At 70.2% G+C, this 57,671-nt stretch carries 47 protein-coding genes, 1 pseudogene and 1 riboswitch (2 of these 49 cut by a window edge); of the genes and pseudogenes, 20 read left to right on the forward strand and 28 right to left on the reverse strand.

Annotated elements, in window-relative coordinates; translation table 11 throughout:
* The 5 genes from ACH4G3_RS38600 to ACH4G3_RS38620 all read right to left on the reverse strand — a co-directional run.
* Window positions 1-1,337, reverse strand: partial view of a beta-galactosidase gene (locus ACH4G3_RS38600; RefSeq protein ID WP_397628858.1) — the 5' portion only. Its footprint begins 628 nt before the window's first position; only the first 1,337 of its 1,965 coding nucleotides appear in the window; it begins with the start codon at window positions 1,335-1,337; its stop codon lies beyond the left edge, outside the window.
* Complete coding sequence (locus ACH4G3_RS38605) at window positions 1,337-3,532, reverse strand: WD40/YVTN/BNR-like repeat-containing protein (RefSeq protein WP_397628859.1); 2,196 nt, start codon at window positions 3,530-3,532, stop codon at window positions 1,337-1,339. Before ACH4G3_RS38605 ends, ACH4G3_RS38600 begins: the two co-directional genes overlap by 1 nt.
* A gap of 112 nt (window positions 3,533-3,644) precedes the next feature.
* On the reverse strand, window positions 3,645-4,595 hold the full coding sequence (locus tag ACH4G3_RS38610; protein ID WP_397628860.1) for a carbohydrate ABC transporter permease: 951 nt from the start codon (window positions 4,593-4,595) through the stop codon (window positions 3,645-3,647).
* A complete protein-coding gene (locus ACH4G3_RS38615; protein ID WP_397628861.1) occupies window positions 4,592-5,629 on the reverse strand; it encodes an ABC transporter permease in 1,038 nt (345 codons plus the stop codon). The genes ACH4G3_RS38610 and ACH4G3_RS38615 overlap by 4 nt, the downstream gene beginning before the upstream one ends.
* Before the next feature lie 26 nt (window positions 5,630-5,655).
* A complete protein-coding gene (locus tag ACH4G3_RS38620) occupies window positions 5,656-7,341 on the reverse strand; it encodes an extracellular solute-binding protein (RefSeq protein WP_397628862.1) in 1,686 nt (561 codons plus the stop codon).
* Between the two features lie 325 nt (window positions 7,342-7,666).
* Between ACH4G3_RS38620 and ACH4G3_RS38625 the strand changes: the two genes are divergently transcribed.
* Window positions 7,667-10,504 (forward strand): glycoside hydrolase family 3 C-terminal domain-containing protein, encoded by a 2,838-nt coding sequence (locus ACH4G3_RS38625; protein WP_397628863.1) that lies wholly within the window; start codon window positions 7,667-7,669, stop codon window positions 10,502-10,504.
* Between the two features lie 97 nt (window positions 10,505-10,601).
* Here ACH4G3_RS38625 and ACH4G3_RS38630 read toward each other — a convergent pair whose 3' ends face one another.
* The 3 genes from ACH4G3_RS38630 to ACH4G3_RS38640 all read right to left on the reverse strand — a co-directional run bounded on the left by ACH4G3_RS38630 (window position 10,602) and on the right by ACH4G3_RS38640 (window position 16,152).
* Window positions 10,602-12,047 (reverse strand): aldehyde dehydrogenase family protein, encoded by a 1,446-nt coding sequence (locus ACH4G3_RS38630; RefSeq protein WP_397629060.1) that lies wholly within the window; start codon window positions 12,045-12,047, stop codon window positions 10,602-10,604.
* Between the two features lie 135 nt (window positions 12,048-12,182).
* Window positions 12,183-13,856, reverse strand: a complete 1,674-nt coding sequence (locus tag ACH4G3_RS38635) for a PucR family transcriptional regulator (protein WP_397628864.1) — start codon at window positions 13,854-13,856, stop codon at window positions 12,183-12,185.
* A 151-nt stretch (window positions 13,857-14,007) separates the two neighbouring features.
* The gene (locus ACH4G3_RS38640) at window positions 14,008-16,152 is read right to left on the reverse strand and encodes an ATP-binding protein (RefSeq protein ID WP_397628865.1); all 2,145 of its coding nucleotides are present in this window, start codon (window positions 16,150-16,152) and stop codon (window positions 14,008-14,010) included.
* Window positions 16,153-16,367: 215 nt separating this feature from the next.
* On the opposite strand from ACH4G3_RS38640, the gene ACH4G3_RS38645 reads away from it, so the two are divergent.
* The 3 genes and pseudogenes from ACH4G3_RS38645 to ACH4G3_RS38655 form a co-directional block, all read left to right on the forward strand.
* Entirely contained in the window at window positions 16,368-17,423 is a 1,056-nt protein-coding gene (locus ACH4G3_RS38645; protein WP_397628866.1) for a hypothetical protein, read from the forward strand.
* A gap of 105 nt (window positions 17,424-17,528) precedes the next feature.
* Window positions 17,529-18,863 carry a 4-aminobutyrate--2-oxoglutarate transaminase gene (gabT, locus tag ACH4G3_RS38650; RefSeq protein WP_397628867.1) on the forward strand — a complete coding sequence of 445 codons (1,335 nt, stop codon included), beginning with the start codon at window positions 17,529-17,531 and terminating at the stop codon, window positions 18,861-18,863.
* A 163-nt stretch (window positions 18,864-19,026) separates the two neighbouring features.
* Window positions 19,027-19,251 (forward strand): annotated as a pseudogene (locus tag ACH4G3_RS38655) (phosphatase PAP2 family protein); the annotation flags it as partial.
* A gap of 19 nt (window positions 19,252-19,270) precedes the next feature.
* Here ACH4G3_RS38655 and ACH4G3_RS38660 read toward each other — a convergent pair.
* The gene (locus ACH4G3_RS38660) at window positions 19,271-21,004 is read right to left on the reverse strand and encodes an acyltransferase (RefSeq protein WP_397628868.1); all 1,734 of its coding nucleotides are present in this window, start codon (window positions 21,002-21,004) and stop codon (window positions 19,271-19,273) included.
* A gap of 63 nt (window positions 21,005-21,067) precedes the next feature.
* On the opposite strand from ACH4G3_RS38660, the gene ACH4G3_RS38665 reads away from it, so the two are divergent.
* Window positions 21,068-21,736, forward strand: a complete 669-nt coding sequence (locus tag ACH4G3_RS38665) for a phosphatase PAP2 family protein (RefSeq protein ID WP_397628869.1) — start codon at window positions 21,068-21,070, stop codon at window positions 21,734-21,736.
* Between the two features lie 3 nt (window positions 21,737-21,739).
* Here the strand turns inward: ACH4G3_RS38665 and ACH4G3_RS38670 are convergent, their stop codons facing one another.
* The 7 genes from ACH4G3_RS38670 to ACH4G3_RS38700 all read right to left on the reverse strand — a co-directional run bounded on the left by ACH4G3_RS38670 (window position 21,740) and on the right by ACH4G3_RS38700 (window position 29,520).
* Window positions 21,740-22,195 (reverse strand): hypothetical protein, encoded by a 456-nt coding sequence (locus tag ACH4G3_RS38670; protein ID WP_354745337.1) that lies wholly within the window; start codon window positions 22,193-22,195, stop codon window positions 21,740-21,742.
* A 158-nt stretch (window positions 22,196-22,353) separates the two neighbouring features.
* The gene (locus ACH4G3_RS38675; RefSeq protein ID WP_397628870.1) at window positions 22,354-23,781 is read right to left on the reverse strand and encodes an NAD(P)/FAD-dependent oxidoreductase; all 1,428 of its coding nucleotides are present in this window, start codon (window positions 23,779-23,781) and stop codon (window positions 22,354-22,356) included.
* Between the two features lie 18 nt (window positions 23,782-23,799).
* On the reverse strand, window positions 23,800-24,600 hold the full coding sequence (locus tag ACH4G3_RS38680; RefSeq protein ID WP_397628871.1) for an ABC transporter permease: 801 nt from the start codon (window positions 24,598-24,600) through the stop codon (window positions 23,800-23,802).
* The gene (locus tag ACH4G3_RS38685) at window positions 24,601-25,530 is read right to left on the reverse strand and encodes an ABC transporter permease (protein ID WP_397628872.1); all 930 of its coding nucleotides are present in this window, start codon (window positions 25,528-25,530) and stop codon (window positions 24,601-24,603) included. It lies immediately after the preceding gene.
* A complete protein-coding gene (locus ACH4G3_RS38690; RefSeq protein WP_397628873.1) occupies window positions 25,530-26,675 on the reverse strand; it encodes an ABC transporter ATP-binding protein in 1,146 nt (381 codons plus the stop codon). The genes ACH4G3_RS38685 and ACH4G3_RS38690 overlap by 1 nt, the downstream gene beginning before the upstream one ends.
* Before the next feature lie 5 nt (window positions 26,676-26,680).
* Window positions 26,681-27,928 (reverse strand): polyamine ABC transporter substrate-binding protein, encoded by a 1,248-nt coding sequence (locus ACH4G3_RS38695; RefSeq protein ID WP_397628874.1) that lies wholly within the window; start codon window positions 27,926-27,928, stop codon window positions 26,681-26,683.
* 56 nt (window positions 27,929-27,984) lie between these two features.
* Entirely contained in the window at window positions 27,985-29,520 is a 1,536-nt protein-coding gene (locus tag ACH4G3_RS38700; protein ID WP_397628875.1) for a gamma-aminobutyraldehyde dehydrogenase, read from the reverse strand.
* 220 nt (window positions 29,521-29,740) lie between these two features.
* Between ACH4G3_RS38700 and ACH4G3_RS38705 the strand changes: the two genes are divergently transcribed.
* Window positions 29,741-30,310 (forward strand): NADAR family protein, encoded by a 570-nt coding sequence (locus ACH4G3_RS38705; protein ID WP_397628876.1) that lies wholly within the window; start codon window positions 29,741-29,743, stop codon window positions 30,308-30,310.
* A gap of 46 nt (window positions 30,311-30,356) precedes the next feature.
* Here the strand turns inward: ACH4G3_RS38705 and ACH4G3_RS38710 are convergent, their stop codons facing one another.
* Both ACH4G3_RS38710 and ACH4G3_RS38715 read right to left on the reverse strand, forming a co-directional pair.
* Complete coding sequence (locus ACH4G3_RS38710; protein ID WP_397628877.1) at window positions 30,357-30,821, reverse strand: DUF4190 domain-containing protein; 465 nt, start codon at window positions 30,819-30,821, stop codon at window positions 30,357-30,359.
* 69 nt (window positions 30,822-30,890) lie between these two features.
* Window positions 30,891-31,505 carry a DUF4190 domain-containing protein gene (locus ACH4G3_RS38715; protein ID WP_397628878.1) on the reverse strand — a complete coding sequence of 205 codons (615 nt, stop codon included), beginning with the start codon at window positions 31,503-31,505 and terminating at the stop codon, window positions 30,891-30,893.
* A gap of 239 nt (window positions 31,506-31,744) precedes the next feature.
* Between ACH4G3_RS38715 and ACH4G3_RS38720 the strand changes: the two genes are divergently transcribed.
* Together ACH4G3_RS38720 and ACH4G3_RS38725 are read left to right on the forward strand one after the other, a co-directional pair.
* Window positions 31,745-32,806 carry an adenosine deaminase gene (locus ACH4G3_RS38720; protein ID WP_397628879.1) on the forward strand — a complete coding sequence of 354 codons (1,062 nt, stop codon included), beginning with the start codon at window positions 31,745-31,747 and terminating at the stop codon, window positions 32,804-32,806.
* A gap of 74 nt (window positions 32,807-32,880) precedes the next feature.
* Window positions 32,881-33,585 (forward strand): glycerophosphodiester phosphodiesterase, encoded by a 705-nt coding sequence (locus ACH4G3_RS38725; protein ID WP_397629061.1) that lies wholly within the window; start codon window positions 32,881-32,883, stop codon window positions 33,583-33,585.
* On the opposite strand, the gene ACH4G3_RS38730 is transcribed toward ACH4G3_RS38725, so the two are convergent.
* The 3 genes from ACH4G3_RS38730 to ACH4G3_RS38740 all read right to left on the reverse strand — a co-directional run bounded on the left by ACH4G3_RS38730 (window position 33,530) and on the right by ACH4G3_RS38740 (window position 37,377).
* A complete protein-coding gene (locus ACH4G3_RS38730; RefSeq protein ID WP_397628880.1) occupies window positions 33,530-35,173 on the reverse strand; it encodes an RNA polymerase sigma factor in 1,644 nt (547 codons plus the stop codon). The two genes, ACH4G3_RS38725 and ACH4G3_RS38730, sit on opposite strands and share 56 nt — an antisense overlap.
* Before the next feature lie 128 nt (window positions 35,174-35,301).
* Complete coding sequence (locus ACH4G3_RS38735) at window positions 35,302-35,829, reverse strand: hypothetical protein (protein WP_397628881.1); 528 nt, start codon at window positions 35,827-35,829, stop codon at window positions 35,302-35,304.
* Between the two features lie 108 nt (window positions 35,830-35,937).
* Window positions 35,938-37,377 carry a gamma-aminobutyraldehyde dehydrogenase gene (locus ACH4G3_RS38740; protein WP_397628882.1) on the reverse strand — a complete coding sequence of 480 codons (1,440 nt, stop codon included), beginning with the start codon at window positions 37,375-37,377 and terminating at the stop codon, window positions 35,938-35,940.
* A 164-nt stretch (window positions 37,378-37,541) separates the two neighbouring features.
* Between ACH4G3_RS38740 and ACH4G3_RS38745 the strand changes: the two genes are divergently transcribed.
* From ACH4G3_RS38745 to ACH4G3_RS38775, 7 genes are all read left to right on the forward strand, one after another.
* Window positions 37,542-38,057, forward strand: a complete 516-nt coding sequence (locus tag ACH4G3_RS38745) for an Lrp/AsnC family transcriptional regulator (protein ID WP_010044422.1) — start codon at window positions 37,542-37,544, stop codon at window positions 38,055-38,057.
* Window positions 38,058-38,076: 19 nt separating this feature from the next.
* The gene (locus ACH4G3_RS38750) at window positions 38,077-39,438 is read left to right on the forward strand and encodes an aspartate aminotransferase family protein (protein WP_354745367.1); all 1,362 of its coding nucleotides are present in this window, start codon (window positions 38,077-38,079) and stop codon (window positions 39,436-39,438) included.
* Window positions 39,439-39,645: 207 nt separating this feature from the next.
* On the forward strand, window positions 39,646-40,395 hold the full coding sequence (locus tag ACH4G3_RS38755) for an ABC transporter ATP-binding protein (RefSeq protein ID WP_397628883.1): 750 nt from the start codon (window positions 39,646-39,648) through the stop codon (window positions 40,393-40,395).
* Entirely contained in the window at window positions 40,377-42,017 is a 1,641-nt protein-coding gene (locus tag ACH4G3_RS38760) for a hypothetical protein (protein ID WP_397628884.1), read from the forward strand. The genes ACH4G3_RS38755 and ACH4G3_RS38760 overlap by 19 nt, the downstream gene beginning before the upstream one ends.
* 98 nt (window positions 42,018-42,115) lie before the next feature.
* Complete coding sequence (locus ACH4G3_RS38765) at window positions 42,116-42,523, forward strand: VOC family protein (RefSeq protein WP_397628885.1); 408 nt, start codon at window positions 42,116-42,118, stop codon at window positions 42,521-42,523.
* Between the two features lie 24 nt (window positions 42,524-42,547).
* Entirely contained in the window at window positions 42,548-43,669 is a 1,122-nt protein-coding gene (locus ACH4G3_RS38770) for an LOG family protein (protein WP_397628886.1), read from the forward strand.
* Window positions 43,670-43,873: 204 nt separating this feature from the next.
* Entirely contained in the window at window positions 43,874-44,533 is a 660-nt protein-coding gene (locus ACH4G3_RS38775) for an LAETG motif-containing sortase-dependent surface protein (protein WP_397628887.1), read from the forward strand.
* A 98-nt stretch (window positions 44,534-44,631) separates the two neighbouring features.
* On the opposite strand, the gene ACH4G3_RS38780 is transcribed toward ACH4G3_RS38775, so the two are convergent.
* From ACH4G3_RS38780 to ACH4G3_RS38800, 5 genes are all read right to left on the reverse strand, one after another.
* Window positions 44,632-45,651 (reverse strand): ABC transporter ATP-binding protein, encoded by a 1,020-nt coding sequence (locus ACH4G3_RS38780; RefSeq protein WP_397628888.1) that lies wholly within the window; start codon window positions 45,649-45,651, stop codon window positions 44,632-44,634.
* Window positions 45,651-47,330 carry an ABC transporter permease gene (locus ACH4G3_RS38785; protein WP_397628889.1) on the reverse strand — a complete coding sequence of 560 codons (1,680 nt, stop codon included), beginning with the start codon at window positions 47,328-47,330 and terminating at the stop codon, window positions 45,651-45,653. The genes ACH4G3_RS38780 and ACH4G3_RS38785 overlap by 1 nt, the downstream gene beginning before the upstream one ends.
* Entirely contained in the window at window positions 47,306-48,343 is a 1,038-nt protein-coding gene (locus ACH4G3_RS38790) for a thiamine ABC transporter substrate-binding protein (protein ID WP_397629062.1), read from the reverse strand. The genes ACH4G3_RS38785 and ACH4G3_RS38790 overlap by 25 nt, the downstream gene beginning before the upstream one ends.
* 124 nt (window positions 48,344-48,467) lie before the next feature.
* Window positions 48,468-48,574, reverse strand: a riboswitch (TPP riboswitch).
* Window positions 48,575-48,614: 40 nt separating this feature from the next.
* Window positions 48,615-49,721, reverse strand: coding sequence for a dual-specificity RNA methyltransferase RlmN (rlmN, locus tag ACH4G3_RS38795; protein ID WP_397628890.1), 1,107 nt, complete (start codon window positions 49,719-49,721; stop codon window positions 48,615-48,617).
* Window positions 49,722-50,152: 431 nt separating this feature from the next.
* Window positions 50,153-52,579 (reverse strand): hypothetical protein, encoded by a 2,427-nt coding sequence (locus tag ACH4G3_RS38800; protein WP_397628891.1) that lies wholly within the window; start codon window positions 52,577-52,579, stop codon window positions 50,153-50,155.
* 552 nt (window positions 52,580-53,131) lie between these two features.
* Here ACH4G3_RS38800 and ACH4G3_RS38805 point away from each other — a divergent pair.
* Window positions 53,132-54,061, forward strand: a complete 930-nt coding sequence (locus tag ACH4G3_RS38805) for an HDIG domain-containing metalloprotein (RefSeq protein WP_397628892.1) — start codon at window positions 53,132-53,134, stop codon at window positions 54,059-54,061.
* Here the strand turns inward: ACH4G3_RS38805 and ACH4G3_RS38810 are convergent.
* Both ACH4G3_RS38810 and ACH4G3_RS38815 read right to left on the reverse strand, forming a co-directional pair.
* Window positions 54,049-54,519 (reverse strand): NUDIX hydrolase, encoded by a 471-nt coding sequence (locus ACH4G3_RS38810; protein WP_397628893.1) that lies wholly within the window; start codon window positions 54,517-54,519, stop codon window positions 54,049-54,051. The genes ACH4G3_RS38805 and ACH4G3_RS38810 overlap by 13 nt on opposite strands.
* A 28-nt stretch (window positions 54,520-54,547) precedes the next feature.
* Window positions 54,548-55,279 (reverse strand): XRE family transcriptional regulator, encoded by a 732-nt coding sequence (locus tag ACH4G3_RS38815; RefSeq protein WP_397628894.1) that lies wholly within the window; start codon window positions 55,277-55,279, stop codon window positions 54,548-54,550.
* 156 nt (window positions 55,280-55,435) lie between these two features.
* On the opposite strand from ACH4G3_RS38815, the gene ACH4G3_RS38820 reads away from it, so the two are divergent.
* The 4 genes from ACH4G3_RS38820 to ACH4G3_RS38835 all read left to right on the forward strand — a co-directional run.
* Window positions 55,436-55,792 (forward strand): SCO3933 family regulatory protein, encoded by a 357-nt coding sequence (locus ACH4G3_RS38820; protein ID WP_397628895.1) that lies wholly within the window; start codon window positions 55,436-55,438, stop codon window positions 55,790-55,792.
* 2 nt (window positions 55,793-55,794) lie between these two features.
* Window positions 55,795-57,150, forward strand: coding sequence for an FtsK/SpoIIIE domain-containing protein (locus tag ACH4G3_RS38825; protein WP_397628896.1), 1,356 nt, complete (start codon window positions 55,795-55,797; stop codon window positions 57,148-57,150).
* 200 nt (window positions 57,151-57,350) lie between these two features.
* A complete protein-coding gene (locus tag ACH4G3_RS38830; protein WP_167396220.1) occupies window positions 57,351-57,509 on the forward strand; it encodes a hypothetical protein in 159 nt (52 codons plus the stop codon).
* Window positions 57,509-57,671, forward strand: partial view of a DUF2637 domain-containing protein gene (locus ACH4G3_RS38835; protein WP_397628897.1) — the 5' end (the start) only. Its footprint extends 506 nt past the window's final position; the window shows 163 of its 669 coding nt (coding positions 1-163); its start codon is at window positions 57,509-57,511; its stop codon lies beyond the right edge, outside the window. Before ACH4G3_RS38830 ends, ACH4G3_RS38835 begins: the two co-directional genes overlap by 1 nt.

The following is a 57,671-nucleotide window of genomic DNA, read 5'->3' on the forward strand; positions in this document are numbered from 1 at the left end:
TCGTTCTCGGGGTGGGCGAAGTCGGTGGTGAGGTGCGCCTGCCAGAGGGCCCGGTGCCAGGCGCGCAGGACGTCCGGGTACTCCACCCGGCTGGACAGGCGGCCGTCATGAGCGCCGGCCCACCAGGCGTTCCAGTCGTGCAGGACGGCGACGTTCGCGGTGAGGTGCCGGCCGGCCACCTGAGGGGCGATCCGCGCCAGGTCCGCGCCGAGCCGCTTGACCTCCTGGTACGTACGGCCCTCCTCCCCCGCGTGGCTGACCATGCCGGAGTGGAACTTCTCCGCACCCTGCCGGGACTGCCGCCACTGGAAGAAGCAGACGGCGTCGGCGCCCCGCGCCACGGCCTGGAGGGACCACAGCCGGTTGAGGCCGCGCGGCTTGGGGTGATTCACCCCGCGCCAGTTGACCGGTCCGGCGGCCTGCTCCATGAGCATCCACGGCCCGCGTGCCTGGGAGCGGGTCATGTCCTGCACGAGCGCACCGTTCTGGGCGCCGAGCGGATCGCGCGGGTCGGGGTAGAGGTCGACGGAGACGACGTCCTCCTCCTCGGCCCAGCGCCACGCGTCCTGCCCGAACCACAGCGGCATGAAGTTGCTGGTGACCGGGATGTGCGGGGTGTGCCGCCGGACGATGTCCCGCTCGGCGGTGTAGCACTCCAGGAGCATGTCGGAGGTGAAGCGCCGGAAGTCCAGGACCTGGGCGGGGTTGCGCATGTAGTGGGGCAGGCGGGGCGGCAGGATGCCGTCCCAGGTGTCGTAGCCCTGGCTCCAGAAGGCGGTGCCCCAGGCCTCGTTGAGGGCCTCCAGGGTGCCGTACTTCTCCCGCAGCCAGCGGCGGAAGGCGGCCGCGGCCTGGTCGCCGTAGTCGTAGGTGCAGTACTCGTTGTTGATGTGCCACATCGTCAGGGCCGGGTGGTCCCCGTAGCGGGCGGCCAGGTCCTCGGTGATGGCGGCGGCGTAGCGCCGGTACGTGGCGCTGGAGTGCGAGAAGTGCTGGCGGCCGCCCCACCACTCGGTGCGGCCGTCCTCGGTGACGGGCAGGGTGTCGGGGTGCAGGCGGCCCATCCAGGGCGGGGGCGAGGAGGTGGGGGTGGCGAGGACGACACCGATGCCGTTCTCGTGCATCAGATCCATCAGGGTGTCCAGCCGGCCGAACTCCCGGGCGCCGGGCTCCGGTTCCAGCATCGACCACGAGAACACCCCGAGGGTGACGGAGTTGACGCCGGCGTCCTTCATCAGCCGGACGTCCTCGTGCCAGGTCTCCCGCGGCCACTGCTCCGGGTTGTAGTCGCCGCCGAACAGAAGGCGGCCTCGGGTCGCGTCGCTCAGGCCGGGCATCAGGCGGGCTCCCCGTACTGCACGCCGCGCCCGTTGGTGGCGATGTAGACCCGGCCGTAGATACGCGGGTCACCCGCGATGGTCGCGCCGATCCAGCCCCACTGGTGCTGGTCGTCGTTGATCCGCGTCCAGGTCTTCGCCCCGTCGTCGGAGCGGTACACGGCGGTGATGGTCTCGGTGGAGCCGACCAGGTAGACCGCCGGGTAGGAGGCGCCCGCGGCGGCCTTGCCGAAGCCGAGGGTGTACGACGCCCGGCAGCTGCCGACCTTGGCGAAGTTCGCGCCGCCGTCGGTGGAGCGGTACAGCCCGTTCCCCTTCAGGCTCAGCCACAGGTCCCCGGAGCGGCCCGGCGCCGCGGCCAGCTGGAACTCGGTATCGCCCGAGCTCAGCCCGGTGGCCCGCGCGGTGAAGGTCCGGCCGCTGTCGGTGCTGGCGTGGAGTGTGCCGGTGGTGGTGTCGAAGGCGTAGAAGCGGGCCGGGTCCACGGGGTCCGCGACCGGGGCGGCTCCCTTCGGGAAGGAGGCCACCTCGGACCAGGTCGCGCCGTTGTCCGCCGAGCGGAACCCCGGATCGCCCGTGCCGAAGGACCACAGCAGCACGCTGCCGTCGGCGTTCGTGGCGATCGGCCCGGGCGCGGACTTGGCCATGGACGGCTGGGACGTGAAGGGGGCCCAGGTCCTGCCGCCGTCGTTCGACCAGGCGCCGTTGCCGTGGTCGCCCCACCCGGCCCGCACGACGTACGACGGCCTGGCCGATGCCAGCGCGAGACCCGTCGACGTGCCGAACACCGGGTTCGACGCCATGCCCCGCGAGGGGGACGCCGTGAGCCGCTCGTGGTACATCACGCCGATGTCCCCGGAACCGCTGATCAGGTGCGCCTCTCCGACGGGAGGGGAGATCAGCTGCCGGATGGACGCCTCCTCCAGACCGCGGATCTGCGGGGCCCAGTTCTTGAGGTCGCGGGTGCCGTAGAGCGTCGCGCCGGTGCCGTAGACGATGTGCTCGGAGTCGAACGGGTCGAGGCCGACGGCCTGGATCCACCAGCCGAACTTGGGCTTGTCGGCGCCCCACTTGAGATACGGGGTCTCGGAGACGTCGAGGACGGCCTTGTCCTTCAGGGACGTCCAGGTGCGGCCGCCGTCCGTGGTCCGGTACAGGGTGTCGACCAGGGACCAGCGGTTGTTGGTGGAGACGACGACCGTGCCGGGACGGCGGGCGTCGACGGCACAGCCGCCGTAGCCGAAGGAGTCGGTCCCGCCGTCGCCGGTCGCCCCGCCGGGCTTCACGGGCGTGACCTCGGTCCACTTCCCGGTGGTCGTGCGCAGCTTGTGCACACTGCCGTCGGACTGGCCGTTGGGGCCCGGGGCGTTGGCGTACGTCACGTACAGCTCGCGCGTGTGCCGGTCGTACGCGGCCCGGACCGGGACCTTGGCGGCGGTACCGGCGGGCTGCCCGGGGACGGCCTCCCAGGTGGTGCCGTCGGCGGTTCGGTAGAGGTTCGCGGAGGTGCCGTCGGAGTCGCCCCAGCCGGCGTAGACGCTGCGGCCGGCGGCGACGAGGAGGGTGACGCCCTGGCCGGTGGCGCTGGGGGCGGCCGGGAAGCTCACGGCCTTCCAGGTGGCGCCCCGGTCGGTCGACCTGAGCAGCCCGTCGTGCCGGGTGCCCAGCCACAGGGTGTCGCTGTCCCGCGGGTCGACGAGCAGCCGCTCCCCGCAGCCACGCCCGTCCTCGTTGGCCCCGAGCTTCACGGCGAGGTCGGTGCGCTTCCAGGTCGCGCCGCGGTCCTCCGACCGCAGCACGGCCCCGTTGCCGGCCCAGGACTGGGCGTACGTGCCGAGGGCGAGGTACAGCCGGTCCGGACGGGCCGGGTCGACGGCCATCGCCTCCACGCCGAGCAGGTTCCAGTCGTCCCAGCCGAGGTGGTCGGTCAGCGGGATCCACCGGTCGGTCCGGTCGTCCCAGCGGTAGGCGCCGCCGATGTCGGTCCGGGCGTAGGCGAGGCCCCGGACGGAGGGGTGGAAAAGGACGCCGGTGATGAATCCGGTGCCGCCCTGGACGACGTTGCGCCAGCGGTATCCGCCCTTGGCTGGTGTGGCGGCCGCGGCTCGTCCCTGGATCGACGGAAGGGGGACGACCGCGGCGACGGCGGCCGTCCCGGCCAGCACGGACCGTCTGCTGAGGTGAAACGTGCTCATGACATACCTCGGTTCATGCAAAGAGGGGGACGTGGATGCCCTCAGGGGCGCGGGGAACTGCGCGACGAGCCACGAGGCAGCCGCAGACGACGAACAACCGACAGCCCTACGGTCAGCCCTTTACGGCCCCGGTGAGCATGCCCTTCTTGAAGTGCTTCTGGACGAACGGCGAGATCACGGCCACCGGCAGCAACGCCATCACCATCACGGCCATCTGGATCGCCAGCGCGGAGATCTGCCCGGTCTTGATCGCCTGGCTCACCCCGACCGGCGCTTCCTGCTTCTGCACCAGCTGGATCATGACGTTCTGCAGCGGCATCATGTCCTGGTCGCTCAGGTAGATCGACGCGTTGAACCAGGCACTCCAGTACCCCACCGCGTAGAACAGTGTGATCACCGCGATGACGGCCCGCGAGAGCGGCATGACGATCCGCCAGAGGATCCGCCAGTCTCCCGCCCCGTCGATGCGCGCACTGTCGATGAGCTCCGGCGAGATGCCCATGAAGAACGCACGCAGTACGAGGATGTTGAAGACACTCACCGCACTCGGCAGGATCAGCGCGAGATACGTGTCGGTCAGGCCCAGGGACTGCACCAGCAGATACGTCGGGATGAGCCCGGCCCCGAAGAACATCGTCGCGAGCAGGGTCATCAGCAGCCATCGGTGCCCCAGCGATCCGCTGCGGGACAGGCCGTAGGCGGCCAGCACCGACACCGCCATGGAGAACACCGTGCCGGCCAGCGTGACGCACACGCTGACGATCGCGGCCCGGGTCACCTGCCCGCCGCTCAGCAGTTCCTGGTAGGCGACGAAGGTGATGTCCTTCGGGATCACCACGAGCCCGCCGGCCTCGGTGATGGTCTGCTTCGAGGACAGGCTGGTGACGATGACGATCCACAGCGGGAACAGGACGGCGAGGCAGGCGGCGGCCAGGACGATGCCCTTGCCCGCGACCCCGGCCTTGCTGGGCTCGTCCTCCCAGACGGGCCTCGGCGGAGCCTCCCACCAGCGGGGTTCGCGCGCCGCCTCGTCGAGGGCGGCCTTGTCGATGACGGTGGTCACTTCTTGTACACCCCCTGCTCGCCCATGAAGTGGGCCACCTTGTTCGCGGCGAGGACGAGGGCCACGCTCACCACGCCCTTGATCAGTCCGGCCGCTGCCGCATAGCTGAAGTCCTGGTTGCGGACGCCGTTCCACCACACATAGGTGTCGAGGACCTCCGCCGCCCCCGGTCCCACCGCGTCGCGTTGCAGCAGGATCTGCTCGAAGCCGACGGTGAGCGCGTCACCGACCCGCAGTACCAGCAGCAGGGCGATCACGGGCCGCAGCGCGGGCAGCGTGACGTGCCACATCCGCCGCCAGCGCCCGGCCCCGTCCATGGCCGCCGCCTCGTACAGGTCGGGGCTCACGGAGGCCAGGGCGGCGAGGAAGACGATGACGCCCCAGCCCGCGTCCTTCCAGACGCCCTCCGCGGTCACCAGGAACTTGAAGATCCCCGGGTCGGTCATGAGGTCGAAGCCCTCGTAGCCGTGCCGGCGCAGGGTCTGCGCGATGATGCCCGCCCCGCCGAAGATCTGCTGGAAGACGGTGATCACCAGCACCCAGGAGAAGAAGTGCGGCAGGTACAGGATCGCCTGAGACACCGCCCGGATCCGGGGCCTGATCACGCTGTTGATGAGCAGCGCGAGCACGATCGGGATGGGGAAGAACAGCACCAGCTGGAGGCCGAACAGCACGAGCGTGTTCTGCACGGCGTCCCAGAACGCCGAGTCCGCGAAGATCCGCTGGAACTGCTCGACGCCCACCCAGGGGCTCTCCAGCATCGCGACGAAGCCGTTGTCGCTGACGTACGGGTCGTACTCCTGGAAGGCGACGACGTTGCCCAGGATCGGGATGTAATTGAAGACCAGGACCAGCGCGACGGCCGGCAGCGTCATCAGGATCAGCGTGCGGTCGCGGCGGAACCTCAGCCTGAGGCTCAGTCTGCCGGAGAGCTTCTGCTTCCCCGGCTGCTTCCCGGTGGCGTCCGCCGCCCGGGAAGCCGTCTCGGTGGTCTCCGCCTCGGCCCTGCTGCGAGGCACCGTGCTGTTGGACACGGGCTTCTCCTTGCCTCAGCGCCGGGTCACTGCGCGGAACCGTTGGTGTCGTGCAGCTTCTGGTACCAGTCCCGCAGCTTGTCGCCGCCCTGCTTCTTCCAGTCGGAGACGGCCTGCTGCACATCGCTGATCTTCTTGCGGCCGCGGACGACGTCGTCCTCCAGCTGCTCGAAGTCGTTGGAGAGGTTGGTGTAGCGGGCGGGCTCGGTGATCTGCATGCCCCAGAAGGTGGACTTCTTGGTGAAGGCGCCCATCCGCTGCTGCCACTCCACCTGCTCCTTCGCGATGTCCGGGAGGTCCGGGTGCGCGATGGTCGGGGCGGGGCTGGCGATCATCTCGTAGGCGTTCATGACCTCCTGGTTGCCCTTGTCGTTCTTGGTGGGCACCCCGTCCTCGACGGTGTAGTGCGTGCCCTCCACCCCGTACTTGGTGAGCATGTACTCCTTGGTGCCGTACGGGGCGGCGGTGACGTTGGCGGCGGCCAGGATGTCCTCGATGACGGCCTTGGAGGCCTTCTTGTTGACGAAGGCGAAAATGCCGGCGGGCGAGCCGGCCCACAGCGTGGGGTCGCCGCCGTCGGCGCCGAAGATGTCCATGCCGGAGATGCGGAAGTCGGTCTTCTGGCCCGCCTGCTCGGCCATCTTGCCCCACCAGTCCGAGATGTTCTGGTTGTACATCAGCACCTGGCCGGCGGTGAAGCGGTCGCCCGCGGTGCCCTGGTTCGCCGCCTTGGCGTCGGGGTGGACCACACCGGCCGCGTAGAGCTTGCGCGTCCACTCCAGCGCTTCGAGGTACTCCTCCGTCTCGACCCGGTAGATCATCTTGCCGTCGGTCAGGTTCCAGCCGAGCGGCTTCTCGCTGCCGGAGAGCACACCGAAGAAGTTGAAGGCGCTCCACTTCATGTCGTCGCAGGCCCACACCTTGGCCGTGGGCCGGGTGATCTCCTTGGCGAGAGCGAGGAACTCGTCCGGGGACTTGGGGAGTTCGTAGCCCTCCTTGTCGAAGACGTCCTTGCGGTAGAAGGGCACGATGCCGACGACGGAGGGGGCCGGCTGCGGCAGGCCACGCAGCTTGCCGCCGAAGATGGAGTACTGCCAGGCGCCGCTCGGGATGGCCGCGAGGTTCGGGTACTTCTTGATCGCATCCCCGGACAGGTACGGGCCGAGGTCGGCGAACTTGCTGATGATGGCGCTGGGTATCTTGCCGCCCATGTTCCAGCTGGGGATGACCACCACGTCCGGCAGGTCGCTGGAGGCGAGCACCGCGCCCAGCTTCTCGTCGTAGGTGTTGCCGTCCTGGTTCTGCCACGTGATGTCGACGCCGATCAGATCGTTCATCGCCTTGTAGTAGGCGTTGTCGCCCTTCGGCGGCGAACCCCAGAACGGCGACATGATCTTGATGGAGCTGCCCTTGCCGAGTTTCTTCGGCACCGAGGTCTTGAGGGCGGCGAGGTCGAGCTTGCTGGTGAAGCCCATGGCCGAGCCGTTCCTGGACGGGATGTCCGGCGAGACCATGTTGCTGGCGACGTAGGCCGGCAGCAGCTTCTTGGCGCTCTTACCGGACGTGGTGCCGTCCTTCGACCCGCTGTCCGACCCGCCGCAGGCGGCGAGCAGCGGCATCCCACCGGCCACCGCTGCGGTGGCGACCGCCGTGGAGGCGAGGAAACTTCTCCGGCTCGGTCCGGAGGAGGCGGAGGCGGCGTTCGGCGTCATTGCGTCAACCCTTCATGGCGCACCAGGACACCCGGCGGTGGGCCGTCGGCTGCGGTGTCTCGAGTGGAACTGGCTGAGCCGAAGCGAGCTTTCGACCCAGCAGGGGCTTTCGTAGTCGAAGCGCTTCGATGTTGCTGTGAGGTTAAGTGAACGCCCAGGGGTGCACAAGGGTCGTCCCCAAACTTCCTCGAAGGCATGAGAGGGGACCGTTCCTCATGCACGGCTTGAAGGGACGACACCGGTCTCTTGACACCCGACCCGTCGTCGACCCAGCATCGAAGCGCTTCGAAAGGGACTTGCCGCTCCACCGCAAAGGGATTCCCACGTGACCGCACACCCGCCGCCCAGTCCGCCGTTCCGCGATCCGCGTCTGCCGTTCGCGAAGCGGATCGACGACCTCCTGTCGCGGCTCACGCCGGAGGAGAAGATCGCCTTCCTGCACCAGTTCGCGCCCGCCGTCGAACGGCTCGGCATCGCCGCCTTCCGTACCGGCCAGGAGGCCCTGCACGGCGTGGCCTGGATGGGCCCGGCGACGGTCTTCCCGCAGGCGGTCGGCCTCGGCGCCACCTGGAACCCGGAGCTGGTGCGGCGCGTCGGCGACGCGGTGTCCAAGGAGATCCGTGCGATGCGCGCCAAGGACGACCGGGTCGGCCTCAACGTCTGGGCCCCGACGGTCAACCTGCTGCGCCACCCCCTGTGGGGCCGCAACGAGGAGGGCTACTCGGAGGACCCGAAGCTCACCTCGGCGATCGCCACCGCCTACACGCACGGCCTGCGCGGCGACCACCCGACCTACTGGCGCACCGCGCCGGTGCTGAAGCACTGGCTCGCCCACAACAACGAGACGGACCGCTCCACGACGTCGAGTTCCGTACGCCCGCGCGTGCTGCACGAGTACGACCTGAAGGCCTTCCGCGAGACCGTCGAGGCGGGCGCGGTGGCCGGGGTGATGCCGGCGTACAACCTGGTCAACGGCCGGCCCAACCACGTCTCCCCCTACCTGAGCACGCATCTGCGCAGCTGGACCGACGAGGACCTGCTGGTCTGCTCCGACGCGGGCGCGCCGAGCAACCTGGTCGACTCCGAGCACTACTTCGACACGCACGAGGAAGCGACGGCGGCCTCCCTCGTGGCGGGCGTCGACAGCTTCACGGACCACGGCACGGACTCCTCGCAGATGACCGGGCGTCTGCGTGGCGCCCTGGAGCGGGGGCTGCTGACCGAGGCCGACATCGACACCGCCGTCCGCCGGCAGCTCTCGGTCCGCTTCCGCCTCGGTGAGTTCGACCCGGAGTACGACCCGCACGGCGCCACCGGCGAGTTCGACACCCCGGCGCACCGCGCGCTGGCGCAGGAGGCCGCCGAGCAGGCGATCGTGCTGCTCAAGAACGACGGCGTGCTGCCGCTCGCCCCGGACACCCGGGTCGCGGTGGTCGGTCTGCTCGCCGACGAGTGCAAGCTCGACTGGTACAGCGGCACGCTCATCCACCGCTCGACCCCGCTGGAGGGTCTGTACGAGCGGTTCGGCGCCGAGCGGGTGGAGTTTGCCGAGGGCGTGGACCGGGTCCGGCTGAAGACCTCCGCGGGCGCCTTCGTGCACGTACCGGTGGCCGAGGACGCCGCCGACGAGGTGCGCGGCGCCGAGGGCGCGCTCGACCCGGCGCTGCTCGCGGGCCGCACCGACCTGCCCGCGCTCACCACCGACGCGACCGGCACCGAACTGGCGCTGGTCGACTGGGGCGAGGGCGTGCTGACCCTGCGCGCGCCCGACGGCCGCTATCTCTCGGTCGCCGACGACGGCCGCGTCCGCGCCTCCGCCGACCAGCCGGGCGGCTGGGTCGTCCAGGAGACGTTCCGTCTGGAACCGCACGGGAACGGGCACCTCCTGAAGCACCTGGGAACGGGTCGCCACGTGTGTGTCTCCGCCGACGGCGTGAAGGTTGCCGACGAAGCTCCCGAGGTGTTCGAGCTGGTCGTCGCCGAGCGCGGCGAGGAGGCGGTGGCGCGGGCCGCCGCGCGGGCCGACGTGGTCGTGGTGGTGGCGGGCAACGACCCGCACATCAACGGCCGCGAGACCGAGGACCGTACGACCCTGCGGCTGCCCGGGCACCAGGAGCGGCTGCTGCGGGCCGCCCGCGCGGCGAACCCGGCGACCGTGCTGGCGCTGGTCTCCGCCTACCCGTACGCCGTCGACCCGGCGGACCTGCCGGCCGTGCTGTGGACGGCGCACGGCGGCCAGGCGGCCGGCACCGCCCTGGCCCGGGTGCTGGCCGGCGACGCCTCCCCCGCCGGCCGCCTCCCGCAGACCTGGTACGCCGACGACGCCGACCTGCCCGGCCTCCTCGACTACGACGTGATCGGGAGCCGGCAGACGTACCTGTACTTCGAGGGCACGCCCCTGTTCCCCTTCGGGCACGGCCTGTCGTACACGTCGTTCGCGTACGACGGTCTGACGGCCCGGGTGGCGGACGGGTCGGTGCACGTCTCCTTCACGGTCACCAACACCGGAGACGTCACCGCCGACGAGGTCGCCCAGCTCTACACCCGGGCCGTGCACCCGACCGTGCCGCGCCCCCGCCGCGAGCTGCTGGACCACCGCCGCGTCACCCTCGCCCCCGGCGCGACGGCCGCCCTGAGCTTCGAGGTCCCACTGTCCGCCTTCGCGTTCTGGGACGTGGCCCAGGACCGGTGGCGTCCGGAGCCGGGCGCGCATGAGCTGCTGGCCGGGGCCTCCAGCGAGGACGTCCGGCTGCGGACGACCGTCACGCTCGACGGCGAGCCCGCCCTGCCCCGCCCGGTCGTCGCACGCGGACTGGCCGCGGCCGGCTTCGACGAGCAGAGCGGCATCGAGATCGTCGACCGTACGAAGGTGTCGGGCGACGCGGTGACGCCGGCGGGCGGGGCCACGGGCGAACTGGTCTACCGGCGCTGCGACTTCGGGCGCGGTATCGACGAGGTGAGGGTGGAGGTGGCCGGTGAGGGCACGGTCGAGCTGTCCCTCGACGGCGGTCCGGCGCTCGCGGTGCTGTCGACCGCCACGCCCACGTCAGGCCCGTACGACTACGTCTCGCTCGGCGCGTCCGTCGCCGCCGCGGGCGTGCACGACGTGCACCTGAGACTGCGCGGCCCGCTGCGGCTCGCGCACGTCGGCTTCTCCGGTTGAGGGTCCGGAGCAGGCCGGCGTAAAGAAGGGGCCCGGCACCGGAAGGCATCGGTGCCGGGCCTCTTCGCAGAGCCTATATGAAAATGGTTCCCATGAGCTAGAGGGCGAGGCCGGTGAGGACCATCACGCGCTCGTACGTGTAGTCCTCCATGGCGAACCGCACGCCCTCCCGGCCGACGCCGGACTGCTTGACGCCGCCGTACGGCATCTGGTCGGCGCGGTAGGACGGCACGTCGCCGACGACGACGCCGCCGACCTCCAGGGCCCGGTGGGCCCGGAACGCGGTCTGGAGGTCGTGGGTGAAGACGCCCGCCTGCAGGCCGTACTTGGAGTCGTTGACGGCGGCGAAGGCCTCGGCCTCGCCGTTCACCTTCTGCACGGTGAGGACCGGCCCGAAGACCTCCTCGCAGGAGAGCGTGACGTCGGCGGGTACGCCGGCCAGCACCGTCGGGGCGTACGAGGCGCCGTCGCGCTTGCCACCGGTGAGCAGCGCGGCACCGGCGTCGACCGCCTCCTGGACCCACGCCTCCACGCGCTTGGCGGCGTCCTCGCTGACCAGCGGGCCGACGTCGGTCGCGTCGTCGCCCGGGTCGCCGGTGACCTGGGCCTCGACGGCGGCGACGATGCGCGGCAGCAGCCGGTCGTACACGGAGGCGTCCGCGATGACCCGCTGGACGGAGATGCAGGACTGGCCGCCCTGGTAGTTGGAGAAGGTGGCGATGCGGTTCGCCGCCCGGTCCAGGTCCTCGTCGCTCGCCCAGTCGGCGAGGACGACGGCCGCGCCGTTGCCGCCCAGCTCCAGGGTGCAGTGCTTGCGCGGCACCGAGTCCATGATCGCGTAGCCGACCTTCTCGGAGCCGGTGAAGGAGATCACGGGCAGGCGCTCGTCCTGCACGAGGGCAGGCATCTTGTCGTTGGCGACCGGCAGGATGCTCCAGGAGCCCGCGGGCAGTTCGGTCTCGGCCAGCAGCTCGCCGATCACCAGGCCGGACAGCGGCGTCGCCGGGGCCGGCTTGAGAATGATCGGCGCGCCGGCGGCGATGGCCGGGGCGACCTTGTGGGCACAGAGGTTGAGCGGGAAGTTGAAGGGCGCGATACCGAGCACCACGCCCTTCGGGAAGCGGCGGGTGAGGGCGAGCCGGCCCTGTCCGCCGAGGTCGGTGTCGAGCCGCTGCGCCTCGCCGCCGTTGAACCGCCGGGCCTCCTCGGCCGCGAAGCGGAACACGGACACGGCCCGGCCGACCTCACCGCGCGCCCACTTGAGCGGCTTGCCGTTCTCGGCGGAGATGAGCCGGGCGATCTCCTCGGTGCGCTCGACGAGGCGCTTGCTGACGTGGTCGAGGGCGGCGGCCCGGACGTGGGCCGGGGTGGCGGCGAACTCGTCCCGCACGGCGTACGCGGCGGCCACGGCCTCCTCGACCTGCGCGTCCGTCGGCACGCTCACCTTGCCGACGAGCCGCCCGTCCCACGGGGAGGTGACGTCGAAGGTGTCCTCGCCGGCGGCCTCACGGCCGGCGAGCCAGAAGGCGTGCGTGGCTGCCACAGTTTTCTTGGGCATGTGGGTTCCGGCCCTTCGGCGTCGGGGGTGGTCTGTGCTGCGGTTCCACGGTAGGGGCGAGGTGGCCGAAGGTCGTTTGTCCGGGGCGTAGCAATAAGGGGCGGGGACACTACGGTTTGGCTACTCGGAGCTGGTCGCCTTCAGGGCGAGCCAGAGCTCCATCCGCGCGTCGGCGTCGTCCAGGGAGCGGCCGAGGATCTCCTCGACCCGGCGCATGCGGTAGCGGAGGGTGTGGCGGTGGACGCCGAGGTCGGCCGCCGCCGCGTCCCACTGGCCGTGCCGGGACAGCCAGGCGCGCAGGGAGGCGACGAGGTCGCCGCGGCCCGTGGCGTCGTGCTCGTACAGCGGCCGCAGCATCCCGTCGGCGAAGGCCCGTACCGCGTCGTCCGCGAGCAGCGGCAGTACGGATCCGGCCGCCATCTGCTCGTGCTCCACGAGGACGCGCCCGCGCCGCCGCGCCACCGACAGCGCCTGTTCGGCCTGCTTGTACGCGGCGGACGCCGCGATCGGCCCGGCCGGCGCCGACAGGCCCACGACCAGCTCGTCGTCCTCGCCGCCCGGCACCTTCTCGCGTACGCCGGCCCGGGCCGACTCCAGCGCTCTCGCGTACTCCCCGCAGGCCGCCGCGGCGGCACCGCCGTCCGCGGCCAGCACCACCAGCCGCTCGCCCTCCGGCACGACGAGGACGGCCTCGCCGGCCCGGGCCGCGGCGGACTCCATGACGTCGGCGAGCGCCGCGAGGGGATCGCCGTTCGTGTCGGCCGCGGCGAGCGCGGCAGCGGAGGGCCGGTCGGCGGCCGGGGCGTCCGCGTGGGCCTCGGCACGGGCCAGCGCGGCCGAGGCCGACACCGGCACCCGTTCCGCGACCAGCATCCGGAACGGCGCGTCCAGCAGACCGCCGTAGAGGTCCCCGGCGACCGCACGCGCGTGGTCGGGCTCCCCGGCCAGCAGCATGCGCAGCACGGCCGTGCCGACCCGCTGCTCGGCCGCCTGGAGGGACCGGGAGCGTTCCGTGGTGAGGGTCAGCAGCGCGATGGCCGAGTGGACGGCGTAGCGCTCGGCGGTGCCGAGGGCGGCGGCCGTGCCAACGGCGAGGGCCGCCCGGGGGCGCCGGCCCGTGCCGATGCTGTGCAGCTCGACCCGGTCCTCGTTCTCCGGCCCGCCGACCACCGAGGAGGCGGGCGCGGGCCGCTCCCCCAGCCGCTGTACGTCGCCGGTGAGCCGCGCGGCCCGCCGCCCGGCCCACTCCGGTGCCGTGGCGACGACGGCGCCCGAGGCGTCGTACAGCGCGGCCCAGCCGTCGACCTGCGAGGCCAGCGCGGCCAGCAGCCCCTCCGGTCCGCCCGTCTGCGCCTGCCGGGTCAGCTCCCGCTGGGCGGCGAACCCGGCCGTGACGGCCCGGTACTGGTCCGCGGCGATCGCGGCGGACACGGCCTTGCTTATGGCGAGGAACGGGGTGCGGCGCGGCACCTCCAGCAGCGGCAGGCCCTCCTCCTCGGCCGCGTCGACGAGCGCCTTGGGGATCTCCTCGTAGTTGACGCCGACGGCGAAGCCGAGCCCGACCACGCCGGCCCCGGCCAGCCGCCGTACGTAGCGGCGCATGGCCTCCGGGTCCTCGGCGTCCAGTTTGAGCGCCGTGACCAGCAGCAGTTCCCCGCCCTCCATATAGGGGACGGGGTCGGCGAGCTCGCTGACGTGCGCCCAGCGGACCGGCACGTCGAGGCGGTCTTCGCCCGCCCGCACGGTGAGTCTCAGCGCGGAGTGGTGGACGAGCGAGGCGAGCGTCGGGGGCATGAGGCCTTCAGGTCTGCGTCAGGGCTGTGTGATCTTTGTGCTCTTTTGGCCGTCGCGTATGAACGACCTGTGACGATTCTGCCTCACCGTACGGTCCCCGCGTACCCGCACCGGCCGGAAGAGGTCAGCCCAGCGAGCTCTGTGAGCCCGGTCAGCCCCGGAGATCCACCAGCAGCGGCGGCGCGTGCTCGCCCTTCACATCGGTCAGCGACAGCACCGCGTGCCCGGCCGGCACTGCGTGGGCCAGCTCGGAGGCGGACCAGCGCTCCCGTTCGACCTGGCGCACGGTCACCGCCCGTGCGGTCGGGGCCTTGCCGGTGATCACCCGGCGCAGCATGTGCGCGGCCTTGCCCGCGGGCGTCTCCGCGATGATCTGCCGGTCGGTGACGTCCCGGGCCTCGGTCCACTCCTTGCCCCACACCTCGGCGAAGTCCTGCCCGTCCCACGGGGTGAGCCCCGCCAGCGCCATCCGGCAGCCGGTGGCCCCCAGCAGGGGCCCGCGCAGAGGCCGGGGTACGTCGTCCAGCGTCCGCAGGGTCAGCACGACCCCGGCGTTGCCCGAGCGCAGCCGCTGGATGCCGCGCACGGCCTCGGGCGTCACCACGCCGGTCGCGTCGTCGAGCAGCAGACAGGCGAACAGCGACCGGTCCTCCCGTACGGCGACACTCGCCGTGAACTGCGCGAGCACCAGCCGCGCCAGCATCCGGGAGGCGTCGGCGTGCCCGCGCTCGGGCAGGTCGATCCGCACCCGTACGGGATGGTCGAGGGCCTTGAGGGTGAAGGGCCGAGTGGTCCCCGAGGTGTCGAAGAAGGAGGCGAACGCGGGCCGGTCGAGCAGCGCGACCCGGTCCGCGAGCACCCCGCCGACATCACCCGGCTGCCCCATCTGCCGCTCCCGGGCATCCAGTTCCCGCAGCAGCGACTCCTGCCCGGCGTCCTGCAGCCCCTGCCGCAGCGCGGCCAGCGGCCCCGGCGCCCCGTCCAGCAGCTGCCGCAGCTCCGGCACGGACGGGAAACGCCCGTGCACGGCCCGGAACGGCCCCAGCAACTGCGCGAGGACGGTCGTGGAACGCCTGCTGTCACTGCCCGGATGCGGATCGGCGAGGTCCCCCACCAGCGCCTCGGCGAGCACAGCCGCGGCCTCGTCCGGGTCGCCGGTCCCTCCGTACAGATCCAGGTCGTATTCGGACTCCTGGTTCCCGATCCGCACGACGACGTCATACGCGTCGACCGGCCCGAGCCCGGCCCCCGCCGCCCCGACCACGACGACAGCGGCCCGCCCGGCGAGAGCGTGCAGACACAACGACTCGGCGAGCGGCCGCACGACGGTACCGGTCTTGCCGGAACCGGCGGGGCCGACGGCGAGCAGCGAGGTACCGAGCAGCTCGGGGCCGAGAGCGAGGCCGGTGCCGCGGTAGGCGTACGGATTACGCGGGTCGTCGGCACTGGTGCCCAGCCGCACCTGCCCCGTGAGCAGATCGTGCCGGGCCAGCCGGCTGGGCAGGTCGCGGGCGCCGGAGGGGTGCAGACAGGCGGCTGCGCCGTCCTTGAGCACGGCACCGCTGAAGGTGGCCAGACTGTGCCGCCCACTGCGGACGCCCTGCCAGGCACGGGCGATCCGGGCATGGTCGACGTCCCGCATGAGCCCGGCCCGCGCATCGGCGGCAAGCCGCTCGGCGACGTCGACGGCGCCGGCGGCGCGCAGGGCGGGCCATTCAGCGGGGTCCTCCGGCGGGGCGGGTGGCCGCTGGTGCTCGGGTACGGACCGGCGCCAGGCGGGCGGACCGTAGCGCCGCCAGATCTCACCCCACCGTCCGAGCCGGCCGACTCCGACCATGATCACGAGCGCGATCAGTGTGTAGTAGGCGTAGACGACCACAACGGCGGTGAAGCTGTGAGGTTCGGCCCAGGACTCGGGGATCATCGCGTAAAGGGGCAGGAGCCACCAGCTGCCGAGGTATCCGTTCCACAACAGCGACCAGATCAGCCAGCCGACGAGGAAGGCGATCAACGCTCCACTGACCAACTGCCGGCCCGGGGTCCGCTCCGGCTCCTCCGCGGGCCGCGGCCGATGCCCGAACCGCCACACGCCGGGTGGCGCCTCGGGCCGCGGCGTACGCAGCCACGTCAGAAAGGAGGACCCGTCCGGCATCGGAGGCACCCCGGGCGCCCGGGTCGGTCGGGGCGGCACGGTGGACCCGTTCGGCGGCGCCGCGGGCATCTCCGGCGGCCCCGCCGGACGCGGCACCGGGTTCGCATGCGTACCCCGCGCCTCCTGCGTCCCGTCGCTGTCCATCGCCTTTGCCCCCTGACCAGCCGCTGCGTCCACCATCAGCGAGCCAATCTAACGCCCTCCCCTGGGGAGTTCACCGCTTACACGGCCGACAGAGCGGACCGACGTGCTCCGGATATGGTCATGACTTCCCCTCAGGGCGCGCAGCAGCGGACGGAGACTCCCCGGTGACCGAGCAACTCCCCTCGAGCGTCCAAGACTTCCCGCACACCGCCAGCGTGGCCTGGAACGATACGGCGACGCGCGGGGCCTGGTGGCGGCAGACGGTCAGGAGCCTGCTGTCGGTCGGCCTCTGCGCGGCTTGGTGGGTCTGGTACGCGGGCACCACCGTCGCGGTGCGCGAGCAGGTGGTCTTGCTGACCGTCGCGTTCTTCGCCTACAGCGCCTTCGGCGTACCTCTACAGGTCCTGGCCGAGCTGCCGAACGCCTGGCGGGTGCGGCGGCTCCTGCGAGCCCATCCCTGGCAGATCGCAGAAGACCCGCCACGCGGCATCTCGGACCACCCGAAGGCCCGGGACGTGAGCGCCGCCTGGTTCGAGGTCCCCGACCCAGCCGCACCCGAACGGCAGCTACCGCTGATCATCCGCGCGCCCCTGTGGTGGCTCCGTCGTATGAAGCCGAACGCCTCCGCCGAGCGCCGGGCGCAGATCGCCCGGCTCTGGTACTGCGGCCTCCCCGGCGACGAGGTGGTCATCGCCGCGTCCCGCGCCACGGAGCAGGTCCCACGCCGATTGCGCCACCAGTACCTGCGGCATTCGCTGCTGCCCGAGCACCCCACCCGGACGGACGTGCCCCTCCCGCACCCGTCCCGCAACGCCCTCTCCCATCCGCCCACGGCACGCACAATGCGCCGCCGCCTCGCCCGCCTCGTCATCGCTCTCGTCCTCGTCTGGCCGGCTGTCCTCGCCGTGCAGATCGCCGTGGTCGCCGACGGGGACAGCGACAAGGCGGGCCTGTTCGGTGTGGCCCTGCTGTTCGAGGTGACTCTGCTCCCGCTCCATGTCTTCCTGATCGTCACCAACCGCCGCATGGCCCGGACCCTCGCCGGGCACACCTGGCGCCTGGTCGACTGTGAGATTCGCAGCCGTGGAAAGGCGCAGCTCATTCACGTCGGCGACCGCACTCTGCAGCCCCCGCCGCACACGCAGCTGGACACAGGGGCCACCCAGCTCTGGATCGCGGGCCATCCGCACCGCCACTGCGTCGTCTCCGTCCCCGGCGGCGCCAGTCCCGTCCGCATCGCCATATCCACCACGGACAACACGCCCACCTGACAACGCCCACATGGAGCATGCCCACCCCCCTCCCCCCGCCCTAGCCTGCGAGAAAAGAAGCGAAGTGGCTGTACACATTCGTCCGCACCACCCCAGGAGCCCCGCATGACCGCACTTCCGCAGGAGCGTCGCGTCGTCACCGCCATTCCCGGACCGAAGTCGCAGGAGTTGCAGGCCCGCCGTACCGCCGCGGTCGCGCAGGGTGTGGGGTCCGTGCTGCCCGTGTTCACCGCGCGGGCCGGGGGCGGGATCATCGAGGACGTCGACGGGAACCGGCTGATCGACTTCGGGTCGGGCATCGCCGTGACCTCCGTCGGTGCCTCCGCCGAGGCCGTCGTACGCCGGGCCTCCGCGCAGCTCGCCGACTTCACCCACACCTGTTTCATGGTCACGCCGTACGAGGGGTACGTCGAGGTCGCCGAGGCGCTCGCCGAGCTGACCCCGGGTGACCACGCCAAGAAGAGCGCGCTGTTCAACTCCGGCGCCGAGGCCGTCGAGAACGCCGTGAAGATCGCGCGGTCGTACACGAAGCGGCAGGCCGTCGTGGTGTTCGACCACGGCTACCACGGGCGCACCAACCTGACCATGGCGCTGACGTCCAAGAACATGCCGTACAAGCACGGCTTCGGGCCGTTCGCGCCCGAGGTGTACCGCGTGCCCGTGGCGTACGGCTACCGCTGGCCGACCGGTCCTGAGAACGCCGGCCCCGAGGCCGCCGCGCAGGCCATCGACCAGATCAGCAAGCAGGTCGGCGCGGAGAACGTCGCGGCGGTCATCATCGAGCCGGTGCTCGGCGAAGGCGGTTTCATCGAGCCGGCCAAGGGCTTCCTGCCGGCGATCCGCAAGTTCGCCTCCGACCACGGCATCGTCTTCGTCGCCGACGAGATCCAGTCCGGCTTCTGCCGTACGGGCCAGTGGTTCGCGTGTGAGGACGAGGGCATCGTCCCGGACCTGATCACCACCGCCAAGGGCATCGCCGGCGGCCTGCCGCTCGCCGCCGTGACCGGGCGCGCCGAGATCATGGACGCGGCGCACGCCGGCGGTCTGGGCGGCACCTACGGCGGCAACCCGGTCGCCTGCGCGGGCGCCCTCGGCTCGATCGAGACGATGAAGGAGCTCGACCTCAACGCCAGGGCGAAGAACATCGAGGCGGTCATGAAGGCCCGTCTCACCGCCATGGCCGAGAAGTTCGACGTCATCGGCGACGTCCGCGGCCGCGGCGCGATGATCGCCATCGAGCTCGTCAAGGACCGTGCCACCAAGGAGCCGAACCCGGAGGCGACCTCCGCGCTCGCCAAGGCGTGCCACGCCGAGGGCCTGCTGGTCCTGACCTGTGGCACCTACGGCAACGTACTCCGCTTCCTGCCCCCGCTGGTGATCGGCGAGGACCTGCTGAACGAGGGCCTCGACATCATCGAGCAGGCCTTCTCCCGCATCTGAACCGCCGTCGCGCGCATCTGAGCCACCGTCCGGGCAGGTGAGCCGCCCCGGTTCCGCTACCGGGGCGGTGAGCGGCAGAGCGTGTGAAGAAGGTGTGCGAGGTGGATGACAGGGGGCCCTACGGCCTGTCCTGCGCCCTGCCCCTGTCGTAGGTTCTACCCAGATGAGAGATACACCCCGCCCACAGGGGACTGTGGGTGACATCAGGCCGAGGCCTCCCCAGCTTCGACCTGGTCGTGCCCTCGCGCACACAACCGGAGCCTGAGGCTCTGGATCTCCTCACCGATCGGACAGTCGCCCGCCCCAAACCCCCCGGGGCGCGCGACGTTCCGGTCCGGACGGCCGCCCCGGAACTACCCCCCCTGTTCCGGGGCGGCCGACCTCCATTTCCGGGTCGTGAGCCGGGTTCATGCCATTCCTTCGGCGGGCCGTGCCGGTTCCGGCCGGTGGATCCCGCGCGGGCGGTATCCCAGGACGTCCGCGAGCCCGACGAGATCCGCGAGCAGCCAGACGATGGCGAGCCACATCTCCGTGCCCTGGAGGCCGGGTTCACGGCCCGGGCCGGTGCCGTCGGGAGTGGGGCCGAAGGGGAAGCCCCGGCCCGGGGCCCAGCGGCGCAGCACGGCGGTGAGCTGGTCCGACGCCCAGGAACGGGCCTCCTCGCCGCGGTGGGTGGTCTGCCGGGCGCAGAGCCACAAGGGGTGGATCACGTCCAGGACGTTGCAGGCGTTCTCCCGGCCGCGTGCGAAGTGGCGGGGGTCGCGCGCGTGGTCGAGGACCGTGTCGACCACGCGCTCCGCGTACGGCACGGGCAGGCCGAACTGGGCGAAGGAGCCGCGGGTGAGCCGGTAGTAGCCGTTGACCATCTGGAGGCGTCCGGACCCGGGGGTGGGCGCGCCCCACATGCCCGTCCAGGGATCGGCGTGGGTGTGCAGCCAGCCGAACAGGGCCTCCAGCGCCCCGGGCGCGGCGGCCTCCGTGCCGAGGCGCAGGTTCCAGTGCGCGGCGGTGGCCCAGGAGTCGACCCACGCCCCGGCGTGCCAGGCACGGTCGCGCCAGGGCAGCCCGGCCAGGTGCCCGACCAGTTGCTCCGGCGTGGTGGTGCGCACCGTGTGGACCGGGTGCGCGAGGGAACTGCCGAGCAGATCCAGCGCGTAGCCCACGCACAGCACGTGATACGCCGAGGCCCCGTCCTCGGGCAGCCCGGCGGGGCCGGGGACCGGCGGTGCCGCGGCGAACTCGGGGACCAGTCCGGTGACGGGGTCCTGGAGCGCACGCAGCCGGGCCGCGTGCTCTGCGGCGGGCAGTTGGGGAGGCGCCTGACCGAGCAGCAGCGCGGCGATCTCGACGGCGTCGCAGTGCGCCCGCACGGTCGGCTCGGCACCGGGCCGGTCGACGTACCGGCCGGTGTCGGGCTGCCGGCAGCGGTCGAGCAGATCGGCGGCCTGCGCGCGGGCGGCGGTGGCGAACGCGGACAGTTCAGCGACGAGCGCCGGCCCTTCCGGGGAAGGGCGCGGTGCCGCTCCGCGCGTTGCGCCCGCCCGCGGCTCCCGGCGGTCGCGGATCCGGCGGGCCGGGTTGCCGGCCGCCACCGTCCACGCCGGCAGGTCCTTCGTGACGACCGCGCCGGCACCGATGACGCAGTGGTCGCCGATGGTGACTCCGTCCACGACGACCACGTGGGAGCCGATCCACACGTCGTCGCCGACCGTGATCCCGGTGGTGGTGACGGGCTGCTGATGGACCGGCAGGTCGGGCGAGGTCCCGTGGTTGAAGGCGAGCAGCGAGCTGTGGGCGCCGATGCGCACCCCGTTCCCGAGGGTGACGGTGCCGCGCACCACGGTGAAGGGGTTGATCGTGCAGTCGGCGCCGGTGCGTATGTCGCCGGTGACGTAGGCATGGGCCGCGATGTACGACCGGTCGCCCAGGGACAGCTGCTCCGGGTACACGGCAGCTGTCTCCGCGACGAAACAGCCCTCGCCGAGCCGTACGGACGCCACCCCCGCCCCCGCCGCCGCTCCGTCGAGCAGCCGCTTCTGACGCTGCTCCTGTGCCGCGCGCTGCCCCCGCGACGCCTGCTCGGCGTAGAGCCACGGACAGTGGTCGAAGAGGCCGTCGTCGTCGCTGTCGGGCTGGTTCACGTGATCCTCCACTGGGTCGCGGGGCGGACAGTGGATATCTGTGCCCGTGCCAAGCTGAGTCCCATGCCGATCTCCGGGAACCAGGATCTCGACGAGCCCGTCACCGCGCAGCGCCCACGCTTGTCGGCCCTGCTGCTCGGCATCCCCGCGCTCCTCTTCGCCCTGATCACCTGGCAGGTCGTCGCGGACGGTCCGCTCGTCCGCCTCGACGAGCGCGTCAGCCGCGCCCTCGTCCACCCGGACGGTCTCTCCGAGTCCCTCTCCGACCTGGGCAACCTCCAGGTCGCGCTCCCGGTCCTCGCCGTGGCCCTCGGATACGTCGCTCTACGGACCCGCGGTACGGACCGCTGGTGGCTGCCCGTCATCGCCGCGGCCCTCGTCATGGCGCTGGTTCCGGCCCTGATCGTCCCGCTCAAGGAACTCACGGACCGCCCGGGCACCCCGGCCGTGCCGCCCGCCACCGGCTACTACCCCTCGGGCCACACCGCCACGGCCGCCATCGCCTACGGCGGCGCGACCCTGCTCCTGCTCCCCCGGCTGCGCACCCCCTTCGCCCGCCACGCCCTCGTCATCGCCTGCGTCGCCCTCGTACTCGGCACGAGCTACGGTCTGGTCCGCCGTGGCTACCACTGGCCACTGGACGTGGTGGCCAGCTGGTGTCTGTGCGCGGTGCTGCTGTCGTCGCTGTGGCTGTTCCTCAGGCGGACAAGACCACCGGAGCAGCCCCGTTGAGCCCTAGTCCTCGTGGTCCGTCGCCTGCCCCGCCGCCGCCTCGTGCATCGCCAGTTCCAGCAGGGCTGGGTCCGTCAGGGTGCCCGAGCCGTCCGGGGGGACGAGCCAGCGGACGCCGCCGGGTGAGGAACGGCCCGGGTACGGCACGACGATCCAGGTGCCGGGGCCGGCCGTGCGGATGCCCGTGCCGAGCCAGCGGGCCGCGGTGCCCGGCGGCACGAAGAACCCCATGCGGGCGTCGCCGAAGTCGACGAGCACGGGGCCCGGCTGGTCGAGCACGCGCGTGAGCACGTCGAGCGTGGCGTAGCCGAGCTCGGCGGGCAGGATGAGCACGTCCCACGCGCTGCCGGCCGGCAGCAGCGCGACCCCGAGCGGGTTGCGCTCCCACTCCCAGCGGCAGGCCTCGGGATCGGGTGCGACGGATGCGAGCCACTCGACCGCCGTCTTCGCACCGGTCATCAGGAGGACCTCCTTCTCTCGTGCATCTCTGCATCTCGTGAATCTCGCGGAACGCGCGGGGCGTCCCGAGGGCGTCACGAGGGAGAGGGAGGTTTCCTTGTGGTCATTACGCGGGTTGTGTCCGCTCGTTGGAGTGAACCGTCTCACACCCCGCCGGTTCAGCTGTCGAAGCCCAGCCCGAGCCGGTCCATCGTGCGCAGCCACAGGTTGCGGCGGCCGCCCTGGGCGTCCGCGCGGGCCAGGGACCACTTGGTGAGGGCGATGCCCGTCCAGGCGAAGGGCTCCGGCGGGAAGGGCAGGGGCTTCTTGCGGACCATCTCCAGTTCCGTGCGTTCCGTGCGCTCGCCCGACAGCAGGTCCAGCATCACCTCGGCGCCGAAGCGCGTCGCACCGACGCCCAGACCCGTGTAGCCCGCCGCGTACGCGACCTTCCGCCGGTGCGCGGTGCCGAAGAACGCCGAGAAGCGGGAGCAGGTGTCGATCGCGCCGCCCCAGGCGTGGGTGAAGCGCACGCCCTCCAGTTGCGGGAAGCAGGCGAAGAAGTGCCCGGCGAGCTTGGCGTAGGTCTCCGGGCGATCGTCGTACTCGGCGCGGACCCGGCCCCCGTAGGGGTAGATCGCGTCATAGCCGCCCCAGAGGATCCGGTTGTCGGCGGACAGGCGGAAGTAGTGGAACTGGTTGGCGCTGTCCCCGAGGCCCTGGCGGTTCTTCCAGCCGATCGAGGCCAGCCGCTCGGCGCTGAGCGGCTCGGTCATCAGGGCGTAGTCGTAGACCGGGACGGTGTACGAGCGGACCCGTCGGACCAGGTTCGGGAAGATGTTCGTGCCGAGGGCGACCTGGCGGGCGCGGACCCGGCCGTACGGGGTGCGTACGGCCATGCCGGCGCCGTACGGCTTCAGGGTGAGGGCGGGGGTGTGCTCGTGGACGCGGACGCCCAGCTCCATGCAGGCCCGCTTCAGGCCCCAGGCGAGCTTCGCGGGATGCAGCATGGCCACGCCCCTGCGGTCCCACAGGCCCGCCTGGAAGGTCGGTGAGTTCACCTGTTCCCGGACCGCCTCGGCATCCAGGAACTCGACGTCCCCGGCGAGGCCCCGGCGGGCCGTCTCCTCGTGCCAGTCGCGCAGTTCCGCCGCCTGGTAGGGCTCGGTGGCGACGTCGATCTCGCCGGTGCGTTCGAAGTCGCAGTCGAGGGAGTACCGGGCGACCGCCGCCTCGATCGAGTCGAGGTTGCGGGCGCCCAGCTCCTGCAGCTTGTGGATCTCGCCGGGCCAGCGGGCGAGGCCGTTGGGCAGACCGTGGGTGAGGGAGGCGGCACAGAATCCGCCGTTGCGGCCCGAGGCGGCCCAGCCCACCTCGCGGCCCTCCACCAGCACCACGTCCCGCTGCGGGTCGCGTTCCTTGGCGATCAGCGCCGTCCACAGTCCGCTGTAGCCGCCGCCGACGACCAGCAGATCGCAGGTCTCGGAGGTGGTGAGGGCGGGTTCCGGGCGGGGCCGGCCGGGGTCGTCCAGCCAGTACGGGACCGGCTGGGCGTCGGAAAGCGAACGAATCCATGTGTTCCGCTGGTTCATGGCGCTCGGGGCCATGATGTCAACTCCCTACGGTCAGGCCTTTTGTCTGTTGCGCCGATTACCGACGACCATGGAAGCCAGGACGAGCAGCACGGCGACGACGAACATGGTCGTGCCGATGACATTGATCTGAACGGGCGTTCCGCGCTGCGCCGAACCCCAGACGAACATGGGGAAGGTGACGGTCGAGCCGGCGTTGAAATTGGTGATGATGAAGTCGTCGAAGGAGAGGGCGAAGGCGAGCAGGGCGCCCGCCGCGATTCCCGGTGCCGCGATGGGCAGGGTGACCCGGACGAAGGTCTGGAACGGGCCCGCGTACAGGTCCCGCGCGGCCTCCTCCAGCTTGGGATCCATCGACATCACGCGTGCCTTGACCGCCGTGACGACGAAACTCAGGCAGAACATGATGTGCGCGATGAGGATCGTCCAGAAGCCCAGCTGAGCGCCCATGTTGAGGAACAGGGTGAGCAGCGAGGCGGCCATGACGACCTCGGGCATCGCCATCGGCAGGAAGATCAGCGAGTTCACGGCGCCGCGGGCGCGGAACCGGTAACGGACCAGGGCGAAGGCGATCAGCGTGCCGAGGAGGGTGGCGCCGAGGGTCGCCCAGAACGCGATCTGGAGGCTGACCGACAGGGAGCCGCACAGATCGGAGACGCCGCACGGGTCCTTCCAGGCGTCCAGGGAGAACTGCTGCCATTCGTAGTTGAAGCGCCCCTTCGGTTTGTTGAAGGAGAACACCGTGACGACGACGTTCGGCAGGAGCAGATAGCCGAGCGTCAGCAGTCCCGCGATGACGACGAGATTTCTTTTCAGCCAGTTGACGAAGGGCATTTAGACCAGATCCTCCGTCCCGGACCTGCGGATGTAGAGAGTGACCATGAGGAGAATGGCCGCCATGAGGATGAAGGAGAGTGCCGCGGCCGTCGGATAGTCGAGCACTCTCAGGAACTGCGTCTGGATGACGTTTCCGACCATGCGGGTGTCCGTGGAGCCGAGCAGGTCGGCGTTGACGTAGTCGCCGGCGGCCGGGATGAAAGTCAGCAGCGTGCCGGAGACGACGCCCGGCATCGACAGCGGGAAGGTGACCTTGCGGAAGGTCGTCCAGGGGCGGGCGTACAGATCACCGGCGGCCTCGTGGAGCCGGCCGTCGATGCGCTCCAGCGAGGTGTAGAGCGGCAGGATCATGAACGGCAGGAAGTTGTACGTCAGTCCGCACACCACCGCGAGCGGTGTGGCGAGAACCCGGTCGCCGGCGGTCCAGCCGAGCCAGTTGGTGACGTCCAGGACGTGCAGCGTGTCGAGCGCGCCGACGAGCGGGCCGCCGTCCGCGAGGATCGTCTTCCAGGCCAGGGTGCGGATCAGGAAGCTGGTGAAGAACGGCGCGATCACCAGGATCATGATCAGGTTCCGCCAGCGGCCCGCGCGGAAGGCGATCAGATACGCGAGCGGATAGCCGAGCAGCAGGCACAGGATCGTCGCGGTGCCCGCGTAGAGCACCGACCGGACGAACTGCGGCCAGTACGCGGACAGCGCGTCCCAGTACGTGGCGAAGTGCCAGGTGACCTTGTAGCCCTCCTCCAGTGAGCCCGTCTGCACGGACGTGGAGGCCTGGTAGACCATCGGCAGCGCGAAGAAGACCAGCAGCCAGAGGATGCCGGGGAGCAGCAGCCAGTACGGCGTCCAACGGCCCCTGCGCTTCGGGGGCTGCGGCTCGGGCGCTTCCGGCGCGAGCGGCGGTGGCGCCTCGGTGAGTGTCGACATCAGGCCGCCTCTTCCACTCCGGCGTCGGCGTCCTGGGCCGCGTCCAGACCGAAGGTGTGCGCCGGGTTCCAGTGCAGGACGACCTCGGCGCCGGGCACGAGCCGCGGGTCGCGGTCGATGTTCTGGGCGTAGACCTCGAAGTCCGGGCAGACCGGGCTGTCGACGACGTACTGCGTCGAGACGCCGATGAAGCTGGAGTCGGCGATCCGGCCGGTGATGCGGTTGCGGCCCGCGGGTATCTCGCCGGCGTCGTCCGCGTGGGTGAGGGAGATCTTCTCGGGGCGGACGCCGGCCAGCACCTTGCCGCCGGTGGCCGCGGGGGCGGAACACCGCGCCTCGGGCAGCACGAGCTTGCCGCCGCCCGCCTTCAGCACGATCTCGCCGCCGCTCTTCGAGTCGACCTCGGCCTCGATGAAGTTGGAGGTGCCGAGGAAGTTGGCCACGAAGGTGGTGCGCGGGTTCTCGTAGAGGTCGGCCGGCGAGCCGAGCTGCTCGACGCGGCCCGCGTTCATCACGGCGACCGTGTCGGCCATGGTCATGGCCTCCTCCTGGTCGTGCGTGACGTGGATGAAGGTGATGCCGACCTCGGTCTGGATGCGCTTGAGCTCCAGCTGCATCTGGCGGCGCAGCTTGAGGTCGAGGGCGCCGAGCGGCTCGTCGAGGAGGAGCACCTTGGGGTGGTTGATCAGCGCGCGGGCCACGGCGACGCGCTGCTGCTGGCCGCCGGAGAGCTGGTGAGGCTTCTTGCGGGCCTGCTCGCCGAGCTGGACGAGGTCGAGCATCTCCCCGACCTGCTTCTTCACCGACTTGAGGCCGCGTCGGCGCAGGCCGAAGGCGACGTTCTCGAAGATGTCGAGGTGCGGGAAGAGGGCGTACGACTGGAAGACCGTGTTCACGGGCCGCTTGTACGGCGGGAGCGCGGTCACGTCCTGGCCGCCCAGCGCCACGGTCCCGGCGGAAGGTTCCTCCAGGCCGGCGATCATGCGCAGGGTGGTGGTCTTGCCGCAGCCCGAGGCGCCGAGCAGGGCGAAGAAGGAGCCCTGCGGCACGGTCAGGTCGAGCGGGTGGACGGCGGTGAAGGCGCCGTAGGTCTTGGATATGCCCGTGAGGCGGACGTCGCCGGTGGGGTCTGTCTGGTTCGTCATGGTGGTCACGCCCCCGTCAGCTTCGCGAACTTCTCTTCGAACTCGGTCTCTTCCTTCGAGCTCAGCGAGCGGAAGGCGTGCGACTTGGCGGCCATGGCCTTGTCGGGGATGATCAGCGGGTTGTTCGCCGCGTCCTCGTCGATCTTCGCCAGTTCGGCCTTCACGCCGTCGACGGGGCAGACGTAGTTGATGTACGCGGCGAGTTCGGCGGCCGGTTTCGGCTCGTAGTAGAAGTCGATGAGCCGCTCGGCGTTCGTCTTGTGACGGGCCTTGTTGGGGATCAGCAGGTTGTCGGTCGACGTCATGTAGCCGCTGTCCGGGATGAGGAAGTCGATGTCGGGGCTGTCCGCCTTGAGCTGGACGACGTCACCGGCCCAGGCGACGCAGGCCGCGAAGTCGCCGCTGGTCAGGTCCGAGGTGTAGTCGTTGCCGGTGAAGCGGCGGATCTGGCCCTTGTCGACGGCCCTTTGCAGCCGGGCGATGGCCGCGTCGTAGTCGTCGGCGGTGAAGTCCGCCGGGTCCTTGCCCATGTCGAGCAGCGTCATCCCGACGCTGTCGCGCATCTCCGACAGGAAACCGACCCGTCCCTTGAGCTTGGGGTTGTCCAGCAGGTCGGACAGCGACTTCACCTCGACGCCGTCGAGGGCCTTCTTGTTGTACGCGATGACGGTCGAGATGCCCTGCCAGACGTACGAGTAGGCACGGCCCGGGTCCCAGTCGGGGCTGCGGAACTGGGCCGACAGGTTGGCGTAGGCGTGCGGCAGGTTGGCCGGGTCGAGCTTCTGCACCCAGCCGAGGCGGATGAGGCGGCCGGCCAGCCAGTCGGTGAGGACGATCAGGTCGCGGCCGGTGTCCTGGCCCGCGGCGAGCTGCGGCTTGATCTTGCCGAAGAACTCGTTGTTGTCGTTGATGTCCTCGGTGTACTTGACCTTGACGCCGGTGCGTTTCGTGAACTGCTCCAGCGTCGGATGGTGCTTGCCGCTGTCGTCGACGTCCATGTACTCGGTCCAGTTGGAGAAGTTCACCGTCTTCTCCTTGGCCGAGTGGTCCTCTGCCGGGACACCGCCCTGCGACTTGCCCGCCGCCGGGATGCCGCAGGCGCTCAGCGTCCCGATTCCGCCGGCCGCCAGCGCCCCGCCGGCGGAGGCGCGCAGCAGCGACCGCCGGGTGAGGGCGGCCCTGCCGTTCCTGAAACTGCGCCGCATGGCGGCCACTTGGGCCGGGGACAGGCGGTCGGGCTCGTACTGCTCCATGCGCGTGGTGCCCTTTCGGAGGGTGGACGGCCGTTGGTCAGGCGGCCTGCATACGACTATCGGTCCCCGAAGACGGTGCGGTGCCAGTCCTTGGCGGCCACCGCGGTGTTGTCGAACATGACGTGCTTGATCTGGGTGTACTCCTCGAACGAGTACGCGGACATGTCCTTGCCGTAGCCGGAGGACTTGTAGCCGCCGTGCGGCATCTCGCTGATGATCGGGATGTGGTCGTTGACCCACACACAGCCCGCCTTGATCTCGCGCGTGGCCCGGTTCGCCCGGTACACGTCCCGGCTCCACGCGGAGGCGGCGAGCCCGTACGGGGTGTCGTTGGCGAGCGCGATGCCCTCGTCGTCCGTGTCGAACGGCAGCACGACCAGCACGGGTCCGAAGATCTCCGACTGGACGATCTCGCTGTCCTGGGCGGCGCCGGCGATGAGGGTGGGCCGGTAGTAGGCGCCCTTGGCCAGCTCGCCCTCCGGCGCTTCTCCGCCGGTCACCACGCGCGCGTAGGCACGCGCCCGGTCGACGAAACCGGCGACCCGGTCGCGCTGGACGTGCGAGATCAGCGGTCCGAGGTCGGTGCCGGCGGCGAACGGGTCGCCGAGCCGGACGGTCTCCATGAGCGCCGCCGTCCGCTCCACGAAGGCGTCGTAGAGCGGTCGCTGCACGTACGCGCGCGTGGCGGCCGTGCAGTCCTGCCCGGTGTTGATGAGCGCGCCGGCGACCGCGCCGTGGGCGGCGGCCTCCAGGTCGGCGTCGTCGAAGACCACGAAGGGCGCCTTGCCGCCGAGCTCCAGGTGGAGGCGCTTGACGGTGGCGGTGGCGATCTCGGCGACACGCTTGCCGACGGCGGTGGAGCCGGTGAAGGAGGTCATGGCCACGTCGGGGTGGCCGACGAGGTGCTCACCGGCCTCCCTGCCGGTGCCGGTGACGATGTTGATCACGCCGTCCGGGATCCCGGCGTCCGTGGCCGCCTGGGCGAAGAGCAGCGAGGTCAGCGGGGTGAGCTCGGCGGGCTTGAGGACGATGGTGTTGCCCGCCGCGATCGCCGGCAGGACCTTCCAGGCGGCCATCTGGAGGGGGTAGTTCCAGGGCGCGACGGAGCCGACGACGCCGATGGGCTCGCGCCGGATGTACGAGGTGTGGTCCCCGGAGTACTCACCGGCGGACTGGCCCTGGAGCAGCCGTGCGGCACCGGCGAAGAAGGCGGTGTTGTCGATCGTTCCCGGGACGTCGAACTCCCGGCTCAGCTTCAGCGGCTTGCCGCACTGGAGCGACTCGGCACGGGCGAGGTCCTCGGCACGGTCGGCCAGAACCGCGGCGAAACGGTGCAGGGCGTCGGAACGCTCGCCTGGTGTGGCCGCCGCCCAGGCCGGGAAGGCCGCGCGGGCGGCGGCGACGGCCCGGTCGACGTCGGCCGTGCCCGCCAGTTCGTACCGGAGCACCTCCTCGCCCGACGCCGGGTCGACGACCGCGTGCGTCCGGCCGGAGGTGCCCCTGCTCAGGCGCCCGGCGATGTACTGCGCGCCCTCCGCGTAGCGCTCCTCGGCCGGGAATCGGTCCGGGGTGGCGTTGCCCGGGTTGTGCATGTCGCTCTCCTCCGTGTCCCCGTGAGGGGGCCGGCGTGGCTCAGGCTCGATTTGAGTGCCGATCCTGACAGAGGGATGGCATGCCAACAAGGGATTCCGTTGTTGATTTTTGGTTACGCGACGGAATCTGTCGACCAAGTGTCGAGTCCGCCGTGCATGGACAGGACGGTGTGTCATTGGACAGGACGGTGTGTCAGTGGTGCGTGCCAGACTCGGGTGCATGGAGAAGATCACGGGGGCGGTCCATTCCCGGGACGCCCTGCTCGGGGCGGTCCGCGCGGGGGCCAGGGTCAAGTATCTGCATTTCTGGGGGCACCGGCCGCGGCCGGACGGCCGGATCGGGGCGAGCTGTCTGAGCCAGTGGTGGCGGGCGCCGTTCACGGTGGACGGCGTGGAGTACGCGACGGCCGAGCACTGGATGATGGCGGGCAAAGCCCGGCTCTTCGAGGACGCGGCGGCGGAGCGGGCCGTCCTGTCCGCCGCGCATCCCGCCGAGGCGAAGAAGGCCGGGCGGCTCGTGCGCGGGTTCGACGAGGCGATATGGGAGCGGGAGCGGTTCCGGATCGTCGTGGAGGGCAGTGTCCACAAGTTCGGCGCGCATCCCGAGCTGCGGGAGTTTCTGCTGGGCACGGGTGATCGCGTGCTGGTCGAGGCGAGTCCCGTGGACCGGGTGTGGGGCATCGGGCTGGCAGCGGACGACGAGGCCGCCGCGGATCCGGAGCGGTGGCGTGGGCCGAACCTGCTGGGCTTTGCGCTGATGAAGGCGCGGAATCAGCTGCGCGGGGCATGAGTCGGGGGCCGGCCCACAGGACCGGCCCCCCGGTGGGACAGCGGCTTCAGGCAGCCGCGCCGAGCCCGCCCATGATGCTGGCGAAGAGCAGGAAGCCCAGCAGCGGAAGGATCACGGTGGCGATGATGCCGCAGACCAGACCGGCGGTCGCCGCACCCTTGTTGGTGGCCTCACCTCGGGTGGCCTTGCCCCGGCCGATGGCGCCGAAGATGATCGCCAGGATGCCCAGGATCACGCCGAAGAACCACAGCAGGAAGGTCAGGCTGCACACCACGCCGATGATGCCCAGCACCAGACCCGTGGTTCCCAGGCCGTTGCTCGGCTGCGCGGGCATCGCGTACCCGGGCGCCTGGGGGTAGCCCGCGGGCGGCGCGGCCGGGTAACCGGGGCTGCCCTGGGGGTAGCCGTAGCCGGGGCCGCCCTGCTGCGGGTAGCCGTAGCCGGGGGCCGGCTGCTGCGGGGGCTGGGACGGCGGACCGAACCCACCGGGCGTGGGGTTGGTGTTGGACATGGACGATCTCCCCTCCGTTGTCAGACCAGGGAATCGTAGTGGCCAAGTCGGCCGCGCAGTACGGCTGTTTCAGCGGTGGGACGCGGCGGTGGCCACGGGCCCCTGGGCGCCGTAGTACGGATCGTCGTCGTGGTCGTCGCTGTTGATCGCGGCCGTGATGCCGACGGCTATCAGGACGATCACGGTGATGCCGAGGATGATCCCGATGATTCCCATGATCAGTCCCGCCTGGGCCTGACCGTGGTTGGTGGCCACGCCGGCCTCGGCGCGCTTGCGGCCCTTGATGCCGAAGACGACGGCGAGGATGCCGGTGACCAGGGAGACCACGCCGTACAGGCAGAAGAGCGTGCAGGAGATGATGCCCAGCACCATCGCGGCGACACCCATGCCGTTCTGGGGGGCCATGGGCATGCCCGGCCAGCCGTAACCGGCCTGCGGATAGCCGGGGTAGCCGTACCCGCCGGGGGCGACGGGCGGGGGCGGGACAGCGCCGGAGTTGGACGTGTCGTACTGGGGCGTGCCGGCGGGCGGGGTGAAGCCCGCGCTGGGCATGGAGGTGACCGTGGCCTGGTCGTGCACGGACGGCGACTGCGGCGTCTGGTTCTTGTCGAGCGAGGTCTTGTTCTCCGGGGGCGCCCACGGGTCGTGGCCGCCGCCTCCGTCTGGTTGCGTCGCGTCCGTCATGGTGCATCCCCCCTGGGTCGATCGTGCCGCCATGCTACGGGGCCGTTCACCGCGTCCACAGTGCGGGTGCGTGAGGGTTGCCCGCGCCCGTGGAGCGGAGCCGCACATCGGTCCAGCCCCGCGCCCCCCGAAAAGGGCGCTGCGCCACGGCATACGATGAATCCGCGTCATCGATCAGCCGATCACCCGCGCCCCGCCCGCCACGCGCCTGGCAGGGGCGCCGTTCCGGGGAGGAACCCTTGACCGAGCATCTCGTCGACCCTCGTGCCCCACGCGACCTCACGGCCTTCGTCGCCGGACTGCCCAAGGCCGAACTGCATGTGCACCACGTGGGCTCCGCCTCCCCCCGGATCGTGTCCGAGCTGGCCGCCCGCCACCCCGACTCGAAGGTCCCGACCGATCCCGCCGCCCTGGTCGACTACTTCTCCTTCACCGACTTCGCCCACTTCATCGAGGTGTATCTGTCGGTCGTCGACCTGATCCGCACGCCGGAGGACGTCCGGCTGCTGACGTTCGAGGTGGCGCGTGACCTGGCCCGGCAGCAGGTGCGGTACGCCGAGCTGACCATCACCCCGTTCTCCTCCACCCGCCGCGGCATCGACGAGCGCGCCTTCATGGACGCGATCGAGGACGCACGCAAGGCCGCCGAGGCCGATTTCGGGACCGTGCTGCGCTGGTGCTTCGACATCCCCGGCGAGGCGGGGCTCGAAGCCGCCGAGGAGACGACCCGGCTCGCCACCGACGACCGGCTGCGCCCGGAGGGCCTGGTCTCCTTCGGTCTGGGCGGGCCCGAGGTCGGCGTGCCGCGTCCGCAGTTCAAGCCCTACTTCGACCGGGCGATCGCCGCCGGGCTGCACTCCGTACCGCACGCCGGTGAGACCACCGGCCCCGAGACGGTGTGGGACGCCCTGACGCATCTGCGGGCCGAGCGCATCGGGCACGGCACCAGCTCCGCGCAGGACCCGAAGCTCCTCGCGCACCTCGCCGAGCACCGGATCCCGCTGGAGGTGTGCCCGACCTCCAACATCGCCACGCGCGCGGTCCGCACCCTCGACGAGCACCCGATCAAGGAGTTCGCCGCGGCCGGGGTCGTCGTCACGATCAACTCCGACGACCCGCCGATGTTCGGCACCGACCTCGACAACGAGTACGCGGTCGCCGCCCGGCTGCTCGACCTCGACGAGCGGGGCCTGGCCGACCTGGCGAAGAACGCCGTGGAGGCGTCCTTCCTGGACGCGGCGGGCAAGGCCAGGATCAAGGAGGAGATCGACACGTACACCGCGGGATGGCTCGACCGGTGACGTCCTCCTCCAAGCACCCCGAGCACCCCGAGCACCCGGGACACGCCGGGCACGCCGGGCGCCGCGTGACCGCCGTGGCCCACCGGGGCGACCCTTACCGCCACCGCGAGAACACCGTCGCCTCGCTGCGTTCCGCGCTCGACCGGGGCGCGGACGCGGTGGAGATCGACGTACGGCTCACCCGGGACGGCGTGCCGGTGCTGCTGCACGACGACACGCTGAAGCGGCTCTGGGAGCTCGAGCGGCCGGTGCTCGCGCTGTCCTGGGCGGAGGTGCGCGGGCTGACCGGCGGCGGGGTCCCGGCCCTGACCGAGGCGCTGGCCGCGACCGACGGGCACCGGGTGATGATCGACCTGCCCGGTTCGCCCGATGTGCGGGCGGTGCGGCGGGTGACGGACGCCGTGCGGGAAGCCGGGGCGGCGGACCGCGTCTACTACTGCGCGGGCGCCGACGCCATGCTCGCCGTGCGCGCGGCGGACCCCGCCGCGGAGATCGCCCTCACCTGGACGACGCTGGCCCCGCCCCGGCCCGTCCTGCTGGAGGCGATCCGCCCGCGCTGGCTCAACTACCGTTTCGGCCTGGTGGACCGGCCCCTCGCCGAGCGGGTCCACCGGGACGGCTTCCTGCTGTCCGTCTGGACCCCCGACACGCGCCGCTCCATGCGACGGCTGCTGCACGCGGGGGTGGACTCGATCACGACCAACCGCATCGACGTGCTGTGCGCTACACGCGCGAGCGCTGCGGGACCGTCGCCGGATCGGCCGGGGTCGCCCGCGTGACGTACTGCGGCACCGGCGCGCTGTCCGTGCCGGTGTCGCGGACGAGGCCGTAGCGGATGGCGCCCTGCGCGGGGCCCTCGTTGACATCCTTGTCGACGGCCGCCCAGTCGGAGGGGAAGACGGTGATGCCGTAGTCGCAGCCGCGTTCGTTCTGGGTGAGGGTGACGGTGCCGTCGAGATAGAAGTACTCGTTCTGCCACATCTGCTGGGTGCCGGGCGGCAGCACGGCGTATCCGATGTCCGGGCCGCCCATACCGGTGACGTAGCCGTTCGGGGCGCCGGGCAGCGGGTCGTCCATGCGGCGCGAGCCGCCGGAGGCCACGTGGAACAGCTTGCCCTTCAGACCGGTCCAGGCCGGCATGACCACCCCGCCGGGCCGGGTGTGCGGCGAGATCTGCCAGCGGACCAGGACATAGCCCCGGCCGCTCAGCGTCACGCTGTCACCGCGGTGTTGCATGACGGCCTTCGGGCCGCCGGTGCTGGTGACGCCTGACTCGGGGCGGCGCGGCAGGGCGGCGGGCCGGGCGTCCGGGTCGGGGGCGCGGTCGACGGCGTCGACGACCGTGCCGTACAGGTCGGCCTTCTTCGTCGCCGTCGGGGAGGGCGTGGGGGTGGGCGTGGGCGTCGGCGAGGCGGAGGGCGGTGGTTCGGAGGTGGCCGTCGCCGTGGGGGTGACCGCGGCCCGGGGAGGCGGGGCGTGAGGCGGCTGGGTGACGACGTAGGCGCCGCCCGCCACGATCGTCGCGCCGGCGGTCATCGCGACGGCCGGCTTGGTGAGCGCGCCCAGCAGCTTGGCGGACCACCCGGCGGAGCCGGCGGCCACGGCCGTCTTGCCGCCGAAGGCGAGCGACAGTGTGAACCCGACGGGCACCGGGACGAGCGCGATGCCGACCAGGAGGCGTTCGGCGGGTACGACCGTCTCGCGCGGGTCGCCGCAGTAGCCGCAGCCGCGGATGTGCCGGGCCAGCCGCTTGCGCCACACCGAGTCGGGCCGGCCGTCCCAGCGGCCGGTCAGCTCGCGCAGGCCGGGGCAGGCGCCGTCCAGGGCGCGGACGATGCCGCGCGAGGTCTCCAGGCGCTCCTTCATCCGCTGCACGCGCACGGCGGCGTGCTGCCGGGTGATGCCCACGGCGGCGGCCAGTTCACGCCGGGTCAGTTCGCCCGCGACCTCCAGCCACCACAGCGACAGCAGTTGCCGGTCCTCGTCGTCGAGCCAGCGCACGGCCTCGGCGACCTCGCGCCGCTGCCCCTCCAGCTGCAGGCGCAGCACGGTCAGTTCGGCGAAGTCGGAGGCCGCCGCCTCCTCCAGCCGCTCCGGGGTGCGGCGCCGGGCGCGGTCGCGTATCTGGCGCATGGCGATCGCCACCAGCCAGGACCGGAAGCTGTCCGGGTCGCGCAGCGAACCGAGGTTGTCGACCGCGCGCAGCATGGTCTCCTGGACGACGTCGTCGACGTCGGCGTGGCCGTTCAGGGCCCGGCCCACGATGTTGTAGACCAGCGGCAGCCAGCCCGCGACCAGCTCGTCCAGCGCCCGCCGGTCGCCGGACTGCGCCGCCGTGATGACGGCGCGCCAGTGCTGACTGTCCACGGTGGCCTCTCGCCGGCTGAGATCAGTACTTTTCCGCACGCACCCTCTCAGGCAGGACGGGGGTCTTGGCTATGTGGGGGATCACATGCGGGGAGACGGCGTGAAGGTTCTCGGGATAACAGTTTTTCTCAGCCGCCCGGTACCGGGGCCGCGGCCGCCGGCGCGGTCAGCGCCTCCAGCCGCTTGATCCGCTGTCGTACGACGTACAGCGGGATCATCCCGAACACCCCGAAAGCCATGTCGATCACCGACCACCAGAACGGGATCCCGCGCAGCGGCCCGCAGATCAGTGCGAGCGGGATGATGCCCGCGCAGGCGATCATCGCGAACTCGACGACCCAGATGTTGCGGACCGGGTCTCGGTAGGGCCCGTAGAAGGCGACCGCGATCACCAGGTGCGCGAAGGCCAGCCAGTCCGTGCCGTAGAGCAGGAAGGGGTATTCGGCGTCGGCCTCGTCGAGGCCGGCCCGGACCCGTTCGATCCAGTCCGTCAGACCGGGCAGGTACTCGCCCACGGACAGCGCGCGCAGCAGGTCCTCGGTCCAACGCAGCTCGTGGACCAGGGGGAAGGCCGTGGCGCCGCTGAGCACCAGGCACACGACGAAGAAGACCAGCCACGCACGGATGCCCTTGACCAGGGCGGCTCTGTCGCTCATGGCGGCACTCTACGCCCATGTTGAACATGTTCAAAAACTGTTTCGGGGGCAGACGAACGGCCCCGGGCGGCATCAGCGCCCGGGGCCGTCACAAACCGAACGGAGCGACTACGCGTCCAGCGACGTCATCACGTGCTTGATCCGCGTGTAGTCGTCGAAGCCGTACGCCGACAGGTCCTTGCCGTAGCCGGACTTCTTGAAGCCGCCGTGCGGCATCTCGGCGACCAGCGGGATGTGCGTGTTGATCCAGACGCAGCCGAAGTCGAGCTTCTTCGACATCCGCATGGCGCGGCCGTGGTCCTTGGTCCACACGGAGGAGGCGAGCGCGTACTCGACGCCGTTGGCCCACTGCACCGCCTGGTCCTCGTCGCGGAAGGACTGCACGGTGATGACCGGACCGAAGACCTCCTTCTGGATGATCTCGTCGTCCTGCTTCAGGCCCGAGACGACGGTCGGCGCGTAGAAGTAGCCCTTGTCGCCGACGCGCTTGCCGCCGGCCTCCACGCGCGCGTGCGCGGGCAGTCGCTCGATGAAGCCCTCCACCTGCTTGAGCTGGTTGGGGTTGTTGAGCGGGCCGAACAGCACGTCCTCGTCGTCCGGCTGCCCGGTCTTCGTCTCGGACGCGGCCTTCGACAGCGCGGAGACGAACTCGTCGTGGATGGACTCGTGCACGAGCACGCGCGTGGCAGCCGTACAGTCCTGGCCGGCGTTGAAGTAGCCCGCGACCGAGATGTCCTCGACGGCCTTGGCGATGTCGGTGTCCTCGAAGACCACGACCGGCGCCTTGCCGCCCAGCTCCAGGTGGACACGCTTGACGTCCTTGGAGGCGGACTCGGCGACCTGGATGCCGGCGCGCACCGAGCCGGTGATGGAGGCCATCGCCGGGATCTCGTGCTCGACCATCATGCGGCCGGTCTCGCGGTCGCCGCAGATGACGTTGAAGACGCCCTTCGGCAGGATCCCGCCGAGGATCTCCGCGATCAGGACCGTGGACGCCGGGGTGGTGTCGGACGGCTTCAGGACGACCGTGTTGCCCGCCGCGATCGCCGGGGCGAACTTCCACACGGCCATCATCATCGGGTAGTTCCACGGCGCGACCTGCGCGCAGACGCCGACCGGCTCGCGGCGGACGATGGAGGTCAGACCCTCCATGTACTCGCCGGCCGAGCGGCCCTCCAGCATCCGCGCGGCACCCGCGAAGAAGCGGATCTGGTCGACCATCGGCGGGATCTCCTCGGAGCGGGTCAGCCCGACCGGCTTGCCCGTGTTCTCCACCTCGGCCGCGATCAGCTCCTCGGCGCGCTCCTCGAAGGCGTCCGCGATCTTCAGCAGGGCCTTCTGGCGCTCGGCGGGCGTGGTGTCGCGCCAGCCGGGGAAGGCCTCGGCGGCCGCCGCCATCGCGGCGTCCACGTCCGCCTGCCCGGACAGCGGAGCGGTCGCGTACGCCTCGCCCGTCGCGGGATTGACCACCTCGGTGGTCCGTCCGTCGGCGGCGTCCCGGAACTCACCGCCGATGTAGTTGCGCAGACGACGCAGCTCGGTGCTCACTGCCGACCCTCCAGTTCGGATGTCCAGTACTTGAGACACCCACCCTAGTCGGCCGGTCCACGTTTTCAACACCCCCGCTCCCTTGGATCGTGCGGAATCCGTAGATGCGAGCTATGCAAACAACGGATTTCATCGATCAGACCTTGCGGAAGTGTCGAGACCTCGTGCACAGTGAGCCCGTGGCCAGTCGAAGCGCAGACCAGAGGGACTCCCGCGAGTCCAGGAACGGCGGTCCCCAGCTGGACGCCGTCTCCCTCGCCATCATCGAGCAGCTCCAGGAGGACGGCCGCCGGCCCTACGCCGCCATCGGCAAGGCCGTGGGCCTCTCCGAGGCTGCCGTGCGCCAGCGCGTGCAGAAGCTGCTCGACCAGGGCGTGATGCAGATCGTCGCCGTCACGGACCCGCTCACCGTGGGCTTCCGCAGACAGGCGATGGTCGGCGTCAACGTCGAGGGCGACGTGGAGTCGGTGGCGGACGCGCTGACGGCCATGTCCGAATGCGAGTACGTGGTGATGACCGCAGGCTCCTTCGACCTGATGGTGGAGATCGTCTGCGAGGACGACGACCACCTCCTGGACGTCATCAACAAACGCATCCGGGCCGTCCCCGGAGTGCGCTCCACCGAGAGCTTCGTCTACCTCAAGCTCAAGAAGCAGACCTACATGTGGGGAACCCGATAACCGTGAGGACCCGATAGCCGTGAGCAAGGACCTCTCCCAGACCGCGTACGACCACCTGTGGATGCACTTCACGCGCATGTCGTCGTACGAGAAGGCCCCCGTCCCCACCATCGTCCGGGGCGAGGGCACGTACATCTACGACGACCAGGGCAAGCGCTACCTCGACGGTCTCGCCGGCCTGTTCGTGGTGCAGGCCGGGCACGGCCGGGTCGAGCTCGCCGAGACCGCCTTCAAGCAGGCGCAGGAGCTGGCGTTCTTCCCGGTGTGGTCCTACGCCCACCCCAAGGCCGTCGAGCTGGCCGAGCGCCTCGCGCACCACGCGCCGGGCGACCTGAACAAGGTCTTCTTCACCACCGGCGGCGGTGAGGCGGTCGAGACCGCCTGGAAGCTGGCCAAGCAGTACTTCAAGCTGGTCGGCAAGCCCACCAAGCACAAGGTCATCTCCCGCGCGGTCGCCTACCACGGCACCCCGCAGGGCGCCCTGTCCATCACCGGACTGCCCGCCCTGAAGGCGCCCTTCGAGCCCCTCGTGCCGGGCGCCCACAAGGTCCCGAACACGAACATCTACCGGGCGCCGATCCACGGCGACGACCCCGAGGCCTTCGGCCGGTGGGCCGCCGACCAGATCGAGCAGCAGATCCTCTTCGAGGGCCCGGACACGGTCGCCGCGGTCTTCCTGGAGCCGGTGCAGAACGCGGGCGGCTGTTTCCCGCCCCCGCCCGGCTACTTCCAGCGGGTGCGCGAGATCTGCGACCAGTACGACGTGCTGCTCGTCTCCGACGAGGTCATCTGCGCCTTCGGCCGCCTGGGCACGATGTTCGCCTGCGACAAGTTCGACTACGTCCCGGACATGATCACCTGCGCCAAGGGCATGACCTCCGGCTACTCCCCCATAGGCGCGTGCATCATCTCCGACCGCTTGGCCGAGCCGTTCTACAAGGGCGACAACACCTTCCTGCACGGCTACACCTTCGGCGGCCACCCGGTCTCCGCGGCCGTGGGCCTGGCCAACCTCGACCTGTTCGAGCGCGAGAACCTCAACCAGCACGTCCTCGACAACGAGGGCGCGTTCCGCTCCACCCTGGAGAAGCTCCACGACCTGCCGATCGTCGGCGACGTCCGCGGCAACGGCTTCTTCTACGGCATCGAGCTGGTCAAGGACAAGGACACCAGGGAGTCCTTCGACGCGGACGAGACCGAGCGTGTCCTGTACGGCTTCCTCTCCAAGAAGCTGTACGAGAACGGCCTGTACTGCCGTGCCGACGACCGCGGCGACCCGGTCGTCCAGCTCGCCCCGCCGCTGATCTCCGACCAGTCGACGTTCGACGAGATCGAGCAGATCCTGCGCGCCACGCTGTCGGAGGCGTGGACGAAGCTGTGACCCCGCGTCGCTCCGATCGTCTGCATGGATGATCAACACCGGCCCCGGTGCCGCCCGTTCGAGTGAGAAACGGCGGTCCGGGGCCGCGTGCTGTCCGGCGTCCCGCCGCCTACTGCCTAGCGTGCCAGTGACCGATCGGCCCTGCCTTCGTTCCCCCGCACGGGGGATTGGCAAGGGAACTACGGATCTGAACCGAGGTGTACGCCCATGGAGGCCCCGCCTGACAACGACGTGCTCTGGGCACGCGCCCTGCACTTCCAGCACGACGACGGCTCCCCCGCGCTCAGCGGTGTCTCGCTCGGCGTCCGGGAGGGCGAGATCCTCGCCGTCGGCGGCCCGCGCGGCAGCGGCAAGACCACCCTGCTGCGGTGCCTGTCCGGCCTGGTGCCCGTCCGGCGCGGCGAGGTCTGGTTCAACAGCGTGCCCGTGCACACCATGGGCCCCCTCACCCGCGAGCGGCTGCGCCGCGACCGCTTCGGCTGGATCGACCCGGCGCCCTCGCTGGTCCCGGAGCTCAACGCCTGGGAGAACACCGCCCTGCCCCTGATGCTGCGCGGCACCAGCAGGCGCCGCGCCAAGAAGGCGGCCCTGGAGTGGCTGGAGCGCCTGGACATCGGCGAGAGCGCCCGCAAACGCCCGCACCAGCTGGTGCAGGCCGAGCGGCAGCGGGTGTGCATCGCCCGCGCCCTCGCCCCCGCGCCGTCGGTCCTGTTCGCCGACGAGCCCACGGCGCCCCTGCACCGCGCCGACCGCGCCCATGTGCTGCGCACCCTCACCACGGCGGCCCGCTCCCACGGCATCACGGTCGTCCTGGCCACACACGACGCGGAGACCGCCGCGCTCGCCGACCGCACGGTGTCCCTGCTCGACGGGCGGTGCGTGCAGACGGTGCACCTGCCGCCGGTCACCGGACCCACCGAGACGGAAGGCCGGGCCGCGTGCTCGCTCTCCGTCTGACCCGCGCCGCCCACCCCGCCGTCCAGCTGCGCCGCCTCCTGGTCACGGCGGCCTCGGCGGGGACGGGTTTCCTGTTGCTGTGCGCCCTGGGCTACGCGCTGGGCCACCCCGGCTCCACCGGCGCCGCCCTGCTGCGGCTCGCCTGGTGCATGGCGCCCCTGGCCGCCACGGTGTACTTCGCGATCGCGGTGGCCCGCACCGACCCCGGCACGAAGCCCCGCCCCGGCCTCTCCGCGATCGGCCTCGGCCCGCTGCGCCTGATGGCCGTCTCGGTGACGACGACAGCCCTGTCCTGCACGCTGGGCTCGATGCTGGCCCTGCTGTTCTTCCTGCACCTGCGCGGTGATCTGACGGGCATGCCGTTCGACGGCGCGGCCGCCGAGTCCCTCGCGGCGGACCAGCCGCTGCCACTGCCGGGAGCCCTGACGCTGCTCGCGATCGTGCCCGCAGCCGCGACGGTGGCGGTGGCGCTGGCGCTGCGGCCGAGGGAGGCGAGCCCCGCACCGTCCCGGCCGGCCGGGACGTACGGCCGTTTCGGCGCGTACCGGCGCACGAGCACACGCGAGACCTTCGGGGCGTACGGCCGTTTCGGCCGGCAGATCATCCGGCCCACGGACGGTCCTGCCACCGAACCCGCCACGTCGGCCGGGCAGAACGCGCGGCACGGCGGGCCGCCTGCGGCGCGGACGGGCGCGGCCGTCCCGGCGGCGGCCGCGGGCTCGACCACCCGGGGCGCCGGGAGCACGGTGAGCGCGGTCGAGGACCCGCCCGAGCCGTCCGGGTCCCAGACGGCGGCACCTGGCTCCGTGAGCACGGTGATCCCGGCCGGCAGCGCCGCACACGCGGCTGAGGGCAACGCCGGGCACGAGGCCGACGGCAACGCCGTACACGTGGCCGGGAACGCCGCCGCGCATGCGGCCCGGCACGCCGCGGCGCCGGACGGCGCCGACGATCCCGCCGCTTCCGCCGCCGCCCTGCCGGACACCGCCCTGCCGGACACCGCCCTGCCCGGCAACGCCCTCACCTCCGCCCCCTCCGGTCTCCCCTGGGGCATCACCGTCCTGGCCGCGGGTCTCGCCGTGGAGACGTACACGAGCCGTACCGCCCCCACGCCCCCCGACCTCACCTTCTCCGGCGCCTCCCCCGGTGTCCTGGCGGGCTGGGCGCTGGCCGCCGTCGGCATGGCCCTGGCCGGTCCGGGCCTGACCCATCTGTGCGGGCGACTGCTCCAGTCGGCCCGCCCCGGGGCCCTCCGGCTCCTGGCCGGCCGGATCCTCATGGCGGAGGCCACCAGGATCGGCCGCCCCCTGGGCGTGGTCTGCGCGGTGCTCGCGGCGGCGTACGCCATGGCGCTGCTGCACGCCCCGGACGGACTGTCGCTCGGTCCGCTCACCACGCTGGGCGTGCTGCTCGTGACCGGCTGTACCGTGGCCACGGCCCTCATGGCCGCCGTCGAGGCCCGGCAGGCCCGCGCCGACACCACCGCCGCGCTGCTGCGCCTCGGCGCCCCCGCGACGATGCTGCGCGGCGCCGCGGCCCTGCGCGCGGGTGCGCTGCTCGCCCTGTTCGGCCCGCTCACCCTGACCGTCGCCGAACTGGCGGCGCTGCCGCTGGCCCGCTGAAAACTCGTACGAAAAAAATCTCCGTACGGCGATGAGTTCCGCTCAGGCCCCCGGTCTATCCCCGCGTAACGACACACACCCGATGGGAGAGACCTCGCATGTACCAGCAGATGATCTTCGTGAACCTGTGCGTCAACGACCTCGACGCCTCGAAGAAGTTCTTCACGGAGCTCGGCTACTCGATCAACGAGCAGTTCAGCGACGACAGCACAGCCTCGGTCGTGATCAGCGAGACCATCGTGGTGATGGTGCACACCAAGGAGAAGTACGCCCAGTTCACCAAGAAGGAGATCGCGGACGCGAAGAAGACCAGCGAGGTGCTCATCGCGCTGAGCTCCGAAAGCCGCGAGAAGGTCGACGAGCTGGTCGAGAAGGCGGTCGCGGCGGGTGGTTCGGTCTCCGGCGAGACCCAGGACCACGGGTTCATGTACGGACGCGCCTTCGACGACCCGGACGGCCACACCTTCGAGGTCGTGTGGATGGACCCGGCGGCCGTCCAGGGCTGACGGCGGCTGTGCCAGCATGGGCGAGTGCAGACGATGCCCGCCCATGCGGCCCACCATGACGACCGTGAGATCGAGACGCTGGAGGAGTTCGACGCGACCGTCTCGGCGCGCGGCACGCTCGCCGGTCACCGCGTCCAGGCCGTCGACCTGACGGACCGTACGCGCGAACTGCTCGGCACGGACACGGCGGGCGCCGTCTTCCTCGGCTGCGCGATGCGCGAGGAGGCCGCCGCGAAGATCCGCACGGACGGCGCCCTGGTCTTCCCGCCGGTCCCGGACCTGCCCTTCGACCCGTACCGCGGCCATGTCTACGCGCCGGACGAGCTCTTCGAGTCGCTGGCGGACGGCTACGAGGCCACGCCCGACGCCCGGGCCTACGCCTGGTTCCAGCGCACGAAGGCGGACCGGGACATCTACGCCTCCATGCTGCGCGCGGTCCACGACGACTCGGTCTCGGACGCGCTCGACGAACTGCTGTCCGGCGCCCGGGTCGTGGGCGTGATGGGCGGCCACGCGATGGCCCGTGGCACGCAGGAGTACGCGGGGGCGGCACGGCTCGGCAGGGAACTGGCCCGTGCCGGTCTCACGGTGGCCACGGGCGGCGGCCCTGGCGCGATGGAGGCCGCGAACCTGGGCGCCTACGCCGCCCCGTTCGGCGACGAGATGCTCACCGAGTCGCTCGAACTGCTCGCCAAGGCACCGCACTTCACGCCGTCGATCACGCAGTGGGCGACGGCCGCCTTCGAGATACGCACGCGCTGGCCGCAGGGCGGTCGTTCGGTGGGCATCCCGACCTGGTTCTACGGCCACGAGCCGCCGAACGCCTTCGCGTCGCACATCGCCAAGTACTTCGCCAACGCCACACGCGAGGACGGCCTGCTGGCCCGGTCCAACGCGGGCGTGGTGTTCCTGCCGGGCGCCGCCGGCACCGTACAGGAGATCTTCGACAACGCGACGCCCAACTACTACGAGTCGCGCGGCGAGCCGACGCCGATGGTGCTCGTGAACCGCGCGCACTGGACGCAGAAGCTGCCGACGTGGCCGCTGCTCCAGTCGCTGGCCAGGGGCCGTTCGATGGAGGCGCGGATCGCGCTCGTGGAGCGGATCGAGGAGGCGCCGGAGGCGTTGAAACGTCTCGGCGGTTAATAAGCTGGCAAAGCAAGTGCTTGCAACCTGCATATGCGTTGACACTACTTATGCGGCGCTTATAGACCTGAGAGCCTCCCGGTAGTGCTGATGTTCAGTCAACACTGCCTCCACCCCCCGCATTTGCGCATCCTGTAAAGGACAAACGTGGCAGTTCTGTCCGTATCACGCCGTACGGCTTCGCGCCGTACCGTCGCACGTTCCGTGCGGATCCTCGGTGTCGTCTCCGCCTCGGCCGCGCTCGCGCTCGGTGCCGCCGGCAACGCGCTCGCCTGCAACATCAACGAGTTCTCGGCCGAGGCGAAGTGCGATGGCGACAAGGGCGTCATCACCGTCACCGACGTGGACCCCGCCGGGGTCCCGGCGACCGTCACCGTGTACCTGGAGAACAACGGCGCCGACGTGAAGAAGGTCGGCGAGCAGGAGGTCAAGGGCTCGCGCGAGGGCACCACCATCACCTTCGCCGAGAACTGGAAGCCGAACGCGGAGTACCGCATCCACGTCAAGGCCGCTCCGTACGTCGACGAGGACATCAAGCCCAACCTCGTCACCCCGGCCACGGCCTGCAAGAAGGAGGAGGAGAAGCCGCCGGCGACTCCCCCGGCCACGCCGACCCCGTCGGCCTCCCCCTCGAAGCCGGCCGAGGAGACCGACACCCCGGCTCCTTCGCCGTCGGAGAGCGAGAGCACCACGCCGGCGGGCAACGCGCCCGCGCCCGCGGCCGGTGACTCCAACCTCGCCGAGACCGGCGCCGACTCCAACACCGGCATCATCGCCGGTATCGCGGCGGCCCTGGTCGTCGTCGGTGGCGGAGCGGTGTTCTTCGGCATGCGCCGTCGTGGGGCGAACAGCAGCGACAGCTGACGCCCGCCCTGCAGCGCCCGGTGGTGGCCCGTCCCTCTCGTGGGGGCGGGCCATCGCCTCTTTTCAGGCCCAGGGGTAGCGCCCCAGGCCCGGCCCGATCAGTCGAGCACGGCGATTTCGGCCGCGTCGAACTCCACCCCGACCTCGTCCCCGGGCTCCGGCGCCGCCCGCAGCGCGCACGCCGCCTCCAGGCGCGGGGCGTCCTGCGGCTGGAGGTGGACGGCGACATGGGTGCCCTTGAAGGTGCGGGCGGTCACCGTGCAGCGCAGACCCGTGCCGGCCGGCGCCAGGCGCACGCCCGCGGGCCGCACGAGCAGGGTCCGCGTGCCCTGCGGGGCGCCCTCCGGCACCGGCACCTTGCCCCACGGCGTGTCCGCTGCCTCCGCCCCGACCGTCGCCTCGACGACGTTCTCGAAGCCGAGGAAGCGGGCCACGAACGCGTCGGCCGGCCGCTGCCACACCTCAAGAGGCGTACCGGACTGGGCGATCCGCCCGTCCCGCATCACCACGACCCGGTCGGCCAGCGCGAAGGCCTCCCCCTGGTCGTGCGTCACGGCGAGCACGGTGGTGCCCAACCGGCCGAACAGTTCCTTCAGTTCGACGACCAGCCGCTCCCTGAGCGACCGGTCGAGCTGCCCCAGCGGCTCGTCCAGCATCAGCAGCCGGGGGCTCGGCGCGAGGGCCCGGGCCAGCGCCACCCGCTGCTGCTCCCCACCGGACAGTGCCGCGACGGCCCGGCGGGACGCGCCCGGCAGACCGACCAGGTCCAGCAACTCCTGTACGCGGTCGGCCTGTTGCCGCTTCGACATCCCGCGCATACGCAGTCCGAAGGCGACGTTGCCGCCCACGTCCCGCTGCGGGAACAACTGGTGGTCCTGGAACATCAGCCCGACCCCGCGCCGGTGCGCGGGCACGCCCGCCTGGTCGCGCCCGTCGAGCGCCACCCGCCCGGAGTCGAGCGGCTGAAGCCCCGCCACCGCCCGCAGCAGCGTCGACTTGCCGCTGCCGCTGGGCCCGAGCACACACACGATCTCGTGCTCGGCGACCTCCAGATCGACGGCGTCCAGCACGGCACGCCCGCCGAACCGGACCGTCGCACCCTCCAGGGCCAGCAGCATCAGAACTCCCCGCTCCGGTCCGTGCGAAGCCTCTCCAGCACCAGCAGGGCCACCGCGCACACCACCATCAGAATCGTCGAAAGGGCCATCGCCTGGCCGTAGTTCAGCTCTCCGGGCCGCCCCAGCAGCCGCGCCACCGCGACCGGCAGCGTCGGGTTGTCCGGCCGCGCGATGAACACCGTCGCCCCGAACTCCCCGAGCGACACCGCGAAGGCGAACCCGGCCGCGATCAGCAGCGCCCGCCGCACCATCGGCAGATCCACCTCACGCCACACCCGCCAGGGCGAGGCCCCCAGCACCGAGGCCGCCTCCCGCAGCCGCACGTCCACCGCCCGCAGCACGGGCAGCATCGTCCGCACGACGAACGGCACACCGACCAGCGCCTGCGCGAGCGGCACCAGGATCCACGAGGACCTCAGATCCAGCGGCGGCTCGTCCAGGGCGATCAGGAACCCGAAGCCCACGGTCACCGCGGACACCCCGAGCGGCAGCATCAGCAGCGCGTCGAAGCCGCGCACGAACCGCCCGGCGTCCCGGCGGGTGAGCGCGACGGAGGCGAGACCACCGATCACCACGGCGATGGCGGTGGCGGCGACGGCGTACTCCAGTGAGTTGCCGATCGCCTCGATCGGCGCCACCAGGAACACGCCGCCGTCGTCCCTGGTCAGGGCCCGGTAGTAGCCGAAGCCGGGCGCGTCGAGGGACCGCTGCACCAGCACGGCGAGCGGCAGCAGGAGCAGCACGACGACGGTGACGAGCACCCCGCCCAGCAGCGCCCACTGCCCCGTGCCGCGCGGCCGGCGCGCGGTCGCGGACGGGTCCACCAGCCGCAGCGCGCTCTCCCCCCGCCGTACGGTCCAGGCATGCAGGGCGAGGACCGCGCCCACCGCGAAGAACTGGATCAGCGTCAGCACGGCGGCCGTGGACAGGTCGAAGATCTCCGACGTCTGCCGGTAGATCTCCACCTCCAGGGTCGAGAAGGTGGGTCCGCCGAGGATCTGGACGACACCGAATGAGGTGAAGGTGAACAGGAAGACCATGAGCGCGGCGGCGGCCACGGCGGGCGCGAGCGCCGGCAGCGTCACCTGCCGCCACGCCCTCAGCGGCGACGCCCCGAGCATCCGCGCGGCTTCCTCCTGCCGCGGGTCGAGCTGCGCCCACAGCCCGCCGACGGTCCGTACGACGACCGCGTAGTTGAAGAAGACGTGCGCGAGCAGGATCGCCCACACGGTGGTGTCCAGCCGTACGCCCCACAGCTCGTCGAGCAGCCCGCCGCGCCCGACCAGCGCCAGGAACGCCGTGCCGACGACGACCGTCGGCAGCACGAACGGCACGGTCACGACCGCGCGCAGGACCTGCTTGCCGCGGAAGTCGAAGCGTGCGAAGACATACGCGCCGGGCAGTGCGACCAGCAGCGTGAGCACCGTCGAGACGACCGCCTGCCAGGTGGTGAACCACAGGACGTGCCGGACGTCCGACTGGGCCAGCACCTCCCCGATCCGCCCGAACCGCCAGACCCCGTCGACCTTCAGACCGCGCGCGACGATCGCGGCGACGGGGTAGGCGAAGAAGACCGCGAAGAACGCGACGGGCACGGCCATGAGCCCGAGCCGCGCCGCACTCCCGCGCCGGTCCTTGCGGACGGCTGCTTCGGTCACTTCAGTACGAGCGAGGTCCACGACTTGACCCACTGGTCACGGTTGTCGGCGATCTTCGCCGGGTCCATGGTCTCCGGGTCCTTGGCCTGCGGCCCGTACTTCACGAACTCCGGGGGCACCTGGGCGCCCTCGCGCACCGGGTACACGTACATGTTGAGCGGCATGTCCTCCTGGAACCGCTCGCTGATCAGGAAGTCGAGGAGTGCCTTGCCGCCCTTGGTGTTCTTGGCGTTGCTCAGCAGCCCGGCGTACTCGACCTGCCGGAAGCAGGTGCCCTGCGCGACCCCGGTCGGTGCCGCGGCGGGCTTCGGGTCGGCGTAGACGACCTCGACGGGCGGCGAGGAGGCGTACGACACCACGAGCGGCCGGTCCCCCTTGGCCTTCTTGCCACCGGCCGAGCCGGAGAACTCCTCGTTGTAGGCCTGCTCCCAGCCGTCGACGACCTTCACGCCGTTGGCCTTGAGCTTCTTCCAGTACCCCTCCCAGCCCCCGTCGCCGTACTTCGCGGCGGTGCCGAGCAGGAAGCCGAGCCCGGGCGAGGAGGTGGAGGCGTTCTCGGTGACCAGGAGGTTCTTGTACTCGGGCTTGACCAGGTCGTCGAAGCTGCGCGGCGGGTCGAGCTTGTGGTCGGCGAAGTACTTCTTGTCGTAGTTGACGCAGATGTCGCCGGTGTCGATGGGCGTGACCCGGTGCTTGTCCTGGTCGGCCCGGTACTCCGGCGCGATCCGGTCCGAGCCCTTCGCCTCGTACGGCTGGAACAGGCCGTTGTCGAGGGCGCGGGACAGCAGCGTGTTGTCGACTCCGAAGAAGACGTCGCCCTGCGGGTTGTCCTTGGTCAGGATGGCCTTGTTCACGGCCTGCCCGGCGTCGCCGTCCTTGAGGACGTTCACCTTGTAGCCGGACTGCTTCTCGAAGGCCGCGATGACGTCCTTCGAGGCGGCCCACGAGTCGTGGCTGACGAGGGTCACGGTCTTGGAGTCACCGGATCCCTGGCCGCCGTCGGACGACCCGCACGCGGCGAGCGTGCCGGCCATGCCGAGCCCGACGGCCACCGCCGTCAGCCGCTTGATGGTGTTGCTCACTGGATTCCTCCTGGAGGACCAGGAGAAGACGCGGCCCTGCCCGGGATCCCTGGGGGTCCCGGGCAGGGCGCAACAGCTCGAGTGATGACCGATCTCCCTACCCAGAATGACCTGGGCCAGGTTCGGAGGGTCTGCGGCCGTGTGCCGCACTCTCAGCGCTGTGGCGCTCCCCTGTCGGAATATGAAGGTGTCGGAAAATACGGTTGTGCTTACGCCGGTCAGACTACCGTTCGGTCGCCGCGAGCTGACCACACGCCCCGTCGATCTCCTGACCACGGGTGTCCCGGATCGTCACCGGCACACCGTGCGCGGCGATGGCCTCCACGAACGCCTTCTCGTCCTCCGGCCGGGAAGCCGTCCACTTCGACCCGGGCGTCGGGTTGAGCGGAATCAGGTTCACGTGCACGGGCCTGCCCTTGAGCATGCGCCCGAGCCGGTCACCGCGCCAGGCCTGATCGTTGATGTCCCGGATCAGCGCATACTCGATGGACAGCCGGCGCCCGGACTTGGCGCTGTACTCGAAGCCGGCGTCCAGCACCTCCCGGACCTTCCACCGTGTGTTCACGGGGACGAGGGTGTCGCGCAGCTCGTCGTCGGGGGCGTGCAGGGAGATCGCGAGGCGGCACTTGAGGCCCTCGTCCGCGAACCGGTGGATGGCCGGGACGAGACCGACCGTCGAGACCGTGATCCCGCGCTGCGAGAGCCCGAGCCCGTCGGGCTCGGGGTCGGTGAGCCGCCGGATGGAGCCGAGGACCCGGTTGTAGTTGGCGAGCGGCTCGCCCATGCCCATGAACACGATGTTGCTGAGCCGCGCCGGCCCGCCCGGCACCTCACCGTCCCTGAGCGCCCGCATACCGTCCACGATCTGGTGCACGATCTCGGCGGTGGACAGGTTCCGGTCGAGCCCGGCCTGCCCGGTCGCACAGAACGGGCAGTTCATCCCGCACCCGGCCTGCGAGCTGATGCACATGGTCACCCGGTCCGGGTAGCGCATCAGCACGGACTCGACGAGCGTCCCGTCGAACAGCCGCCACAGCGTCTTGCGCGTGGCGCCCTGGTCGGTCGACAGATGCCGCACGACGGACATCAGCTCGGGAAGCAGCGCCTCCTGGAGCCGACCGCGGGAGCCGGCCGGAATATCGGTCCACTGCTCCGGATCGTGCGCGTACCGCGCGAAGTAGTGCTGCGAGAGCTGCTTGGCACGAAACGGCTTCTCCCCGACAGCGGCAACGGCCTCCTTGCGCTCGGCAGGAGTGAGGTCGGCGAGATGCCGCGGCGGCTTCTTGGCTCCGCGGGGGGCGACGAAAGTGAGTTCTCCGGGTGCAGGCATAACCCATCCAGTGTGGCAGATCATCGCCGGGAGCCCAGGCCGGAGCGGGGTGGGGGTGGTCACCCGTGGGTGCCGACTGTCAGCGTTGGTCGGCCTCGCACGGCCCAGGGACGGCCCAGGAGACGCTGGTTGCCGCCACCGCTAGCCCGATGGCGCCATGGGGCTTCCCACCGTGACCGACTGAGGGGCGCACAGCGCCCGGGTGTGAACCGGAGCCAACTGCACGCGCGCCATATCTCGGAACTCGACAGCCTTGCACCCAAACCGGGAGTAATCCACCATCCGCGACGAACTGGCGCGGCTTGTTGGTAACTAGCAGGAACGCCACCCCGTCCCGGCGACAGGGAGCAGCTCAAATTGGCACACGTCCAAAGGTTTTCTCCCCAGCGACACCAGAGCGAATCATCGGAACGGAACCAGTACATTTACACTTAGTAATTCCAAGCCTGAGGGTCGGCCTTCCGGCCCACTCGGCGAATATCCGCAGACAGCTTTTCGCTAGTGTCCGACCAGCGCCAAGGCAATCCGGAATCTTTCACCTTCGACCACTGCCTGTCGAGATAAAGGCGAAAATACTCACTTCGAGTAACCCTCTCCGGCAAGGTATGGTCGTCCTTAATTAGATTCCTGTACTGCTCGTCAACGATCGGCGTGTCAACGAGCATCGCGTCAACATACGCAAAATAGGCGAGGAGAACCCGAGTCGTGTATGCGCCCACGGTAGTAATCCTATAGTGGAGTCGCGGAACTTCCCCCGAGTGGCGTGGAGCGGTGTCAAGAAGCCTTTTTTCCACTGCATAATCGAGCGCGTTTGCCACTTGCTCAACATCAAAGCCTAGGTTCTGAGCGAACTCGAAGAGAGCCTCCGCCGAAACGTATCCTTCGTCTCCGACTCGCTCCCCCAAAATCTGAGTCTGACTAAGAATTAGCGGCAGCAGGAAGTGCTCTCGACCGTCCGGCCGCGTGATTCGGAAAAGATTCGCGATAGGGGAAGATTGCGGATCGTAGTAGACTCCATCACCGAACAACAGGGCTCGAAGAAACTCGTGCAGCGGTACGGTATACCGCCCGCTCTCCTGAAAAATTCGGATCATCTTGGCGGTGTCAATGTGCCCGCTTCCGATAAACCCTGTAACGAAGCTCAGCGCCATGCGCATATTGCCCCCAGCAAGATTATCGATGAGCGCAAGCAGGTTATCGTTCGATCGGAAATTCTCTGCGAGAATCTCAAGAAATACTTCAAGGCTTTCGCTGTCGACAGTCACGTTTGCTGGAAACGAACCCAAGCGTCCCGTTGCCCGCAGTTGCCCCAAAGCAAAATCGACTCGCCGTTGCAGCATCACGTCTGCTCGCGGTGGAGCAATAGTGAAAACGCGCGCTTGATATCCAGAAAGAGTGCCGCTTCGACTCGAACGATAGAAAGTCTCTGGCCTCAACGTCACAAACACCGTGGCCGGCCATGTTTGCGCGAGCTCATTCGCGATGAGGAATACCTGCTCCTGATCCTCGCTGCTGCGCTGGTCGATATTATCCAAGAAGATTACCAGCTGTCTGCGCCAATTAGATCGCAGGTGCTCCAGGCTGGCCTTCAAGTGCCCAGCACGATCCTCCACGGCCCGCCGCAGAAGATTGATCTTTTCCTTCTCGTAAGCGATAGGATCGATTTCCTTGAGGCGTCCAATTACTCCTCGTTCGAACCGGTTCAGCGCACCGTGATGCACCGCTTCCACGAAAGATGCATCCTCGATGTCGGCATCATAGTTCTCGCGCAATTGCCGAATGGACTCTTCAACTACGTGCGAGTCAATCCGGGTGAGCGTTGTAGATGAGCCAAAATCGATGTAGAGACTGATGGCTTTGTCGAACAACTCCTCAGCATCGACATGCACTAGTCTTTGAATGAAGGTTGTCTTACCCACCCCAACATCACCCAGCAGCACGATCGGCCTCCGCGCCGCAGCGGCTGCCAGCATGTCCTGCGTCAGGTTCTGATTGAGACCCTTCTTACCCTCGATAGGAGATACATCTGGCCCGTCTTCTTCGCTCAGCAAGGCGTAACGCGTTCGGAGGATTTGCTTACTTACCTCAGCATACTGAGATAGTGCACCACTCGACGCGTAGCACTCCCGCAAGAAATCCTTGCGCAGCTCTTCGAGACGAGTGACATCTTCCAAGAAAAGTTCACCCAAAATGTCAAGCCCAGATTGCAGACTATTTCTCCGCTTCGATCCTGGGTAGTTGACCAAGTGCATGGAAAGAGGCTCGGGGGGAGGTGCTTCCAGCAAGCTCACTGTACTGTGAAGAACTTTTGCATCGACGCCACTAGCCGAAGCGTTATCCCACAAGAGCCGAAAATCTGCTCGCATATCGGCGAGGCTGGGGAACACCAAAGCTCTACCCTTTAGAGGTGGCACCCCATCCATCCGAACCGCGATAAACAGAACAAGCTGATGCCCGTTGGTTACACCTGCAGGCGCTACACCATTGCGCGCGGCATACTGCGCAACCTGCGTCAGGGCCTCCTTGAGGGCCTTCCCTTTATCTCCAATGATGAGATTTTCGATTTTATGAATGCCAGTACTGACCCCTGCCGGCAGGTCGAAATGGATCCCTTCGCGCTTGGCCTCGATAATAAGCTGTGTGGCCGGAGACCCTAGGGCATAGTCGATCCAACCTGTGCCAGCCTGCTCCTCTGCCTTAATACTGGCTCTTGACCAGCGAAGAACATCAATGAGGAGTTTGTCGATCAGATGGAGCCGAGTGGTTGCCTCGTTGCGCTTATCGCCGACTGCATTAGCTTCAGCCCACTCAATGAGGTCATCAAGAGCAGATTTACCCGAATCATAAATGCTCGACAACTTTTACCGGCCCTGACTATGGAGGGATGGATGCTGGCTGTACAAGCCTATCGGTTGTCAAGGGCGCCAACCACAACGGATCAACTGATGAGAACGATCTTGAACCTGTTGCGAGGCCGACGCTGCCTGTGGCGCCCACGAGGTCGGCGGAGCGGGTTTGGCCGGTGGCCTGCCCGGTCTGGGGTCGAGCATGATCAGGGGGCCGTACGCTAGCTGGCAACTCGGGCAGGCTTTGGACCTGCCCGCAATGTGCACGAGTGGCCCCCTGGTCTTGCTCGACGCGGGACCCGGACCGGGGAGGTGGCTAAAGCCGTGGAGCCGACCGCCCCAGCCACAGAGGGTGTCCCCCACTTCATGCCCGCAGCCGCCGAGCGCGCCGCCGGGCGCGGCCAGCCGGGGCGCAGACAGGAGGCAGGCCGCGCCGCAGAGGCGGCGCGCGCCCGCGCCGTGCGCGGGCCTTGATGAAGTAGGGAAAGTTGTACCGCACCCATGATCGAAGTCGCTCGATCGTGGCCTGTCGGCTCATCGCCGGCCTCGGCTACCGTTCCATGCATGCCTTCTGCACTGGACACGCCTCAGGGAGCGGCCGAACTCGCCGAGTCTCTGCTTCCCCAGCTCGGGAATCGCTGGCTGCACACTCAGGCTGTGGCCGCTCGGGCGCGTGAGGCTTCCGCGGCTGTGTCCAAGGCTGACCGGGATCTCCTCGTCGCCGCAGCTTGGCTGCATGACATCGGTTACGCCCCCGAGCTGCGCGAGACCGGGTTCCATCCCCTCGACGGTGCCCGCCACCTGGAAGCACTGGGTGCGTCGGCGCGTCTCGTGCGGCTGGTAGCTCACCACTCCGGGGCCGTTTACGAAGCAGAGCAGCGCGGTCTGTCGGCAGAGCTGGCCGTCTACGAGCGGGAGGACTCCCCCGTCCTCGATGCGCTGATCTACGCCGACATGACGACCGGCCCCGCCGGGCAGTCCTTCGACTTCGACAAGAGGATCGACGAGATCCTCATCCGTTACGAGCCGGGCAGTGAGGTGCACAAGGCGATCAGCAAGGCGCGGCCGTACCTCGGTGCGGCTGTCGAGCGCACCGAGCGACGGATGGCGGCGTTCACGTCACTGCCGCCGAGCCAACGGGCGATCATCGACGGAAGCGGTTGGTGGCCTCCGACGCTCTTCGCGGTGGAACACCAGGACGTGGAATTGCTGGCTCGGCTGCTCGATGCCGGTGCAGACCCTGACGAAGGCAACGGTGCGACTCCCCTGACGCACGCGCTGGACACGGAAGGTGACTCGGCACTGCAGAGTGGTGGTCCGCTCACCGTGGCGACGACGGCTGTACTCCTCGCGTACGGCGCAGACCCGGAACTGCCCGACGCGGCTGGCGATACGCCGCTTCAGGTCGCCGAGCGCTATGACCACGCCCCTGCGATCCGGTTGCTGCGCCGGCATCTGCCAGGAGATCGCTCCGGGAAGCGTCAGCCGATGTAGGGCTCGGTCCGTTCAGTCAGACCGTGGTCGATCCGCATGCGCATCGACGGGTGGATGTTCAGCTCGTCCAGCCTGCTCGGATCGACGAACGCCACTTCCTTGCTCTCGCTGCTCGTCCGCAGCTGGCCGCCGACGATACGGGCATGGAAGCAGATCGAGAACTGCTGGCGGACCTCACCGTCGTCGTACGCCATGACGTGCCCGGGGTTCGTGTAGATCCCGACCAGGCCGGTCAACTCGACCTCGAACCCGGTCTCTTCCTTGGTCTCGCGTACAGCCGCGTCGGGTGCTGACTCACCCAGGTCGATGCCGCCTCCGGGCAGGGCCCACAGATCGTTGTCGGTCTTGTGGATCAGCAGGACCTCACCGGCCTCGTTGCGAGCCACGGCGGTCACGGAGGGGACGAGGCTGTTCGCCTTCGGGGCGTTCGGATCGTTGAAGTAGTCGACGCGTGCCATGCGTTCAGCGTCGCACGTCGGGAGCCGGTTACGCCTTCCGGCCCTGGTCCCACGCGTAGTCGAAACTCCGCATGTAGTGCCGGAACGTCCGCGCTCCCGGCAGGTACTTGAAGTGCATCACCGGGTTCTGTCCGGCGGGTGCTCCGAGCACGTGGGGGTTTACCAGCACGTCGTCATCGAACCGGTAGATCGAGTTGTAGAGGATCGTGTCGTGCAGCCGGATCTCTACGCCGGGTGTCGACATGGCGGGCTGCAGGTACCGGCGAGTTATCCGCGCTCGCGCCGCCAGGTCGTCACCGATGCCCTCTTCCTCGCCACGCTGGCGCACGGCCGCAGAGTCCGGGTCGCCCAACAGGATGCGGACCTGGGCGCCGGCCTTCGCCTTCTCGGCCAACTGGTCCGGCAGGTCCGGGTGACTGTCGACGAGGAAGAGTCCCGCGTACACCAGGATGTCGACCTGGTCCGTCGCCTTCTCGATCAGGGAGGACCACAGCGGGGCAGGAACGGCACCCCGGTGCGGGTAGTACGTGATCAGCTCCGACGCGCTCGCCTTCTCGGCCTGCTTCTCGACTGATGGCCACACGTAGACCTCGTCGACCCCAAGGAAGCTCGCGGCCTTCCAGCGGTGCCCCCGGTGCGGAGTCCGGTTGGTGGTGATCCAGCGCTCGACGCTCTTGGGATCGACTCCGACGTGTTCGGCGACTGACTGGATCGTCTCGCCCTTCGCCGAAATCGCAGCCCGCAGACGCTCGTTCGCCATGGTGTTCCCTCCTAGGGACCCGTAGGGACGTTTTGACGGTAGCTCAGACGTCCCTAAACGTCCATACGGGCCGTGATGCGTCCACCCCCTCTCGCGGTCTCCTGATCTCACCGACGGGACGTCGGCCAAGAACCCACCACAGCAGGAGACAAGACGATGCGTCAGATTCCCGTGGACACCTCCGCCGCGACCGTGATGGTCGCCAAGACCCCGCAGCCCAAGGTCAAGGACCGCCGTACCGGTGAGATCGCCATGGACGTCGAGTCCGGCGCGAAGCTGATGACGGTCGACGTGATGTTCGCCGCCAACGACGAGGTGGAGATCCTCTCCATCACCGTCCCCGAACCGGGCATCTCCGGTGAGCTGACCATGGGCACGCCGGTCGCGCTCACGGGCCTGATCGCACGGCCGTGGGAGAACGACTTCAACGGTCAGAAGCGGCACGGCATCGCCTTCCGCGCGATCGCCATCACCTCGCTGGCCGCCGCTGCCTCGAACTCGAAGGCGGCCTGACAATGACCGCCTTCACGGTCGCTCTGGTGTTGGTCGTCGCCGCTGCGGGTCTCCTGCGGTGGCGGCGCCCCGCCTGGTACTGGATGACCTTCGGCGTCACCCTCGCCTCGCTGCGGGTCCTGCTCCGCTACGCCTCCGTCATGGACGCCTGTGGCCTGACGGTCCCGCCCCCGCGCTGGCGCCTGGCTCTGGCCCGGGTCGCCAACCGGCCCGTGCCGGACTCCCGCCCGCCGCGCATCCTGCGCTTCCGGCCGACCCGTACCGGCCTGGTCCTGCGGCTGGGCCTGCGCCCCGGTCAGGACGTCTTCGACGTCGCCGCCGCCTCGGACCGGCTGCGCCACTCCTTCTCCATGTACGGGGTCACCTCGCGTGAGGTGCGCTCGGGTGTCGTGGAAGTGCGGATGACCGGCTACGACGTCCTCAAGCGGGTGCAGATGCCCGCCAAGGTCGACACCCGCAGCATGAGGGTTCCGGTCGCCCTGCGCGAGGACGGCTCGGTCCACTACCGCGACTACCGGGCCGTTCCGCACGCCCTCACCCTCGGTGCCACCGAGTCTGGCAAGTCCGTCTACCAGCGCAACCTGGTCGCCGGGCTCGCCCCGATGGACGTCGCCCTGGTCGGCATCGACTGCAAACAGGGGGTGGAGCTGTTCCCGCTGGCCCGCCGGTTCTCCGCCCTCGCCGACAACCCCGACACCGCCGCCGACCTCCTCGACGCGCTCGTGTCCCGCATGGCAGGCGTCTATCAGCTCATCCGGGCTGAGCAGCGCATCACCTCCGCCGTGCCCGACGCCGAGATAGCCGCCGACATCTGGGACCTGCCCGACGACATTCGCCCCGTCCCGGTCGTGGTCCTGGTCGACGAGGTCGCCGAACTCGCTCTGTTCGCCAGCAAGGAGGAGGAGAAGCGCCGGGACCGCATCATCACCGCCCTGGTCCGTCTCGCCCAGCTCGGCCGTGCGGCCGGCATCTACCTGGAGATCTGCGGACAGCGGTTCGGCTCCGAACTCGGCAAGGGCATCACCATGCTCCGCGCCCAGCTCACCGGCCGCACCGCCCACCGCGTCAACGACGAAACAAGCGCAAACATGGCCTTCGGCGACATCTCCCCGGACGCCGTCCTGGCCGCCATCCAGATCCCCGCCGAAACGCGCGGCATAGCCATCGCCGGTGACTCCACCGGAGGCTGGCACCGCATCCGCGCCCCGCACACCTCGCTCCGCCAGGCCGTGAACACCTGCAACCGGCACGCCGACCGCACCCCGGACTTGCCCGAACTGGCCGCCTTCCGCCCCGAGCTGACCGTCCCCGCTGAGCCCCCGGTGCCGCTGTCCAAGACAGCTCCCGCCACGGCCTGACACGGCCTCTTCCCGGTCGGCGCGACCGCCTTCGCGCCAAGTCCCTACCCCGCCATGCCTGATCACAGAAGGAGCCCCCGATGTTCTGCGAGCACTGCGGCGACCTCGACGGCGCCGAGACCGGCATCGACCACGACGAACGCGACTGCCCCTGGTACGAGGACGCGCCCGCCGACGACACCCCGGAGGACTGACCCGCCATGTGCCCCGACTGCGAGGACTTCGCCCGCACGGTCCTGCTCCTGGGCCAGCTTGCCCTCTACGCCGACACGACCGGCGCTGACCTCGACTTCGTGGACGCCGTCAGCCCTTCCCTAGCCGCCTCGCTCCCCGAACCGCCCACCGGGGAGGAGTCCTGATGCCCGCCCGTCACAACCTGCGCGTCGACGCCGTCCTGGTCCAGGCCGTCATAGCCGGAGCCTTGTCCTTCGCCCACCTGCACGACCTGGCCGCCGCTGCCGGACAGGACGGCTGGAAGGCCTGGGCCTACCCGGTCAGCGTCGACCTGCTCCTGGTCGCCG

It is taken from the genome of Streptomyces afghaniensis (genome assembly GCF_044327915.1).
GTDB lineage: Bacteria > Actinomycetota > Actinomycetes > Streptomycetales > Streptomycetaceae > Streptomyces > Streptomyces afghaniensis.

Bases quoted from the DNA above. Each gene is read 5' to 3' on its own strand.
- ACH4G3_RS38605 (WP_397628859.1), bottom strand. From the start codon at position 3,532: ATGAGCACGTTTCACCTCAGCAGACGGTCCGTGCTGGCCGGGACGGCC.
- ACH4G3_RS38620 (WP_397628862.1), bottom strand. From the start codon at position 7,341: ATGACGCCGAACGCCGCCTCCGCCTCCTCCGGACCGAGCCGGAGAAGT.
- ACH4G3_RS38635 (WP_397628864.1), bottom strand. From the start codon at position 13,856: ATGCCCCCGACGCTCGCCTCGCTCGTCCACCACTCCGCGCTGAGACTC.
- ACH4G3_RS38640 (WP_397628865.1), bottom strand. From the start codon at position 16,152: ATGGACAGCGACGGGACGCAGGAGGCGCGGGGTACGCATGCGAACCCG.
- gabT (WP_397628867.1), top strand. From the start codon at position 17,529: ATGACCGCACTTCCGCAGGAGCGTCGCGTCGTCACCGCCATTCCCGGA.
- ACH4G3_RS38665 (WP_397628869.1), top strand. From the start codon at position 21,068: ATGCCGATCTCCGGGAACCAGGATCTCGACGAGCCCGTCACCGCGCAG.
- ACH4G3_RS38670 (WP_354745337.1), bottom strand. From the start codon at position 22,195: ATGACCGGTGCGAAGACGGCGGTCGAGTGGCTCGCATCCGTCGCACCC.
- ACH4G3_RS38675 (WP_397628870.1), bottom strand. From the start codon at position 23,781: ATGGCCCCGAGCGCCATGAACCAGCGGAACACATGGATTCGTTCGCTT.
- ACH4G3_RS38680 (WP_397628871.1), bottom strand. From the start codon at position 24,600: ATGCCCTTCGTCAACTGGCTGAAAAGAAATCTCGTCGTCATCGCGGGA.
- ACH4G3_RS38685 (WP_397628872.1), bottom strand. From the start codon at position 25,530: ATGTCGACACTCACCGAGGCGCCACCGCCGCTCGCGCCGGAAGCGCCC.
- ACH4G3_RS38690 (WP_397628873.1), bottom strand. From the start codon at position 26,675: ATGACGAACCAGACAGACCCCACCGGCGACGTCCGCCTCACGGGCATA.
- ACH4G3_RS38695 (WP_397628874.1), bottom strand. From the start codon at position 27,928: ATGGAGCAGTACGAGCCCGACCGCCTGTCCCCGGCCCAAGTGGCCGCC.
- ACH4G3_RS38700 (WP_397628875.1), bottom strand. From the start codon at position 29,520: ATGCACAACCCGGGCAACGCCACCCCGGACCGATTCCCGGCCGAGGAG.
- ACH4G3_RS38705 (WP_397628876.1), top strand. From the start codon at position 29,741: ATGGAGAAGATCACGGGGGCGGTCCATTCCCGGGACGCCCTGCTCGGG.
- ACH4G3_RS38710 (WP_397628877.1), bottom strand. From the start codon at position 30,821: ATGTCCAACACCAACCCCACGCCCGGTGGGTTCGGTCCGCCGTCCCAG.
- ACH4G3_RS38715 (WP_397628878.1), bottom strand. From the start codon at position 31,505: ATGACGGACGCGACGCAACCAGACGGAGGCGGCGGCCACGACCCGTGG.
- ACH4G3_RS38735 (WP_397628881.1), bottom strand. From the start codon at position 35,829: ATGAGCGACAGAGCCGCCCTGGTCAAGGGCATCCGTGCGTGGCTGGTC.
- ACH4G3_RS38755 (WP_397628883.1), top strand. From the start codon at position 39,646: ATGGAGGCCCCGCCTGACAACGACGTGCTCTGGGCACGCGCCCTGCAC.
- ACH4G3_RS38765 (WP_397628885.1), top strand. From the start codon at position 42,116: ATGTACCAGCAGATGATCTTCGTGAACCTGTGCGTCAACGACCTCGAC.
- ACH4G3_RS38780 (WP_397628888.1), bottom strand. From the start codon at position 45,651: ATGCTGCTGGCCCTGGAGGGTGCGACGGTCCGGTTCGGCGGGCGTGCC.
- ACH4G3_RS38790 (WP_397629062.1), bottom strand. From the start codon at position 48,343: ATGGCCGGCACGCTCGCCGCGTGCGGGTCGTCCGACGGCGGCCAGGGA.
- rlmN (WP_397628890.1), bottom strand. From the start codon at position 49,721: ATGCCTGCACCCGGAGAACTCACTTTCGTCGCCCCCCGCGGAGCCAAG.
- ACH4G3_RS38805 (WP_397628892.1), top strand. From the start codon at position 53,132: ATGCCTTCTGCACTGGACACGCCTCAGGGAGCGGCCGAACTCGCCGAG.
- ACH4G3_RS38810 (WP_397628893.1), bottom strand. From the start codon at position 54,519: ATGGCACGCGTCGACTACTTCAACGATCCGAACGCCCCGAAGGCGAAC.
- ACH4G3_RS38815 (WP_397628894.1), bottom strand. From the start codon at position 55,279: ATGGCGAACGAGCGTCTGCGGGCTGCGATTTCGGCGAAGGGCGAGACG.
- ACH4G3_RS38820 (WP_397628895.1), top strand. From the start codon at position 55,436: ATGCGTCAGATTCCCGTGGACACCTCCGCCGCGACCGTGATGGTCGCC.
- ACH4G3_RS38825 (WP_397628896.1), top strand. From the start codon at position 55,795: ATGACCGCCTTCACGGTCGCTCTGGTGTTGGTCGTCGCCGCTGCGGGT.
- ACH4G3_RS38830 (WP_167396220.1), top strand. From the start codon at position 57,351: ATGTGCCCCGACTGCGAGGACTTCGCCCGCACGGTCCTGCTCCTGGGC.